The following is a 55,230-nucleotide window of genomic DNA, read 5'->3' on the forward strand; positions in this document are numbered from 1 at the left end:
ACAGCCCGGCGCTCCGTTTACAACCACTTCTCACCCCATAAACAAAAATGCCGTGCAGCGCTAACTGAACGGCATTACGCCTCGCGGGCGCCTTTTCTGGAGTCGAAGGTTGCCGAAACGGGCTTTCGGCTGCGTTTCGCGAATCTACTTCAGGCTGCCCGACAGGAACTGCTTCAGGCGCTCGCTCTTCGTGTTGCCGAACACCGCATCCGGATGACCTTCCTCCTCGATGCGTCCCTGATGCAGGAACACGACATGATTCGACACGTTGCGCGCGAACGCCATCTCGTGCGTCACGACGATCATCGTCCGGCCTTCCTCGGCGAGCGTCTGCATGACCTTGAGCACTTCGCCGACGAGCTCGGGATCGAGCGCGGAAGTCGGTTCGTCGAAGAGCATGACGTCGGGATGCATCGCGAGCGCGCGCGCAATGGCGACGCGCTGCTGCTGTCCACCCGACAAATGCGACGGATACTGCTTCTCCACCCGCGGCGCGAGCCCGACCTTTTCCAGATAAGCGCGCCCGCGTTCCTCTGCTTCCTTCTTCGAGAGCCCGAGCACGTTCACGGGCGCCTCGGTCACGTTTTCCAGCACGTTCATGTGCGACCAGAGATTGAAGTGCTGGAAGACCATCGACAATTTCGAGCGAACTTGCCGCAGTTGTTTCGGGTCCGCCGCCTTCAGCGCGCCGGTCTTGTCCTTCATCGTGCGGACTTCGGTGCCGTCGACGAAGATACGCCCCTGATTCGGCTGCTCCAGGAAGTTGATACAGCGCAGCATCGTGCTCTTGCCCGAGCCGGACGAGCCGATGATGCTGATCACGTCGCCGGCCTTCGCCTTGAGCGAAACGCCCTTCAGGACCTCGTTGCTGCCGTACTGCTTGTGAATATCGTCGACAAAAAGCTTGTGCATCTGGGAATTCATGAAGGGTCCTTGGCTGACTCGATGGTCTTATTTGCCTTGCGGCCGCAAATAAGCGAGCCAGCGATACTCGGCGCGGCGGAACAGCCACACGAGCGCGAACGAAATGCAAAGATAGAGCAGCGCGGCGATGCCGAACGCCTCGAACGACTGATAAGTCGCCGAATTGACGTCGCGCGCGATCTTGAGAATGTCCGGCACGGTCGCCGTGAACGCGACGGTGGTCGCGTGCAGCATCAGAATGACTTCATTGCTGTAGTAGGGCAGCGCGCGTCTCAACGCCGAAGGAAGAATCACCCGTCGATACAGCGTGAAACCCGACATGCCGTATGCGCGCGCGGCTTCGATCTCGCCGTAGGGCGTCGCCTTGATCGCGCCCGCGAAAATTTCCGTGGTGTACGCGCAGGTGTTGAGCGTGAAGGCGAGCAGCGTGCAGTTCATGCCGCTACGGAAGAATTCGGCGAGCAGCATGTGATCGCGCACGACCTGCAGGCTGTACAGGCCCGTGTAGCACAGCAGCAACTGAACGTAGAGCGGCGTGCCGCGAAAGACGTACGTATAGAGCCACACCGAACGCGACAGCAGCTTGTTCTTCGACACCCGCGCGACCGCGAGTGGCACTGACAGACAAAAGCCGAGGCCGATGGAGATCACCAGCAGCCACATCGTGATCGCGAGACCGGTGATGCGGTAGCCGTCGGTGAAGAGGTAGTTCTTCCAGTATTCCTGGATGATTTCGATCATGATTCCCTGCCGCTCCTGAATGGGCCGATTAGAGATCGGCCTTGCGCACGCCGATGGAATAGCGCCGCTCCAGCCAGATCAGCACGAAATTCGAGATCGTGGTGATCGCGAGATAGACCGCGCCCGCGAGAAGCGTGAAGAAAAAGAAGCGCAGCGTGCCCTTGCCGGCATCCTGCGAGGCCTTGACGACATCCGCGAGGCCGATGATCGACACGAGCGCCGTCGCCTTGACCATGACCTGCCAGTTGTTGCCGATGCCGGGCAGCGCGAAACGCATCATCTGCGGAAACATGATGCGGGAGAAGGTCTGCCAAGGCGTCATGCCGTAAGCCACGCCCGCTTCGAGCTGGCCGCGCGGCACGGAGAGAAATGCGCCGCGGAAGGTTTCGGTGAAATACGCGCCGTAGATGAAACCGAGGACCAGAATGCCGGCGAGAAACGGATCGATGTCGATCTGATCCCAGCCTACCGCGTCCGTGAACAGGTTCAGCCAGATCTGGATGCTGTAGAAAAGAAGCAGCATCAGCACGAGGTCGGGCACGCCGCGGATGAGCGTGGTGTAGACGGTGCCGAAACCCGACGCCACGCGGTTTTTCGACAGCTTCGCCGCCGCGCCGATCAGGCCGATCACAAAGGCGAACACGAGCGACAGCACCGCCAGCTTGACGGTCTGCCAGGTGCCCGCGAGGATCAGCGGGCCGTAGCCTTGCAACATGGTGATTCCTTGGTAAGGTGCCTAACGTGCATGGAGTGCGACGAGCGCGGCACACGGCGGTCGTTCGCGCGATGCGTTCCGGCGGTCGTACCCGTGGATGAGGCAGCGGCGCGCGATACGAATGTAATCATGTCTCTTTCCGGCCGGCGGCGCGCTTCCCGCGCGTTTCGGCTGTCCTTCTCCGGCTCGCTCCCGCTTTACGGCCAGCGGTCGGTATTCTAAGTGGTCAAAATTGCGGGCTGCCGTTGCTGCCAGCCCGGTTAACTCGCAATCGCTTCGCGGCGGGTTCGCGATCGTCGGATATCCCGGCACCTCGGCCGAGCGTGGGCTGTCGCCACCCGTCGCCACCCCGAAAAGCGCGGTATTTTACCCGAAGCCGGCGAGCGCGCGGAGGCGCACCCGGAAGAGTCCGATTACATGCATGGGTGGAACGATGTAGTGCCTTGCGGCGCGTTGTTCCAAAGCGGCGTCGCCCTTACATTCTCTCCATCGCAAACCAACGCCTCGGGCGGGAGCAAACATCATGTTCGAGATTCGCCGCAGCAACGAACGGGGCCACGCCAATCACGGCTGGCTCGACTCGTATCACAGCTTCTCCTTTGCCGATTACTACGATCCGGAGCACATGCACTTCGGCGCGCTGCGCGTGATCAACGAAGACCGCGTGGCGGGCGGCCAGGGCTTCGGCGCGCATGGTCATCGCGATATGGAAATCGTGAGTTACGTGCTCGACGGCGCGCTCGCGCATCGCGACAGCATGGGTAACGGCTCGACGATCCGTCCCGGCGACGTGCAGCGCATGAGTGCCGGCACCGGCGTGCGTCATAGCGAGTTCAACGGCTCACCGACGGACACCGCCCATTTCCTGCAAATCTGGATCATTCCGGATGCGCCGGGCGGCGCGCCGGGCTATGAGGAAAAGCGCTTCGCGGACGACGAAAAGCGCGGCCGGCTGCGCGTGATCGCATCGCCTGACAGCGCGGATGGCTCGGTCAAAATCGGCGCGGACGCACGAATCTTCGCGGGCCTCTTCAATGGCGACGAGCGCGCGGACTTCGACGTACCGGCGGGCCGTCGCGTGTACGTGCACGTGGCGCGCGGCGCAGTGACGGTAAATGGCGAGACGCTCGGCGCGGGGGATGCCGCGAAGCTCGAGGATGTGTCGAAAGTCACGCTCGAGAAGGGCGACAACGCCGAAGTGCTGCTGTTCGACCTCGCATAAGTCCTGAGCCGTCGATGAAAAAAGCCGCGGAGCGCCATGCTCCGCGGCTTTTTTTGCAGCAACCGCCGCTTACGGCTTCGCGGTGGCCGATGCGCCCGCCGCTGCGCCCGGTGCGCCGTCCGGGCCGCCGCGGTGCTTGCCCCAGCGTTCATGCATCTTGTGCTGGTGTTCCTGCATCTTTGCGAAGTGCTTCTTGAGCGACGTGCTGACGGTCGTTTTCTGCTGGTCGTTCAGCGCGTTGTAGAAGTTCAGCCACGCGGTCGCGGTCTGCTCGCGCAGTTGCGCGTTCTGCGCCTCGATCTTCTGGTGCGCCGCGTGCATCGCGTTCAGATCGAGGATCGGCTGGCTTTCCATCGACTTGAACTGATCGTGCATCTGCTTATGGGCGTCGCGCATCGCCTGATGATTTTGCTTCATCGTCGTGAGCGCGGTCTGCCAGAGCTTTTCCTGATCCGCGTTCAGCTTCAACTGGCCGTGCAGCTCGTCCAGTTGCTTCTGCATGCGCATTTCCATGTGGTGGCCGCCAGGCCCGCCGTGGCCACCCATCATGGCCGGGCCGCCGGGGGCCGGTGCCGGCGGCGCGTCGCCGGTGGCCGCGTAGGCCGTGCCGAACGTCAGCGCGATTGCAGCAGCGGCGGCGGTGAGGATGCGATATTGCTTGGCCATCTTGATACTCCCTTGATTGTTTTCGATGCCGAAGCCACGAGGCCTTGATCGACGGGTCGGTTGGAGTGTCGAGGTCTTGCGCTTGTCGGTGAGACACAGCGTAGGGGTTCGCGGCAGCCCGCGTGTTACGGCACGGTTCAGGCTTGTTACGCCGGTTTACGTCCCGCTTTCGTCGTAACACCCCGTAACCCTTGTGGCAGGGCTGTCATCAATCGAGGTCAGACTCACGCGCTAAACTGCATCCCATGACTACGCAAATACTTGTCGTCGACGACGACGCCGAACTGCGCGACCTTCTGCGCGACTATCTGGTCCGGCAGGGCATCGAGGTGTCGGTGCTGCATGACGCCGGTGGTCTCGAACGCCGCATCGAACGCGAGCGGCCCGATCTCATCGTGCTCGATCTGATGATGCCGGGCGTCGACGGGCTGACCGCGCTCAAACAGTTGCGCGCGTCCGGCGACGATATCCCGGTCATCATGCTGACCGCGCGCGCTGACGACGTGGACCGGATCGTCGGCCTGGAACTGGGCGCGGACGATTACCTCGGCAAGCCGTTCAATCCGCGCGAACTGCTCGCGCGCGTGCAGGCCGTGCTGCGCCGCCGTCGCACGATTCCGTCGGCCGCGCCCGAGCAGCGGGAGCCGTTTTCGTTCGGCCGGTTCCGTCTGGACTTTCAGTCGCGCACGCTGCAACAGGACGACAAACCGCTGACGCTGTCGGGCAGCGAATTCGCGCTGCTCAAGATCTTCGTGAACAACCCGATGCGCACGCTTACGCGCGAGCGCCTGCTCGAACTCCTGCACGGCCCGGAATACGACGGAACCGACCGCGGCATCGACGTGCAGGTCTGGCGCCTGCGCCGCATCCTGGAAACCGATCCTTCGGCGCCGCGCTTCATCCAGACGGTGCGGGGGCGCGGATACGTGTTCGTGCCGGACGGCGAGCAAAATGCGCCGGGCAATTGACACGCTGTTCGGCCGGCTGGTCGTGATCGTCATCGGCATGCTGGTGCTGTCGCATGTCGCTTGGTTCGCGATCATCCGGTTCGAGCGGGACAATGTGCAGACGCGGTTCGCCGTCGAGGAGGCCGTTTTCCTTGTCGAAGCGGTTCGTCAGCACATCGCCAATACGCCGGATCAGCCTTTGCCGCCGCGCGTGCGCGTCGTCCCGCTCGCGAGTCCGGAGGTGCCGAAGCAGCCCGGCGAGGATATGCCGCCGCCGCTGCAGCGTTTCGTCGAGGATCTGAAAGACCGTCTGCCCGACGGCACGGAAGTGCGCCTGAACGAGCCAGGCGGCCCGCCGAGCGTGTGGGTGCACGGCGTGAAGGATTCGGGGTGGATCGTCGTCCCGGTGCAGCCGCTGCGCCCGCCGCGCTCGCGCGACCGCATGCTCGTGTGGCTCGCGCTGATTTTCTCGACGGCCGTCCTTGCCGCGCTGTTCGGCGCGTGGCAACTGCAATATCCGTTGCGCTCGCTCGCGCAGGCGGTCGGGCGCTTCGGGCGCGGCCAGCCGACGCCACCGGTTCCCGAGCGCGGCCCGCGCGAATTGCGGCAGTTGACGCACGGCTTCAATCAGATGGTCCGCGAGGTCTCGCAGACGGAGAACGACCGCGCTGTGATGCTCGCGGGTGTCGCGCACGATCTGAAGACGCCGCTCGCGCGCCTGCGGCTGCGCGCCGAAATGATGGACGACGAGAAAATGCGCGACGGCGTCGTGCGCGACGTCGATTCCATGGCGCATATCGTCGATCAATTCCTCGTGTTCGCGCACGACCGCCCGGACGGCAGCGAGCCGATTCCCGTGGACGAACAATGCGAGCGGATCGCGCGGGCTTATCGCGCGGTGTCGCCGGGCGCGCCGCCGATTCGCCTGAAACTCGAGGCCGGGCCGGCTTTTGCGTTGCCGGCAGCCACGCTCGACCGGATGCTGTCGAACCTGCTCGACAACGCGCATGCGTACGGTGCGCCGCCGGTCGTCATCGAGACGCGGCGCGAGGCGAAGGGCTGGGTGCTGTCAGTGTCCGATCACGGCAAGGGCATCGCGCCGGACGATCTCGTCAAGGCGAGCCGGCCGTTCGTGCGGCTCGATCCGGCGCGCGGCGGCAGTGGTCATAGCGGGCTCGGACTTGCCATCGTGGAGCGGCTCGCGCGGCGCGTGGGCGGTGAGTGCGAGATCGGCAATCGCGCGGAAGGCGGATTGCAGGTCGTGATGACCTTTCCGTTCGACATCGCCACGCTGCCGGCGGAAGAGCGGCGCGCAGGGCCGCAGCACGAGGAGCGCGTGCTTTAACGGCGCGCTTCGTCGCTGAAGCGGCGCGGTATCAGTCGAACAGCGTTTCGAGCGCCGACGCCGCTTCGCTGTCCACCGTGTTGTATGTCACGGTCGAGGCCTCGAAAATGTAGTGCGTCGTGTATTTGCCGAGGCGCGTGAGGATCTCCTCCTGAATCACTTCGGGCGCGAGATCGATTTTCAGGAACCACGCCGTCGACGAAAGCCGCGTCTGAAACGAGCCGTACTCGGCGAGCAGATGGTCGAACGTTTCCGCGTCCTGATCCCGACACACGATGACCAGATTTCCCTTCATGCAATTCTCCCGATTCACGCCAGCGGCATTCGATTTCGAATGTCGATGATACCTGCGCGATGCGTGCGCGTCGCGACATGCGGGTGGCCGTGCGGTGACTCGATGCCTCGGCGAGGGCGGCGCGCTCGCCGCCTATTTGCCCGCGAGCGTGTCTTCCGGGTGCCGCGTCGACGGGCCGGGATCGGCGGGGCGCACTTCGCTGCGGTCGCGCCCGCGCGATTTCGCTTCGTAGAGCGCGAGGTCGGCGCGCGAAAGAATCCATTCGAGCGCATCGTCCGATGCGAGCTCCGTGATACCGATCGACACCGACAGCGCCGCGTCGTCCGGCAGATGCGCGCAGTGCTCGTGATGGAAGCGCTTCCTCAGACGTTCGAGTACGGCTTGCGCATCGGCGAGCGAGGTTTGCGGCAGCAGAATGCCGAATTCCTCGCCGCCGAGCCGGCCGATCGCATCGCTCGGACGAAGCTGCGCGCGGCACACTTCGACGAAATGTTCGAGCGCGCGGTCGCCCGAGGCGTGGCCGAAGCGATCGTTGATCTGCTTGAAGTGGTCGAGATCGGCGATCGCCACAGAAAGCGGAGTGCCGACCGAGCGCGCGAGCTCGACTTCATGACGCAGCGTGTCCAGGAAGTAACGCCGGGAGAGGGCGCCCGTGAGTGCGTCGTGGCGCGCTTCGGCCGACAGCAGCGTATTGGCCGATTGCAGCTGCTCGGCGAGATCGCGCGTCGCGCGGTGCAGGCGCCGCTCGCGCGAGTACGACGTGGCGATCACGATCGCGAGCGTCACGACGCCGAGCATCGTCAGAAACACGAGGAAGCGGTCGCGGCTGTGATTGCGGCTGATCTCCGGCCAGCTCGTGAGCGGATGGACGATATGCGCCGAAAGGCCGGAATTGAGTCCCGTGCGTTCGTCGTAAAGCGAGGGCACGTTGCTGCCGTTCGCGGCGTAGAAGGTCTGCGCGAGCGCGGGCGCGAGCCAGTGCTCGGACGCGCGCATCTGCTCGCCGATATGCGACAGGCGCAACTCCGGAAACGACTCACGCCGATAATGCTCGACGCGCTCGCGCCCGGTCATGCGCGCGATGGGCGCATCCGGCATCGCTTCGTATTCGAGCCGCCCGTCATGCGCCATCACGACGACGCCGTTCTCGTCGGTCACGAATGTGCCGGCACGCGAGACCCAGTGCCGCAGCCGGTCGATGCTCACTTTGGCGATCACCGCCCCGACCAGGATGCCGTCCTCGTAAGCGGGCGCCGCGATGAAGATGCCCGGTTCGCCGGACAGGCGCCCCACGCCGTACATCTCGACGAAACCGCCGAGCAGCGCACGCGCGACATAGCCGCGAGCGCTCATGTCGTAGCCGATGAAGCTGTCGTCGTCGGCGGCGTTGCTCGAGGCAATGCAGAAGCCCCTGTCGTTGACGAGCCAGATGGAGTCGAGGCCGGAGAAGCCCTGCGCGTCGTGCAGGAAGTGATTGACCTTCTCCAGAGCGGGGCGCGCGGTCCAGTCCTTGCGGCGTTCGAGTTCCGTCCCGGCCGGGTTCGAGGCATAATTCCGCGACTCCGCGAGCGCTCGCTGCGTGAGGTCCATCTGCGCCAGCGTGGCGGGAATCGCGCGCGACATCGCCAGATCGCTCGCGATGATCTGCGCCATGTTGTCGACGATCGACGCCGCCATCTGGCGCTCGGTCCGCACCGTCGCCGTCATCTCCTGTTGTACCATTCGGTCCGACAACAAGCCGGCGGCAATCCAGCACGCGAATGCCAGCGCCGCGAGGCCGAGCGTCGCGATCACACGGTGCAGGATGAGCTTGTTCATCGATCTCGGGCGCAATGGAAGTTCACGCCTTTCGCAGGCTGAACGCGCCGTGCCGCCAGAGCGGTTGAGCCTGCGCCATGCGGGCGAGGCGGGTGCGCGGATTGCAGCGCATCATGTCTGCCGCTTTCCGGCTTTTCGCCCGCAATGGGGCGGCAGGCATGGCTCAGGCGGGTTTCCGGCTCGGATCGGGCGTCTCGCATCGCATCGGCGCTCAAATTATTGTTCGTGATAAGCCAAGATTGGACGATGTTTTCTGCCGCCTATCAAGTGCCTTCTGACGGCGTGCGACGTGCGTCCAACATAACGGATGCGCGCCGCACAAAAGCGCTGTCCGCCGTGCCGGCTGGCGTATGCGTGCCGCAGCCAGATTGAAAGGAGGCCAAGGCACGCGGGCGCGAGGCGCATTCGACGCGGACTGCCCTTCATTTTGCCCGTGCCGTGCTGAAGAGCAACAGAAACATCGCAGGATTGGCGCGCCGGGCCGCATGAAGGTTGTGCCTGTCACACGGGTTGGTGTAGTGTCGCTCGGTTCAGCGCGGGGAAACGTCTGACGCGGCGACTGCCCGGCGCCGTCGTGCGCTGAACGTGTCGTCGTTTTGACGGCCGCGTGCGTTGAGCATGGGGCTGTTTCGGGCAAAGGCTTCTTGCCCGCCGGACGGCTCGTTGGCCGTCTCAAGCAACATCCCGCGCTCGCGCGGTCGGAACAAAGCCTTACGGGGAGGGCCTTGAATGGATTTTGGTTTCAATCTGAATCGCACGGCGAATGCGTCGGCGTGGCGGATCCTGCCCAACCGGTGGGATTTCGTCGCGTTCCCGATGATCATCTGCATCATCGCGCTCGCCGCCGTCGGTTTTCACGAGACCCTGGCGCCCATCTCGACGCTGCAGACCCAGGCGATCTCGCTCGACCCCGCGAATCTTCCGGAATACGCGTTGCGCACGACCTTGCGCATGCTGCTGGCGATGGTCGCCTCGCTCATCTTCACGCTGATCTACGGCACGCTCGCGGCGAAGAGCAGGCGTGCGTCGATCGTGCTCGTGCCGATTCTCGACATCCTCCAGTCGGTGCCGGTGCTGGGCTACATCTCGTTTACGGTGACGTTCTTCCTCGCGTTGTTCCCCGGGCGCGTGATCGGCGCCGAATGCGCGGCGATCTTCGCCATCTTCACGAGCCAGGCGTGGAACATGACGTTCAGCTTCTACCAGTCGCTGCGCACGGTGCCGCGCGACCTGGACGAAGTCTCGCGCGGCTTTCACCTCACGAACTGGCAGCGCTTCTGGAAGCTCGAGGTGCCGTTCTCGATGCCGGGCCTCATCTGGAACATGATGATGTCGATGTCGGGCGGCTGGTTCTTCGTCGTCGCGTCCGAAGCGATCACGGTCGGCAACCGCACGATCGTACTGCCGGGCATCGGCGCGTATCTGGCCGCGGCCATCGGCGAGCGCAACCTGAGCGCGATCGGCTGGGTGATCCTCGCGATGACCATCGTCATCCTGGCCTACGACCAGTTGATGTTCCGCCCGCTCGTCGCGTGGGCCGACAAGTTCCGCATGGAGAACACGAGCTCGGGCGACGAGCCTTCGTCGTGGCTCCTCGACCTGATTCGCCGCACCCGCCTGATTCACCGTCTGCTCGTGCCGGCGGGCTGGATTCTTGCGAAGGCGGCGCGTGTGCCCATCAGGCTGCCGTCGTTGCAAGGCGCGCTCGAGAACGTCGGCTTGCCGTTGCGCGCGAAAGTGCCGTCCACGCGCGTCGGCGATATCGCGTGGGGCACGGTCGTGCTGCTGATCACGGTGTTCGTCGTGTGGAAGGTCGCGTCGTTCGTCTCGACCGGCGTGAGTTGGGGCGAAGTCGGCCATGTGTTCGTGCTCGGCTTCATCACGCTCTTGCGCGTGGTGGTGCTGATCGCGCTCGCATCAGTGGTGTGGGTTCCCATCGGCGTGTTGATCGGCCTGCGTCCGGCGCTCGCGGAAAAAATCCAGCCGCTCGCGCAGTTCCTCGCCGCGTTCCCGGCAAACCTGCTGTTTCCGGTGTTCGTCGTGGTGATCGTGCGCTGGAATCTGAACCCGGATATCTGGCTGTCCCCGCTCATCGTGCTCGGCACGCAGTGGTATATCCTCTTCAACGTAGTCGCGGGGGCGTCCTCCTATCCGAACGATTATCGCGAGGCCGCGAGCAACTTCCAGATCCGCGGCTGGCAGTGGTGGAAGAAGTGCATGCTGCCGGGCATCTTTCCTTACTACATCACCGGCGCGATCACCGCTTCGGGCGGCGCGTGGAACGCCAGCATCGTCGCTGAAGCCGTGTCCTGGGGGAAGACGGAGGTCGTGGCGCACGGCCTCGGCGCCTATATCGCCCGGACGACCGCCGCGGGTGACTATCCGAAAATCATTCTCGGCATCGCCGTGATGTCGCTGTTCGTCACGCTGTTCAACCGACTGTTGTGGCGCCCGCTGTACGCCTACGCCGAAGCTAGACTCCGGCTGGATTGAGGACGAGTTCCGATGCAGAACCTGAAAAATACGCAGACGTCGGCGGCACCGGGCTTTCAGCGCCCGCAAGGCACGCCGCCGCGACTCGGCGCGGAGATCCTGCGCGTGGCGAACGTCAGCCGCGGCTTCAACAAGACGCAGGGCGAACTGCTCGTGCTCGACGATGCGAACCTAGCGCTGCGCGAAGGGGAGATCGTCGGATTGCTCGGGCGCTCGGGCTCGGGAAAGTCGACGCTTCTGCGCATCATCGCCGGGCTGATCGAGCCGACGGCCGGCGAAGTGACCTATCTGGGCGAGCCGTTGAACGGTCCCGCGAAGGGCGTCGCGATGGTGTTCCAGACGTTCGCGCTGTTTCCGTGGCTGACCGTGCTTCAGAACGTGGAAGCCGGTCTGGAAGCACAGGGCGTGGGCGCGCGCGAGCGCCGCGAACGCGCGCTGGCCGCGATCGACCTGATCGGTCTCGACGGCTTCGAAAACGCGTATCCGCGCGAACTGTCGGGCGGCATGCGACAGCGCGTGGGGTTTGCGCGGGCGCTCGTCGTCGATCCGACGCTACTGCTCATGGACGAGCCTTTCTCCGCGCTCGACGTGCTGACCGCCGAAAACCTGCGCACCGACCTGCTCGATCTGTGGACGCAGGGGCGCATGCCGATCAAGTCGGTGCTGATCGTCACGCACAACATCGAGGAAGCGGTGTTCATGTGCGACCGCATTCTGGTGCTGTCGTCGAATCCCGGTCGCGTGATGGCTGAAATCAAGGTGCCCTTCAAGCATCCGCGCAATCGTCTGGACCCGGCGTTCCGGCGTCTCGTCGACGATATCTACGCGAAGATGACCGCGCGCCAGATGGACGAAGCGAAGAAGAAGGGGCTCGAGCTGGGAAGCTGGCTGCCGTCGGTCTCGACCAACCTGATGGCCGGTCTCATCGAAACGCTCGCGGCGGAGCCGTATCACGGCCGCGCGGACATGCCCGAAATCGCGCGCACCCTGCATCTCGAGGTCGATGATCTCTTTCCGATCGCGGAAGTGCTGCAACATCTGGGGTTCGCCGATGTGCGCGAAGGCGACATCTTCCTCACGCCGCAAGCGCGCGTCTTCGCCGAGCTCGGCACGCAGGAGCGCAAGATGATGTTCGCCGAGCATCTGCTGCGGCACGTGCCGCTGGCCGCGCGGATCAAGAAGGTGCTGAACGAGCGGCCGGGACATCGCGCGCCGCGCGTGCGCTTCGAGCAGGAACTGGAGGACTTTCTCTCCGACAAGGCTGCGCAGGAGACGCTCGACGCGGTCATCGACTGGGGACGTTACGGGGAGATCTTTTCCTATAACGACCAGACGGAGATGCTGAGTCTGGAGGATGTCGAGGCTTGAGCGGCCTTGATCGCAGTCGATTCAAAAGCGCGGTTGCCCGATGAAGGCGCCGCGCTTTTTGCTTTGGATTGGCCGTTCGGAACGGCCGAAACTGATCCACGGCTTCCTCGCACGCGCCGCGCCGGAAGCGATGGCCAACGGCTGAAGTCATGAAAAAAGCGCGGTGTCCGCAAGGGAACCGCGCTCTTCGGTAGACCATCCAGGAGACTACTGCAAGTTCCCCCAACGCTCGACCGCAGGCTCCGCCGACGCCCATTTCCAACCGCTCGGCTGCTGGCATGCCGTAGCGATGAACCATTCGGCGGGCGCTTTCGCATCGTCGCCATCGACGACCGAGAATGCGAATTCCTTGCACGTCGCGAGCGCACTGCTGAATTCGCGCAGCACACGCACTTCGCCGTGGCCGTTCTCGACCGGCAAGGTGTGCTTGACCTTCCATGGCCGCGTCTCGCCGATCTGCGACACGCCCGCTGTCACCGCGATCATGACCTGCTGATCCTCATGCAGCGATTTGGTGATGTGCTTGACCGCCTCGTCGGTGGCGGCCTGCACCGCGATGCCCACGCCGAGCCCGATGGCCGGATTCGTCGTGAACGCGCCCGTCGCGATGCCGGCGGTCGCGCCGGCCGCGGCGCCGATCGACGCGCAGCCGCTCATCGTCACGCAAGCGGCCGCACCCGCCGCGATCAGCCCGAGACGCAGCGCCAGAGATACGTCGAGAGACAGCGTCATTGCAGCGAGCCCCAGCGCGGTGTAGCGGGCTCCGCCGACGCCCACTTCCACTTGTCGCCGTCACGGCATACCGACGCGACATAGAACGCACTGTCCGCGGCGCGATCCTTCGTCGCGTCCCGATCGACCGAGAACACGATCTCCTTGCAGTCGAGCACGCCGCTGCTGATCGTGCGGCTCACTGTCACGCGGCCTTTCTCGTCTTCTTCGATCGGCACCGAGTGCACCGCCTTCCACGGCGCGACCGCGCCGACCGCCAGCGGCCCGGCGGCTGTGGCGATCTGATCCTGTGTGTTGGTGTGAATGACGCGCTGCGTGTACTGCACGCCCGCGCGCGCCGCGGCGACTGCGCCCAGGCCGATGCCTGTTGCCACCGCGGCGTTGCTGGTGACGCTATTCGCCACCGCCGCGCCCGCGATACCGGCGCCTGCCGTCGCGCCTTCGCTATAGAGCGAGTTGCATCCACTGAGGCTCACGCAAGCGATGACGCCCGAGATGACCGCGGCGAGCGCGGCGGCGCGCGGGCCGCGCCGATGGACCCTGATCTGCATGTTGCTTTCCTTCGTCTACCCGTGTCCCGACGCTTGCCATCGGGGTTCGCTTGGCTCGAATCTCCTTGAGGTCTCGCCCTCAAGCCGCCGCCCGGCAACGCAAACACGCCACGATGCGCGGGCTTCGCGCATTTTGAAGCATGCTTCTAATTACCGCTTCGGGAAAATTGCAAGAAATTGCAAGCGACGCGAGCACGTTTCGATCGGCGCAGCGTCGCGGACAAAAAGAAGCGAGCGCGGCCATGCGCGCCCGCTTCGGGAGTCATGCAGATGTAAGCCGAAAGGCTGCTCAGCTTTCGCCGCCGGTGGCCGTGTCACTGCCTTCGGAGTCTTCGTTTTCGTATGCGCCGAGGCGGTTATACAAGGTCTTGAGGCTCACGCCGAGCGCCTTTGCCGCACGCCGCTTGTCGCCACCGCAATGCTTGAGCGTGCCGAGGATGATCTGCTTCTGCGCATCGGCGAGCGGCGTGCCTACCCAGACGTTCATCGCGTCGCCCTGCGTGACGGGCTTCTTCACGCGCGAGGCAAGGTGTGGATGCGCGATCTCCACCGTCTTCTCCGCGAGGATGAACGCGCGATAGACCGTGTTCTTCAGCTCGCGCACGTTGCCCGGCCACGAATAGGTGCGCAGCACGTCGAGTGCGCGCTTGCTGAAGACCTTGCTCGTGCCTTCCTGCGCGTTCATTTCCGAGAGGAAATATTGTGCAAGCAGTTCGCGGTCCGAATCGCGCTCGCGCAGCGGCGGCGCGCGCAACGGGAATACCGCGAGGCGATACATCAGATCCTCGCGCAAGCCATTTTCCTTCACGGCGACGATGGGATCGCGATTGGTCGCCGCGATCACGCGCACATCGGAGCTGATGAGATCGTTGCCGCCCACACGAAAGAACGTGCCCGTCTCGAGCGCGCGCAGCAGTTTCACTTGCCGCACGGGCGACATCTCGGTGACTTCGTCGAGAAAGAGCGTGCCGCCATTCGCGTGCTCGAAATAGCCGATGCGCCCCTGCACCGCACCCGTGAAGCTGCCTTTCTCGTGACCGAAAAGCTCGGCTTCGATCAGATTGTCGGGAATCGCGCCGCAGTTCACCGCGATGAACGGCGCGTCCTTGCGCGCGCTATGGTCGTGAATCGTCCGGGCGACGAGTTCCTTGCCGGTACCCGACTCGCCGATGATGAGCGCCGTCGCATCGGTCGCGGCGACGCGCTCGATTTGCGCATACAACTCCAGCATCACGGGCGACGAGCCATAGAGCAGTCCATAGGACTTCAAGCCCGGCACTTCCCCCGTGTTGCGCTTTCTTTGCGCGGGTGTATCGCCGACCGCTGCGGGCGGCGGATCCAGTTCGGTTGACGCCATGTGTCCTGATCGTTCCAGTTCTGCGTATGTGGTGGGCGGGCGGCGGCCTGCGCGGGCGGCGCCGGTCGCAGCCGGCGTGGCGCAGTGCGGCGCGCGAGCGGCGCAACCGTGGGTGACCGCGCGCATCGGCATATCACGCGCCCGTGCGCGCTGCCCGTCGTGCTCACGTCAGCCGTGAGCCGCTCTTCCTCGTGGTGCGTCGGTGCCGGGTCGCCTGCATCGCGTGTCTGCGCAACGCCGATTGCTTACAGGCGAACCTATCTCATAAACGCTATTTAACCATTCGCAACGACCTTGCGGCAATGTGCCGGCCGACCGGCGGCGCATTTTGTCTGAATGGGCAGCGCGTCCGGAGAGCTTGCGGAAAGGTTCTCCTTTACGCACTGAGAAATTACAAGCGCACAGCGCAATTGTTACCCGATTCGCTGACGCTTCGCGGCGCAGGCGCGGGTCGTACTCCAGTACGCCGTCACTGGCACGAAAGCTGCGTTCGCTTGGGTCATCGTGATTCTTATTCGAAAGTTCGCCAACGACCTTGGCATCGTGGGCGCACACACGAGGAAAGGCGAGAGAGGCAAAAGCATCATGGAAGACTTCTTTAGTTTCGACGGTGCCGCTCACGACCGCACGATCCCCAAGCGGCCGATCCGCACGCGGCGTGCGCAAGCGGGCGGCAGCGATGGTCAGGAACTCGTGCCCGGCGAGCCGATCGACATCTATCACTGGGCCGCCGTCGCGCTCGTCACCGCGCTGATGTGCGCGGTGCTAGGCTATGCGGCAGGCACGCCGGCGCTGGCGCGCGCAGCGAACGTGACCAGTTTCGTGTTCGGCGCAATGGGCGGCGCGTTGATGGCAAGCGGCGTCGTGCGCAGCCTGCGCGCCCGTCTCGAAACAGACGCGCGCCTTCCCGTGAGCCGCCTTCCGGTCGCCGAAACACGCTGATCGAGCTTCGGCCTACTCATACACATCCCAATTGCGCGAGGACTACATTCCATGAGTCAGACGACTGTCCAGCTTGCGTTGGGCAAGCAAAAGATCATTGAAGACATCAAGGTGCTGCTGAACGATTCGGAGGAGTTGCTGCGATTGTCGGCGACGCTGCCGGGCGAGGGCGTCGAGGCGCTCCGTTCGCGTCTGCGCGATCACGTCGATTCGGCGCGTAACGCGCTCGAGGATGCACAGGCGAGTGCGCAAAGCCGCTATCGCGCGGGCGTCGATTGCACTGAGAAATATGTGAAGGACAATCCGTGGCAGTCGCTCGGCATTGCCGCGGGCGTCGGCTTTCTGGTGGGACTTCTGGTTTCGCGCTGATTCGCGGCGTATTCGCCATGAAGCGCCGAATTGCGGCGCCGCGTTTCAACGCGACGACGAATTCTTGACAATGGAGAGAACACAAATGGCACGTCCTTCGATTGGAATTTTCGGCGCGCTGTTCGCCGTCGGCAGCGTTCTCGCGTGGAAGTGGGTGCAGTCGCAGGACGCGGCCGGACGGCGCACGGCGCGCGAGATAAACCGCTGGGAAGACGAGGGCGGTAAGGTGCTCACCCCGGCGACCGGCACTCACGCCCAAGCGGTGAACGGCCACGGCGTCGTCGGCGGCACCGCCGATGCGTGGAATTTTCCACGGAGCTGACAGGCTTCGGAGCCGCAGCTCACGCGAGCCGAATAATCGAGCCATTGACGGTTATTAATGGTGCGACTAATCAAACGCACGCTGCTCTGGCGTGCGTTTTTATCATGATAAACGCTTATAATCAGTGAAACTCCGGCCATAAGTTGTCTAATGGAAAAACTTACGCTGGATTGAACCAGGCGTTTGGATAATCGGAAATTATTCTATTTTTTGCGCATCTTGCGTCGCGCCGATTACTTTTAATCGGCTCTCATCGCGAATCGCACCGGCCCGCGCGGCGACCCTGCCGCACGGAGAAGACCACGCCGCCACGGCGTGTGACCCTGAAAACGCTTTGGAAGAATTCGAGACGCAATGCCACACGTATTGATTGTCGATGACGATCCCAGTACCCGCGAGGCGCTAGCCGCGATCATCGGCGAAGACGGATTGACGACGGCCACCGCCGGCGATTTGCGCGAGGCGCGCATTCAGCTTGTGCGTCAGACGCCGGATGTCGTGTTCACCGACCTCAAACTGCCCGACGGCACGGGCGTCGATCTTTTCGAAGATCTGGACCCGCGTTCGGGTGTCGAGGTGATCGTGATAACCGGTCACGCGACGGTGGAATCCGCCGTCAGCGCGCTCAAGATGGGCGCCACCGACTACCTCGTCAAACCGATCAACATGCAGCGCGTGAAGGCCATCCTCTCGCGCCTGCCGCGCGCCGGCGACCTGAAGGCGGAAATCGGCACCTTGCGTGGCGAACTGCGCCGCATGGGCCGCTTCGGTCTGATGCTCGGCAACTCGCCCGCAATGCAAACCGTGTACGACCAGATCGGCCGTGTCGCGCCGACGGCCGCGTCCGTGCTGCTGATCGGCGAATCGGGCACTGGCAAGGAAGTCGCCGCGCAGACGCTTCACGAACTCAGCTTGCGTCGCAAGCATTCGTTCATCGCCGTGAACTGCGGGGCGATCTCGCCGAACCTGATCGAATCGGAAATGTTCGGCCACGAGCGCGGCTCGTTCACGGGCGCGGATCGTCAGCACAAGGGTTATTTCGAGCGCGCGAACGGCGGCACGCTGTTCCTCGATGAAATCACCGAGATGCCGATCGAGCTTCAGGTGAAGCTGCTGCGCGTGCTGGAGACGGGCATGTTCATGCGCGTCGGCACGACCAAGGAGCTCGAGACCGACGTGCGCCTCATCGCCGCGACCAACCGCGATCCCGAGCAGGCGGTGCTCGAAGGCAAGCTGCGCCTCGATCTCTATCACCGCCTGAACGTGTTTCCGATCAACCTGCCGCCGTTGCGCGAGCGGGGCAAGGACGTCGATCTGCTCGGGCAGGCGTTCCTCGACGAACTGAACTCCCGCTACAACACGAAGAAGGCGTTCCCGCCCGCCATGCGCGAGATGCTGGCCTCATACAACTGGCCGGGCAACGTACGTGAGCTGAAGAACTACGTGCAGCGCGCCTACATCATGTCGGGGTCGGATTCGGACAGCACGGCGACCGTGCCGTTGCAGATTTCGCTGTCGAAACCATCGGCCGGCACGGCGGTGACTATTCCTTTCGGCACTTCGCTCGCGCAAGCTGACCGGCAGCTCATCCTCGCGACGCTCGACCAGTGCGGCGGCGTGAAGACGCGCGCCGCCGAAATCCTCGGGATCAGCCTCAAAACGCTCTATAACCGGCTCGTCGAGTATGGCGAGGACGCGAACAAGGCAGCGGTCGGCGAGGGTGGCGATATTAACGAGTCCGACAGCGAAAATTCCTGAACTTCGCTTATCTTTAGACAAAACAACGCCTGCGGCTTTTAAAAAGCGCAGGCGTTTTTCATTGGCAGGCGCGTTTTCTACGCCGATAATGGGACGGAAGAAGCGCAACGGACGCTAACGAAGGGCATGCCCCTTGCTGTCGGTCGAGTGACATCCGCGCGTGGCGCGCAGGCGCCGACGGATGGCGAAAGTACGATCACAAGACCGCAAGGAGCCCGCCATGTCATACAGCCCGTCCAATCGCGCTTCCAATGGTGCCCGTATCGAGGCACAGACGCCGCAGCCGCCGGATCCGCCTGTGACGCCGCCCGATCAGCCGCCGCCCACGCCGATTCCGCCCGACACGAATCCGGACCCGACGCGCGAGCCGCCCGAGCCGCCGTCGCAGCCGATCGGCGATCCGCCGCCGGGGCCCGGCGATACGCCGCACGTGTACTAGCAGCAGAGAAAGACGCTGGAATGCAGACGTTGGACAATGCCCAGAATTCGTGCAAGGTTTGAATAAGTTTCCATCCGCAGCGTAGGGATTACAACGGATGGCGCAATAATGACCGGCGACACAGGCTGTCGCCGGTCGCTTTTTCTGAAGCTGCGCTTCTCGGAGCGCATCGGTCCGGCGCCGCCGACGTCACTATCGCGACGGCCTTCTTCTCTGGAGGCATCATGAGGCATCCCGCACTCCGACGCTCAGCGCGTCACTCGTCCAAGCGCGAAGCGCGCGCCGAAGCCGCCAAGGCTGTCGGCACGCAGGGCGCATCCGCGCCGCCCGCCGATCACGATCCCGCCGGTCAGAACCGCCCCGCGCCTGGCGCGCCGCCCGATGGCGAGCATAACCAGGGCGGCGTGCGCCGCGAGGGCATCGACTATCAGCGCGATCTGGGTTCCGAGCAGGACGCGTGATTGCAGCCGGCGGGAGCACCCGGCGCAAGAATAAAAATCTACACGCGGCCGCGTTCGCCGCGTATTTTCGTTCGTCCGTAACATCCTCATACAAATTTTCATTCACAAAGGCCGACAAAAAGGCACAGCTTTTGCATACCCTTGATCGCCAATTCGAGCATGCAACGACAACTGATGAGGTGATGCTGTAATGAGCAGATTGATCGTGGTATCGAATCGCGTCGCACCGATCCAGGAGGGCAAGCCCAGCGCAGGCGGCCTCGCGATCGGCGTTCTCGACGCGCTCAAGGAGACTGGGGGCGTGTGGTTCGGGTGGAGCGGCGAGATCGTCGGCGAGTCGGGCGCTCCTGTCGTGGAGAAGGGCGGCAAGGTGACTTACGCGACCGTCGGACTCACACGCCGCGATTACGACCAGTACTACCGCGGTTTCTCGAACGCCACGTTGTGGCCGACGTTCCACTACCGCAATGACCTGTCGCGCTTCGATCGCGAGGAATACGCGGGTTATATGCGCGTCAACGCCAGCCTCGCCGCGAAGCTGAAGACGATGCTCAAGCCCGATGACATCATCTGGGTGCACGACTATCACATGCTTCCGTTCGCGCAGGAGTTGAGAAAGCTCGGCGTCGCGAATCCTATCGGCTTCTTCCTGCACATTCCGTTTCCGGTGCCGGAGATGATGCGCACCGTGCCGCCGCACGAGGAACTGATTGCGGCGATGTGCCAGTACGACGTCGTGGGCTTTCAGACGGACAGCGACAAGCAGTCGTTCATCGATTATGTGGAGCGCACGAGCCGCGGCCACTTCAACGAGGACGACGGCATGCTGCAGGCATTCGGCCGCATGCTGAAAGTGGGTGCGTATCCGATCGGCATTTATCCGGATGCGATCGCGAAGGCCGCCGAGCAGTTCGCGAACCGCAAGCAGGTGAAAAGCCTGCGCGACAGCATGCACGGGCGCAAGCTCATCATGAGCGTCGACCGCCTCGACTATTCGAAGGGTCTCGTCGAGCGCTTTCAGGCGTTCGAGCGGCTTCTGCTGAACGCGCCGGGCTGGCATGGCCGCGTGTCGCTCGTGCAGATCGCGCCGCCGACGCGCTCGGACGTGCAGACCTACCAGCGCATCCGCCAGAATCTCGAAGGCGAGGCGGGCCGCATCAACGGACGATTCGCCCAGCTCGACTGGACGCCGATCCAGTATCTCAACCGCAAATACGAGCGCAATCTGCTGATGGCGCTATTCCGTCTCTCGCAGGTCGGCTATGTGACGCCGCTGCGCGACGGCATGAATCTCGTCGCGAAGGAGTATGTCGCGTCACAGGATCCGGCCGATCCGGGCGCGCTCGTCCTGTCGCAGTTCGCGGGCGCGGCAGATCAATTGCCGGGCGCGCTCGTCGTCAATCCGTTCGATTTGTCGCAGATGTCCGAAGCGCTGGAGCGTGCGTTGTCGATGCCGCTCGCCGAGCGTCAGGCGCGTCACGCCGACATGATGGCGCCGCTGCGCGAGAACAACCTTTCGGTATGGCGCGATTCGTTCATGTCGGATTTGCGCAGTGTCGCCACCGCGACGTCCGTTACCGAAAAGACCGTCAAGACGGTGAAGCAGGGCGCAGCCGAAGCCAGGCGTTCGGCGGCGAAGGCCTGAATCCGTACTGAACGTCGTCACGCACTCAGAGCCCCGCGCCTCGAAAGAAGCGCGGGGTTTTTCATGCGTCGCTCCGGAACGGTCGCGGAACGGGATTTGCGGATTCATCACGGACACGATCGAAGGAGGTCATGATGAGTGGAAGCACATTGAACCCGCCCGAAGACGACGGCGCGGAATACGGCAAGGGGCACGGCACCGGAGCACTCGGCCCGAGCGACTCGTCGGACAGCGGGTCGGACGTGCAGGGCGAAAAGCGCTATCCCGGCGACATCGAAGATGAGCTGGACGCGCACGCGCTCGGCCAGTCCAAGGCGGAGCTAGCCAGCGATACGGACCGCTTCGGCACTGGCGAAAGCGCGTCGGCGGACGGCGACAACAATCTGGAGGCCGACTCCGATATCCTCCCCGACGAAGTCGAGGATGAAACCCGCAGTCTCGCCGACGAAGACGCCGACCCGGCCGCCGACCAGCCCTGACACGTACTGCAGAGCGCAACACGAAAGCGGCGCGCTTCCCACGGAGCGCGCCGTTTTTTACACACGGTTCGCAGCGCGGCGCTAACATCGTCGATTGACACTTCAAGCCGCGCTCGCGCTCCCCGCCGATGGACCAGGACGTCTCCGCCCCTCAGTCCGCGCCCGTCGCCTCGGGCCGCACGTCGCGTTTCGGCTGGCTTTCCTGGGTCGTCGATCCGATCACGCAATGGTCGCAGGATCACTGCCTGATGTTCTCGGCGGCGATCGCGTTCTTCGCGGCGTTTTCGCTTGCGCCGACGCTCGTCATCGTGATCGCGGTGGCGAGCGTCTTCTTCGGCGCCGATGCCGTGCAAGGGCGGCTCTTCGCCGAGATCAGCGGTGTCGTGGGCGTGGACGCCGCCCGCACGCTGGAGGCGATCGTCGCGAACGCGTGGCACGCCGACATCGCGCGCAGCACGGCGATTCTCTCTGTCGCGGGCGTGCTAATCGGCGCGTCGGCGACGTTCTCCTCGCTGCACAGCGCGCTCAACGTCATCTGGCCGACGCCTGCGGTGAGCACGCGCGAGAGCATCGTCACGCTGCTGCGCGTGCGGCTGATGTCGTTCGGGCTGGTGGTCGGTTCGGGGCTGCTCGTCGCGGTGCTGCTCGTACTCGATGCGCTCGTCGAGATACTCGGGCATTGGGTGCTCGGCGACGGCAGCCCGTTCATCGTCCTGTCGGGCCTCACGCGGCGCGCGATATCGCTCGGTGTGCTGATGATCGCCTTCACGGTACTGCTCAAGTTCCTGCCGACGACGCGCATGCGCTGGTGCGATGCCGCGCTCGGCGCCGCCGCCGCCGCGCTGCTCTTCGAAGGCGGCAAGCGCCTTTTCGCGTTCTATCTCGCGCACGCGGGCACGGCGAACATGTTCGGCGCGGCCGGATCGCTCGCGATCATCCTCATGTGGCTCTACTACTCGGCCGCGGTCTTTCTGCTCGGCGCCGAGCTCGCGGCGACGGCGGCGAGAAAGCGCACGCATCGCGCGTCGGGCTGGCGCTGACCGGACAAAAAAAGGCCGTCCGAAAGCGGACGGCCCGCGATTACGCTCGTGTCGCTCAGGCGCCTCGCTTGACCGGGTCGTCGCCGAACGCTTGAGAGCGTGAGAACCGATGACGCGCGCGCCGCATCACGCCTGACGGCGCAGTTCGGCGGGCGGCACCTTCATCAGATGGCGATACTTCGCCACCGTGCGGCGGGCGACGATCACGCCCTGATCCGCGAGCATCTTCGCGAGACTCACATCGGACAGCGGATCGCGCGTGTTCTCCTTCGAGATCATTTCCTTGAGCAGCGCGCGCACCGCCGCAGCCGAGCAGGTGCCGCCGCTTTCCGTGCTCAGTTCGCGCGGGAAGAAGTGCTTGAACTCGAAGATGCCGCGCGGCGTGGCCATATACTTGTTGCCGGTCGCGCGCGAGATGGTCGATTCGTGCAAACCGAGTTCATCGGCGACATCGCGCAGCACGAGCGGCTTGAGCGCGATCTCGCCGTAGTCGAAGAACGCCTTCTGATGCGAGACGATGCATTCGGCGACGCGCTGGATCGTCGTGAAACGCTGCTGCGCGTTGCGGATCAGCCAGCGCGCTTCCTGCAATTGCTGCGCGAGCGGCGAGCGGCTCGCGCCGGCCGATTGCGCGAAAAGCTCTGCATACATGCGATGGATGCGCGCGCGCGGCAGCACGGCCGGGTTGATCGTCACGACCCATTGCTTCTTCACCTGACGCACGATAACGTCGGGCACCACGTAGTTGTCCTCGCTCTGGCCGTAGTTCTCGCCCGGCTTCGGATCGAGGCGGCGCACGAGCGCGCACGCGATGCGCAGTTCATCCGCGCTGCAGCCGATCTTTTTTTGCAGTTCGGCCTGCTCGCGCCGCGCGAGACGCTCCAGATGATGCGTGACGATCTCGAGCGCAACCGCACGGCCCGGCGTGTCCTCTTCGAGCGCTTCGAGCTGCAGCGCGAGGCATTCGGAGAGGTTGCGCGCGCCGACGCCCGGCTTGTCGAGCGACTGCACGAGCTTGAGCGCGATATTGAGTTCATCCTCGTGCAGCGCGGGCTCGATTTCCACGACATTGGCGAGCTCGCTCAATTCCTGGCGCAGATAGCCGTCGTCGTCGAGCGCTTCGATGATGAGTTGCGCAATCGCGCGATCGCGCTCGTTCAGCTGATAGAGGCGCAACGCGTCGTGGAGCGTTTCATGCAGCGACGGCTCGATGCGCACCCAGTCGGCGGGATCGGAGCCTTCGCCGTCGCCGCCATTGCGCGAGCCGCGGCCGAAGGGATCGGATGAGAATTCGCTCATCGAATCTTCGCGCGAGCCGGCATCGGCGCTTTGCTCGCTTTCCATGCTTGCTTCGGGCGCGAGCGGCGCCTCGGTGGTGTCGCTGGTGGCGGTCGACGAGAGCGCCGATTCGCCCATCGAACTGCCGTTGTCGGCGCCGAGCGCGTTGTCTTCGGTCTGTGACTCGTCGTATTCGAGGAACGGATTGGTATCGAGCGCGTTGCGCAGTTCTTGCTGGAACTCCAGTGACGAAAGTTGCAGGAGACGGACTGACTGCTGCAGACGCGGCGTGAGCGCGAGCGTTTGCTTCGCGCGGAGTTCGAGTGTAGGCGGCATTGCTTTGCTAATCCTCGATTGTTCTATACGTAATGGGCAGGTTTGCGAACCATTAAAGCAATGGCCGTGCCAACGTTGCGCAAGCTCGCGTTGCGACTACGTTTTTGGCCGTCCGCTACACGTTTGCGAAGCAATCAGGAGCCTTCTTTCACGCAGTTTTTACACGCGCTCAGACAAAAGCACCGCGGGTTTGCGGCCGCGAGAGATGCGTTGCGCGAGACGGTTCTTCGACCGTCGAAGATTTGTTCGCGCACGCACGAACGCCTTGCTGCATGGTCCGTTCAGCGCACCTCAGGAGAAGTTTGTGAGCGCGGTGATGTGATCCGGCACGCAAGTTGCGGCAGAAGGCTCACGATCCGCGTGCTACGGGCGCGGACGTAATCGAAGAGCCGCCTCGCGCAAAGGCGAACGGGGCGCCAGACCAAAATCGAAAAAATGGGAGTATTGCCATGAAGACGACTCAAATCCTTAAGGCAGCCGGCGGTATCGCATGTGTGGTGTTCGCACTCAACGTCGGCGCACAAACGAATGCGGCGTCGTCGACGAGCGGTTCCGGCACGTCGATGGGCCAGAAGGTCGATGACAGCGCCATCACCACCAAGGTCAAGGCCGAATTGCTCGGCGCGAAGAACGTCAAGTCCACGCATATCCACGTCAAGACGCATGGGGGCGTGGTGTCGCTGACGGGCACGGTGCCTTCGGCAGAGGACAAGACCGCCGCCGAAGAAGTCGTCTCGAACGTTTCGGGTGTTGCTTCCGTGAAGAACCATCTTAAAATTGCCGCCAAGTAATGGCATAGTTCGTATGCCCGGCTTCGCCACGGCGGGCCGCGGTTGAGTGCCATTAGTACGGAACCCGCGCGGGGTTCGACGATTCGCCACAATCAGGCGAAGAATCGGACGAAGCGCGGGTTCTCGCATGGGGGCATGGGGTCGCGTCGCATCGCCCGATGCTTCAGTCGCAGTTCACGCATGACGCTTCACGCAGTGCGCATCACCTCGCAGCACTTCGAAACTTAAAAACGAGTACGACCGTTCAGGACCGTACTTGCACAGGCGGCTCTCGAATGCGCAGTAGCCCGGCATTCAGAGGCCCCGGCAAAAAGGAGCTCTTCATGAAGACGAAAAAGATGGCATTGATCGGCGCGCTCGCGCTGGCATTCTCGACGGCGGCATTCGCGCAGGCAGCTTCCGATGCGGCCACGACCGGCGCGGACGCCGGCACCCACGCGAAGAAGCAGAAGGGCACCTATCTGCATCAGCAGGACAAGGCGCACAAGCTGAAGGGCGCGTCGGCAGCGGCGGCGGCTTCGGCGCTCGGCACCAACGACAAGGGTCAGCCGCAGTAAGGCGTCGGCCCGACGCTCGACGAAAAAACGGCCGCATCGCGGCCGTTTGTCTTTATGCGGCCCGTTCGTCATCGGGCCGCTGCTACGTCGATGCTTCAGGACTTCGCGGCTGCGTATTGATCGCGCAGATCGCGTATGCGGTCGTGATTTTCGACCACGCCCTGATACTGACGCTCGACGATCTGGCGGATATCGGCAGGCAAATCCTTATCCAGCGCCTCGCGGTAGTTCTTCTTCGCGGCATCTTCGCCACGCTCGCATTCGGCGAGAATCGCGTGGTCGCTGTGGCCGGTCACGGCCGACTTTACATCGACCCAGCCGCGATGCAGCGCGCCGGCCATCGAGCCGCCTGTTTCGGGCTTACCGCCCAGACGCGCGACGACATCCTGTAACTCGCGCGCGCCTTCGGCGCACTTCTGCGCGCGATTCTGAAAGAGCAGCTTGAGGCTCGGATCGCGCGTATCCTCGGCGGCCTTGAGAAAACCCTTTTCCCCGTCCTTCGAGGTTTCGACGAGATCGTTGAGTACCGATACGACGTTCGTGCTCATATAACACCTCCTTTTAGTTTCGATATTTGCCACTGCGCAGCCTCCCTGCGGGACGCGGCTCGCCGAGTCATTGCGCACGCAGCGTGCCCGCGCTTCGTGTTCAGGGGCACGTGATTTGCTGCCGACTCGGCAAACAGCGCGCATGGGTTCCAGACGCGCAGAACACGGCAATGGGAGAGAACACAGTGAAATTCCTTAATCGACTCGCACATCGCGAGTTCCTTACCCTCGTCGCTGTCGCGGCATCCGCGCTGACCTTGCACATCCGTGAGCGCGTTATCGACATGCACGCGCAACCGGCGCAGGCATCTCACCTGGAATATGGACCGCTCTGCGAAGCGCCCGCCGCGCGCACCGGCAAGGCGCGCGTTTTGCCTGCCGCTTGCGGCGTGCGTGCGAACAGGCGGCCGGATCGGACGCACGCGTCGTGGGTGTGACGCGTTCGGCGCAAACGCATCAGCACAAACGCCCGCGGGAAGCGGGCGTTTTTTCATTCGCGGGGTGAAAACGATCACGCACGCGTCTGCGCGAACTCCTTTACCGGATGCGGCGGCTGCAACGGGTCGAAGTCGCTCCAGCGGCCCTGTTTCCAGCGTCCCGACGCACGCTCGATATCCATGCCGCCCGCCTCGCGCAGCGTCGTCGTGGCCCGCTCCTGCGTTTCCGGCGATACATGAACGGCAACGAGGACGCCTGCGTGACGCGTGGGTTCCTCGGCGGGCGCGGCGTCTTGCGGCTTCTTTTTCGTATGCGACATTGCGCCGACGAGCGAGCCCACATACGCGCCGACGCCGGCCGCGATCACCGAGACGAGCAGCGGCGCATGAAAGACCGCGAAAATCGCAGCGCCCACGACCGCACCCGCGACCGCTCCGATCGTCACGCCCTTGCCGGCGCCTTTGGGCGCGGCGCTCGCGCCCGCGTCGGTGCCGACATCGCCCCCGACCGGAAAGCGCGCGTGCTGGCCGCTCGGATTGACGAAGAAGAGCGTCACGTCTTCTTCGACGAAACCTTGCGCGAAGAGCTTCTGGGCTGCTGATTCGGCCGCGGGAAAGGTCTGGAATCGGCCGGCAATGATCAGTGACATGTTCCCTCCTTGTTGGCTTGCGTGATGTGAGATGCGTCGCGCGCGGGCGAGCCTCCAGCGCCGCTCAGTCGGGCTCCATGCCGGCGACGCGGAACAATCCGCTCCTCAGCACGGCGGGCTGGCCGCCGTTGTCGTCGAGCACTTCGGCGCACACCGCGCGAATGCGCGCCGTGCCGCGCGCGTAGGCCTCGAGCAGATCGTCCTCGCGTGGCGACTTCGCGCCGAAATGATCTTCGAGCGCTTCGGCGGTGATCGAACACACGACTGGCTCGCCGTCGATGAGGGCGGCAAAGTGAATGGCGAGGTCGTCGCCGTCATAAACGGGGGCTTCGTCTGCAAACGTGATGTGCATGGTCGAGTCCTCATAAGCGGGGCGGCAAGGTGAACGGGGAGCAACCGCGGGCCCGGCGACGTTCGCGATGCTCATGACGCCGCCTTCGCTTTCGCGAGCTGCTGCGCCATCTCGTAGTGATGGCTGATGACCGGCAACGCCTTGGTCGCCGCCGCCTTCAGGGCAGTATCGTTGCCGCTTTCGCTCTCCTTCCTGAACAGCGCAACGGCCTTCTGATGGCCGTCCAAGGCTACCTTTTCAATATAGGCCTTGTCGAACTCGGCGCCCTGGAGATTTTGCAGGTTGCCGATCACCGAAGAATCGGCGGCCGGCGGCGCCGTGATGCCGTGGCGCTTGGCGAGCACATCGAGATTGCGGGCGAGCTTCGTGTGATCGACGATCATTCGCTGTGCGAATTCCCACACCTGCCGGTCGCTCGCGCGCGTGAGCGCGAGCTTGCTCGCCGCGAGCTCGGTCGCGCCTGCCTGACCGGCGTCCTGAAGGAACTGCTGATCGATGAGTGAGAGCTTTTCGTTGCGCGCGGCGCTCGCCGCGCCTTCGGTCTGTGCCTGCGCGGCAGGCGCCGCCGCAGCCACGGCGGCGAGCGACAACGCGATTGCGCGCGTGAGTGAAATGAGCGATCTCGACATCGGCTTGGCTCCGGTGCGATGCATCACGCGGTGCGCGTCTTTTCGAGCGCTTCGATCAGCGCCTTGTTGAACGCGGGCAGATCGTCGGGCTTGCGGCTCGTGATGAGATTGCCGTCGATCTGCACTTCCTGATCGACCCACGTGCCGCCCGCGTTGCGAATGTCGTCTTGCAGACTCGGCCAGCTCGTCATCGTGCGGCCCGCGACGATGCCCGCCGAAATCGGCAGCCAGCCGCCGTGGCAGATCACCGCGATCGGCTTCTTCGCCTGATCGGCGTCCTTCACGAAACTCTGCGCCTTCGCGTCGAGCCGGATCGCGTCGCCATTCACGACGCCGCCCGGCAACACGACCGCGTCGTAGTCGGCGGCGTTGACGGCGTCGAGCGTGACATCGACGTTCACCTTGTCGCCCTTGTCGACGTGCTTGAAACCTTGGATCTGCCCCGGCTTTTGGGACACGACATCCACCTGCGCACCGGCTTCCTTGAGCGCGCGTTGCGGCTCGACGAGCTCTGCCTGCTCGAAGCCGTCGACGGCGAGAATCGCAACCTTGCAACCGTTGAGGGAAATGGCCATGAACACACTCCTTTGTTGCTGTTTCGAACGTTCCGCGGGGAGCGGAATCCATGCCCGAGTTTTCAGCAAAGGCTGTGCCCAGCGAGCGCCCGCGCGGCCACGAGAGAAGAGGGCGGTCAGGCCGGCTCGATGCTGCGCTTGCCGGTGAGGCGCAGCAGGCTCACCACGGCGGCAGCCGCCGCGAACGCCGCCGCGAGCGCAATCGCAATCACGGGGCCCTGCTTCGGCGCGACGCCGAAGATCAGTGCGACGAGCGCCGCGCCCAGCGTCTGCCCGGTGAGGCGCGCGGTGCCGAGCATGCCGCTCGCGCCGCCGCTGCGATGACGCGGCGCGGACGAGAGCATCTGACGATTGTTGGGCGACTGGAAGAGGCCGAAGCCGAGCCCGCATACGGCCATGCGCCACGCAATGTCGAGCGCGCCCGGATGCGCGCCGACGCTTGCGAGCAGCACGAGCCCGACGGTCAGAATCGCGAGCCCGATGCCGCCGAGCAGTCCCGCCGGATACCGATCCGCGAGCACGCCAGCGAGCGGCGCGACGAACACGATCACGAGCGGCCACGGCGTCATCAGAAACCCTGTCTCGACCTGGCTCATGCCGAAATTGTTCTGCAGCAGGAACGGCAGCGACACGAACGCGAGCATCTGCGCGCAGAACGAACACACCGACGCGCCGACCGAGAGCGCGAACACCGGAATGCGCATCAGATCGACGGGCAGCAGCGGCGCGCTTTGCGTCAGTTGCCGCTTCACGAAGAAGTAGCCGATGACGGCCGTCGCGATGATCTCGCCGATGAGATACGGACGATGCTCGCCATGCCCGAAGCCATCGACCGCAACGATCGCAATGCCGAAGAAGAGCGCGTTCATGATCGCGCTGATGTAGTCATACGGCTGCCGATGCCCCGGCGTGCGCGGCAGCGACTTCCAGCCGAACGCGAACGCCGCGATGCCGATCGGCACGTTGATCGCGAACAGCCACGGCCAGGTCGCGACGGAAAGCACGCCCGAGGCCACCGTCGGTCCGATCACCGACGAAATGGCGACGACCGTCGCGTTGATGGATACGCCGCGCCCGAGCTGATCGTGCGGATAGATGATGCGCACGAGCGCCGTGTTCACGCTCATGATCCCCGCCGCGCCGAAGCCCTGCACCACGCGCGCGATGGTGAGCGTGAGAAGCGAATCGGACAGCGCGCACGCGAACGACGACACCGTGAAGAGCGCAAGCCCCGCCATGTACACGCGCCGGTAGCCGATGCGATCGCCGAGCGAGGCGAGCGGCAGAAGCGAGATGGTGATCGCGAGCTGATACGCGTTGACGACCCAGACGGAGTCGGCGGGAGAAGCATTCAGATTGCGGGCAATGGTCGGCAGCGCGACGTTCGCGATGGCGCCGTCGAGCACCGCGAGCGTAATGCCGAGCGCGACGACGGCAATCGCCCAGTATCGCTGGGGCAGCGGCAGACCTTGGTCGGAGTCCATCGATGGGCGGGAAGTGGGAGCGGCGCGTTGTACGACGCGCCGTTTTCAAATGGCTGTGTGAGCGCGGCGCGGTCACGCCGCGCCGCATTCCCGGCTTTACTTCAACTCGTAGAGGCCGGTGTAGGTCGCCGAATCGATTTCGTTGAGATGGATCATGAAGCGCGCCACCGCGTTGGTCACGTTCCCGTCGAGCGGCAGGCTCTCCGCGGAAAGCGCATGGATGCGGAAGATATACCGATGCGGCTTGTCGCCACGCGGCGGCGCCGCGCCGCCGAAACCGACCGTGCCGTAATCGTTGCGAAGTTGCAGCGCGCCTTGCGGCAGCAGACTGCCGTCGGGCTTGCCGGCATTGCGCGGCAGCGAGCGCACATCGGCTGGAATGTTGACGACGATCCAGTGCCAGAAACCGCTGCCCGTGGGCGCGTCGGGGTCGTAGACGGTGAGCGCGAGACTGCGCGTGTCGGCGGGCGGATCTTCCCATTGCAGCGCCGGGGAAATGTTCTCGCCCGAGCCGCCGAAGGCTTGCTGGTCGAATTCCTGCGCGTGCGTCATGAAGCCGTTCGCCGGAAATTCGTCGGACCAGATGCGGAAATCAGCCATGAGAGTCGTGCTCCTTCTTCTTGCGATGTGGATGGATGCCGCACAGCGCATCGGACTGCGTGGCGTCGCGCAATCCTCCCGGCGGTGCAGCAAACGTGCCTAAGGGTTGCGCAACGTAGAACGTGGATGCGGCAAGGGCGTGGCCAATCGAGTGTAGCATCCGCCCCCGATATCGGGCATGAGCGCAAACGCCGCTGCGCGTGTACGCGCGCGGGCGATGCGGCTTCCGGAAATATGACGCAGGCTACAATAATGAGATGAATGGAGTATCGACCAGCGACCCATTTTTTAGCCGGCGCGAGCCGAAAGGATGACCGTGCCAAACGACCCGCGCCGCACTGCCGGTCAATTCATGCCGGCGAGCGTGCCGGAGGACGATGCCGACATGTTCGACCTCGCGCCCGTCTCGCTCTGGCTCGAGGACTTCAGCGCCGTGCGCGAGCAGTTCGAGCGCTGGCGCGCGGCGGGCGTCACGGATCTGCGCGCGTTTCTCGCCGAGAATCCGGAATGCGTGGCCGAGTGTTCGTCACGCATTCGCGTCGTGAAGGTCAATCAGCGCACGCTGTCGCTGTTTCAGGCAAGAGACGTCGATCATCTCGTGCAGAACCTCGATCGTGTGTTCCGCGATGACATGCTCACCACACACATCGACGAACTGGAGCAGTTGTGGTGCGGCAAGCCGCGCTTCGTGAGTCAGACGGTCAACTACACGCTCGACGGCAAGCGCCTCGACGTGCTGCTCAAGGCGGTCGTCCTGCCGGGCCACGAAGACACATGGACCCGCGTGCTCGTCACGATCGAGGACATCACCGAGCTCGAAGCGATGCGCCGCACCGCCGCCGCGAGCGAACTGTATGCGCGCGGACTGTTCGAGCATTCACCGGTGTCGCTGTGGGTGGAAGACTTCAGTTCCGTGAAGTCGCTACTGGACGATGTGCGCGAGCGCGGCATCGTCGACTTTCGCACGTTCACCAACGTTCATCCGGAGTTCGTCGAACGCTGCATGCAGGAGATTCACGTGCTCGACGTGAATCAGCATACGCTGCGGATGTTCGCCGCGCCGACCAAGGCCGCGCTGCTCGCGCGCCTGTCCGAAGTCTTCCGCGACGACATGCAGCAGCACTTCCAGGAACAGTTGATCGATCTGTGGGATGGGAAGCTCTTCCATCAGCGCGAGGTGCTCAACTATTCGCTCGAAGGCAACGAGGTGCATGTGCATCTGCAGTTCTTGGTATTCCCGGGGCACGAGGCGCGCTGGGATCTCGTGCTCGTCGCGCTCACGGACATCACCGCGCGCAAGAAGGCCGAGGCGTATCTGGAATTCCTCGGCAAGCACGACGTGCTCACGAAGCTCAAGAATCGCTCGTTCTATATCGACGAAATCAATCGCCTCGAACGCAAGGGCCCGTTCCCGGTGACGGCGATCGCGGTCGATGTGAACGGGCTCAAGGCCGTCAACGATCAACTCGGCCACGCCGCCGGCGACGCGCTGTTGCGCCGCGCGGGCGAAGTGCTCGGCAAGGCGGTGGAGAAGCCGTTCCAGGCGGCGCGCATCGGCGGCGACGAGTTCATGGTGCTTCTGCCCGGCGCCGACGAGCGCGACGGCGAGGCGGTGATCGAGAGCATTCGCCAGTTGCTCGAAGTGAACAACCAGTTCTATTCGGGCAATCCGCTTTGTTTCGCGATGGGCGCGGCCACCGCGCACGACGGCGAGCGGCTCGAACCGATGCTGCAACGCGCGGACGCCGCCATGTACGCGGAAAAGCGCGCGCACTACGACGGCAAGAGCGCGTGATTACTGCTGCGTGACGTCGTCGATGCCGCGATTGAGCGCCGGGCACGCCTCGCCGATTTCCTTTTGATACTCCGCCGGATTGCTCGTCTTCAGCTTCTCGAAGCGATCGACGGTCGGTTGTGCCTGCGCGAGGCCGAGCTTCCATTCGCCATCGAAATCGGGTGCATCGGGATAGCTCGTGCGCACGACATCCCGAAAGCGCGCGACCTTCGCGGCATCGATATGACAGACATCCGCCGCGCCGCGCGCGATGTTCGCGCTCGTCATCACGCCTTCGGCGGCCATCAGTTGTCGCGACGACGGATGGCCGGGCGGCAACGCGGTCTGCGCCGTCGCGCAGAGACACCATGTGGCCAGAATGGAGGGAGCCAGAAAGAGCGAATGCTTCTTGCGCATGTGGATTTTCGATTTGTCCGCGGGGTAAAAAAATTATAGGTGAAGCCCTCCGTAATGAACGCCTGTTATGGCGAGGATGCGTCAATAGCGCGTGCTAGAATCGATTCTCAACGCCGTTCTCAGACAGAAAAATGAAGAAAGGAAGCAAGGCCGCTACTGCTGCGCCCTCGTCGACCACGGAGCAAGGGCGGCGCAAGTACGATCCTGAGGAGACCAAGCGGAACATTCTCGACATCGCCACGCAGGAGTTTTCGGCGATGGGCCTCGCGGGCGCGCGCGTCGACGCCATCGCGGAGCGCACCAACACCACGAAGCGCATGCTGTACTACTACTTCGGCAGCAAGGAAGGCTTGTACGAAGCGGTATTGGAACAGGTCTACGGCGATATCCGCGCGCTCGAACAGGAGTTGCAACTCGCGGAAATGGAGCCGGAGGAAGCGCTGCGCGAATTCATCGGTTTCACGTTCGACTATCACGACAAGCATCGCGATTTCGTGCGCCTCGTGACCATCGAAAACATTCATGGCGCGAAGTACATCGAACAATCGAAGACCTTCAAGACGCGCAATTCGACGGTCGTGAAGACCATCGAGGATCTCATCGCGCGCGGCGTCGCGGCGGGCACCTTTCGCGACGACGTCGATCCGATCGACCTGCATCTGATGATCAGCTCGTTCTGCTTTCACCGTGTGGCGAACCGTCATACGTGGGGCGCGGCGTTCGGGCGCGATCCGTCGGGCGCGCGTTCGCGTGCGCGTCATCGCGAGATGATCGTCGATGCGGTGTCGCGCTACATGCGGCGCGGCGGCTGATCCTTTCTTCGCGCGCATCGAAAAACGGCGACACTCTCACGAGGTCGCCGTTTTTTCGTGGCTATCGGGTAATCAACGTTCCAGCAAGCTCTGGAAATGCGCGAACATGCGCTCGGCATCCGGCTCGCGGCCGGTGAAGATGCGCAGCGCATCGACCGCCTGGCATACCGCCATGCCGCCGCCGCTCACCGTGCGGCAGCCGAGCGCCTTTGCGGCTTTCAGCAACTCGGTTTCGAGCGGGAAGTAGACGATCTCCGCGACCCACAATGCCTTGTGCAGGTATTGCGCCGGAAGCGGCAGGCCGGGCAGCTTCGCCATGCCGGTCGGTGTCGCGTGGATGAGGCCGCTTGCGCCGGCGAGCGTTTCGCGCAGGTCGCCGCCGCTTTTTACGATGCGATCCGGAAAGCGCGCCGCGAGTTCAGCGGCAAGCGAGGCGGCGCGTGCCGCGTCGGAATCGAACAGCCTGAGCTCGCGCGCGCCCATCGTCAGGGCGGCATGGGCGACGGCCGCGCCCGCGCCACCCGCGCCGAGCTGCACCACGCGTTCCATCGGCACGCCGGGCAGCCCGCGCTGGAACGCGCGCGCAAATCCCGACCCGTCCGTGTTGTAGCCGATGCGCTTGCCGTCCTTCAGCACGACCGTATTCACGGCGCCGAGCGCGCGGGCGTCGGGGTCGAGCTCGTCGAGTAACGGGATCACGCTTTGCTTGCACGGGTACGTGATGTTCAGGCCGTCGTAGCCCATGCGTTCGGCGGCGTCGAGCAGATCGGGCAGGGCGGAGGGCTCCAGCGCCAGCGCCTGAAGGTCGATGCGGCGATACACATAGTTGAGGCCGAGGTTGCCGCCTTCCTTTTCGTGCATGGCGGGCGTGAGCGAGCCGGCGATGCCGGATCCGATCAGGCCGATGAGATACGAAGTCTTGTTGGTCACGCGAGCGCTCCGGCATGGATGAGCACTGCATGCTGCAGTGCGAAATAGACTATGGCGCAGTGTGAACGCACGCAGGAGCCTTGTCGGTTCGTGTTTTCACTACTTTGTACGGTCTAGTTAGTTTGTTATTATCTCGCAGAATGACATGGATTGCGCGCGTCTCTCATGCGGACGTCCTACACTGGAAAGCGCCGCTCAGATCCATCCCGCATTCACCGAATTGCAACGAGGAGGCAGCGATGCTGCGTTCAATCCGCACTTCCATCGCCACGGTTTCCATCAGCGGCACGCTCCCCGAGAAGTTGCGGGCCATCAAGGCGGCCGGTTTCGACGGCGTCGAGATCTTCGAGAACGATCTGCTGTATTTCGACGGCACGCCCGGCGACGTGCGCCGCATGTGCGCGGATCTCGGCCTCGAAATCTACCTTTTCCAGCCCTTCCGCGATTTCGACGGCGTGAGCCCCGAGCGGCTCGCGAGAAACGTCGAGCGTGCGAAGCGCAAGTTCGAACTGATGCACGAGCTCGGCACGGACCGCATTCTCGTGTGCAGCAACGTGTCGCCCGACACGATCCGCGACGACGCATTGCTCACCGATCAGCTCGGGGTGCTCGCGAACATCGCGAAGGAGGCGGGCGTGATCGTCGCGTACGAGGCGCTCGCGTGGGGCCGCTACGTGAACTCGTACAAGCACGCGTGGAAGCTCGTCGACGCGGTGAATCATCCGAACCTCGGGCTTGCGCTCGACACGTTCCACACGCTGTCGATCCGCGATTCGGTGGAGGAGATCGCGTCGATTCCGGGCGAGCGCATCGCGTTCGTGCAGATCGCCGATGCACCCGTGCTCGCGATGGACGTGCTCGAATGGAGCCGTCACTATCGCTGCTTTCCGGGACAGGGCGCGTTCGATGTCGCGGGCTTCACCGCGCGCGTGCTCGAAGCGGGCTACAAGGGTCCGCTGTCGCTCGAGATTTTCAATGATGGCTTTCGCGCCGCGCCGACCGCGATCACGGCGGCGGACGGCTATCGCTCGCTGCGTTTCCTCGAGGAGCAGACGCGTGAGCTGATGGGCGACAACGCGCCGCCGGAGCTGTTCAACCCGCCCGCGCCGCCCGAGCACATCGGCTTCCAGTTTCTCGAATTCGCCGTCGACGACCGCACGCGCGAGCATCTCGCGCAATGGCTCGGCCGGCTCGGTTTCAGGCTCGCGGGCAAGCATCGCTCGAAGGATGTCGCGTTGTATCGGCACGGCGCGGGATCGATCGTGCTCAACGCCGAAGCCGATTCGTTCGCGAGCGCCTTTTTTCAGAAGCACGGCTTGTCGCTGTGCGCGTCGGCGTTTCATGTCGATGACGCGAAGCAGGCGTTCGAGCGCGCCGCCGCGTATGGCTCGACGCCGTTCTCCGGCCAAGTCGGCCCGAACGAGCGCGTGGTGCCCGGCGTACAGTCGCCCGACGGCAGTCTCGACTATTTCGTCGACGAAGCGCCCGGCGCCCCGACGTTGTGGGAGTCCGACTTCATTCTGACGGACATCGACGGGCCGTACGAAGTGGGGCCGCTCGCGCGCATCGATCACGTGTGCCTGTCGCTTCCCGCCGATGCGCTCGATACGTGGGTGCTGTTCTTCAGAAGCGCGTTCGGCTTCGAGACCGAACCCGCCGTGCTCGTTCCCGATCCGTACGGCCTCGTGCGCAGCCGCGCGGTGAGAAGCCGCGACGGCTCGGTGCGCATTGCGCTGAATGCGTCGGTCGATCGCTATACCGCGGTGTCGGAGTCGCTATCGACCTATCGTGGCTCGGGCCTGAACCATGTCGCGTTCAGCACGCCCGATATCTTCGATGCGATTCCGCGCCTCGAAACCGACGGCGTCAAATTCCTGCGTATCCCGGGCAACTATTACGACGATCTCGTGGCACGGTTCGGCCTGCCCGACGAGCAGATCGACCAGATGCGCGAGCACAACATCCTTTACGACCGCGACGAGCGCGGCGGCGAGTTCTTCCACGCGTATACGGAGCAGCTCGATCAGCGCTTCTTCCTCGAAGTGATCGAGCGGCGCGGCGGCTACGACGGCTACGGCGCGGCCAACGCGGCGGTGCGGCTCGCGGCGCACGCGCAACAGCAGCAGCGCGCGCGTCAGGCGGCGTGAACCGGGGCGGCGCGTGACCTAAAATCGATACATGGCGCCAGTGGAAAGCGGGAGGACGTCATGTGGGATTTGTCGAGCATTTTCGTCGGGCTTGCGTGCCTGGCGACGATCGTCATCGTGCTGCTCGCGCAGGACTGGCGCGATGAACATCGCAGGCGCGTGGCGGCGCGAGACCACGCGCACCGGCATCCATTGCGCGAGTGGTGGCTGAGGCATCGCCATTGAAACGCGCTCAGGCGCTTTGAGCGTTTCCGCCGCCGGCCGCGACGGCGCGCGCCTGCTCGCGTTCGCGTCTGAGTTCTTCTTCGCGCTGGCGCCCGGCCGCCTCGAACGCGTCGATATGCAGATACAGCCGATGCACGGTCTGAATCTGCGTGTGAGAGAGATGTGACTGACGCGTGATGGATGCGAGCCGCTCGCGCCAGTACGAGGGCGGCAGCAACGGCCCGCCGAGATCGCACGACAACGAACGACGCAGCACCAGTTCGAGGTGCGTCAGGTCCTGGTCTGCGAGCAACGCCGAAAACGCGCCCTGCGGCTTGATATCGGGATATGGGTCCATTATTCCGATGGCGGCATGGCGGCGCGAAACTTGATAGGTGCAAACCCTGGGTTTCGCCGATTTTTCGCGGCGCGCGCCATTGCGTTCGAATTTCTTCGCACCGACGCCGATCCCGCCTGTAGCGTTTGCTATACTCTGCGCTCGCTTGCCGACGCTGTCGGCCATGCGCGGTCCGCTCCCCGTAGTTCAATGGATAGAACGAGTGCCTCCTAAGCGCTAGATGCAGGTTCGATTCCTGCCGGGGGGACCACGATCCCACACGCCGCCCTCGCGGTCTTCTTCTCGCTCGTTCGCTCGCCTGATTTCGTCGCCGCCTCGCTGCCGCGCTCTTCCTGATCCGGTGCGCATTGGACCGCGAGCGCTTTCCCGCCGATAATGCGACCACTCCGGTCACGCCATCACGGCTCGCGCGCTCATGACGGAAATCCAATCCGCGGTGCTCGTCTTCATTCTCTTATTGGCCAGCACGGGCCTCGGCGCGATCGTGCGGCCGCTTCTGCCCGAAGAACACAAGGCGCAGGAGACGGTGCAACTCGTCCAGTTGCTCGTCGGCATGCTGGTCACGTTCGCGGCGCTCGTGCTCGGCCTTCTGACCGCATCGGCGAAAACGGTCTTCGACAGCACGAACAGCGACATGCGCAGCTACGCGACCTCGATCATCGAACTCGATCGCGCCATGCGCGATTACGGCGCCGATCTCGATCACGCGCGCGAGCTCCTGCGCTCGTACACGGCGGCGGCGGTCGCGAGCACGTGGCCGAACGAGCCGCGACCGCCCGGCGATTATCCGAACGTCGAGTCGTCGACCAAGACCGACAGCCTCGCGAGCAAAACATTCGGCGCGATATTGGGGAATGCCCAGCGCGAGGTGCGCATGCTCCATCCGCACGATGAGTATCATCGCGAGCTTGCCGCCGAAGCCGCCGCGCGCTTCGAGCAACTCATCGCGCTGCGCTGGAAGCTGGTGGAGGAAGCGCAAGGATCGATTTCCTATCCGTTCGACCGGATACTCGTCGGCTGGCTGCTCATCATCTTCCTGTGCTTCGGGCTGATCGCGCCGCGCAACGCGCTCTCGCTCGTGACGATCATGCTCGGCGCGCTGTCGATCGCATCGGCGGTGCTCGTGATCCTCGATCTCGATACGCCATTCACCGGCCCGATCATGATCGGCAGCCAGCCGATGCGCGACGCGATCGGGTACCAGAGCCGCTGATGCGCTACGACGATCCGCGCTTCGTCGCGCTCTACGACGCCCTCAATCCATGCGCGCCCGACACGGCGTTCTATCTCGCCCTGGCGCAGCCGGCTGGACATATCGTCGATCTCGGCTGCGGCACGGGCTTGCTCGCCTGCGAACTGGCGAAGCGCGGGCATCGCGTGACGGGCATCGATCCGTCGGCGCACATGCTGCGTGTCGCGCGAGCGCGTCCGCAAGGCGACGAGGTGACGTGGATCGAAGGCGATGCGACGGCGCTGCCGTTCGTCGGCGCGGCGGATCTGCTCGTGATGACGGGCCACGTCGCACAAGTGTTTCTCGACGATGCCGCGTTGCTCGCCACGCTCAGGGCCGCGCGCCGCGCAATCCGGCCAGGCGGCGCGATCGCGTTCGAAAGCCGCAATCCGGCGGCGCGCGCGTGGGAAGACTGGACGCGCGAGCGCTCATCGCGGTGCGTCGAAGCGCCGGACGGAACGACCGTGGAAGTGTGGCAGGAGCGGCATGCGCAACCCGATCCGTCGACGACAGGCCGCGCCGCGTTCACGACATACTGCCGCTACGCGTCGACGCCCGAAGACACGCTGAGCGCCGCGAGCGAACTGCGCTTTCGCACGCTCGACGAACTCGCGCGCCTTTTGCGCGATGCGGGTTTTGCGCGCATCGACTGGTATGGCGACTGGAATCGCGCGCCGGTGGACGAAACGAGCCGCGAATTGATTGCGGTGGCGCGGTGAAAAACGTAACGAAACTGCCGCCTGAAAAGCGGCAATCCGGATCAGAACTCGACGACGACGAAGTCGGCCTTGCCCACGTCGCACAACGGGCAGCGCCAGTCGGCGGGAATGTCGTCGAAACGGGTGCCGGCGGGAATGCCTTCGTCCGGCAGACCTTCTTCCTCGTTATAGATCCAGCCGCAAATCAGGCAGACCCAGCTCTTGAATTCGATGACTTCGCTCACGACAGACTCTTGATTCGAAAGAAATAAACGGACGCGTGCGCTCGAAGACGATGCGCGGCGCGGCGACCCGGCATCTTACAGGAATCGGCGCGATCGTCCCCGGCCCGGGCCGTGAAACGCGACGCCCCGCCGCATCGCACCGTCCACAGGATGGTCCCGATTACGGCGATCCGAAAGCCCGGTGTATGCTTTTTGAGTCTGCGGCGCCGCTTTCGCGCCAGCGACCGGTTTCACAACATGGAGAAAACGATGAACAAAAAGGTCTTGGGTGCGATGCTGACGGGCGCGATCGTGCTCGCGCAATACGCCGGCGCGGCGCATGCGCAGGCGCGCGTCTATTTCATCGAGCCGAAGGATGGCGCGACCGTCACGAGCCCCGTGCACGTGAGGTTTGGCGTCGATGGCATGTCGATCGCGCCGGCGGGCACGATGACCGACGGCACCGGCCATCACCATCTGCTGATCGATAGCAAGCCGCTGCCGAAGGGCACCGTGATTCCGGCGAACGATACGTCGCTGCATTTCGGCAAGGGCCAGACCGAAGCCGATGTGAAGCTGCCGCCCGGCGATCACACGCTGACGATGCAGTTCGGCGACGGCGCGCACCGTTCCTATGGGCCGGAAATGAGCCAGTCGATCAAGGTGCATGTGAAGTAACGCGTTTTTCGGTTCGAGACGAGGGAAGGCCGCCGCGGATCGGGAATCCGGGCGGCCTTCCTGTTTTTGGGCCGCGAACCCTCATCCGTTCGGCCTAAGCCGCGTGCGTCGCGCGTTGTCGGGCGCGGCGCCCGGTACAATGGCCGCTTCCATCGGTTGTCGGCTTCGTCACCGATTCTTCGCCATTCATCCGGTTTTCCCATGTCGCTTTATTCCATTTCGGACGCGCAGCTCGCGTTCGGCCACGTCGCATTGCTCGACCACGCCGACTTCTCGCTCGAAGCGGGCGAGCGTGTCGGGCTGATCGGCCGCAACGGTGCGGGCAAGTCGTCGCTCCTCAAGATCGTCGCGGGGCTCGCCGCGCCCGACGACGGCCTCGTCACGCGTCAGAGCGAGCTCACGACCGTCTACGTGCCGCAGGAGCCCGAGTTCGATCTCGACGCCTCCGTGTTCGATGTCGTCGCCTCCGGCCTGACCGATGCGCGCGCACTGCTCGACGAGTACGACGCCGTCGCGCACGCGCTCGCCGACACGCCCGAAGGCGCCGAGCACGACGCGTTGCTCGCGCGCATGAACGCGCTGCAATCGGCGCTCGATATGCGCGATGCGTGGAACTGGCGCACGCGTGTCGCAACCACGCTCGCGCAAATCGGCCTCGACGGCGACGCGCGCGCGGGCGACCTGTCCGGCGGCATGAAAAAGCGTGTGGCGCTGGCGCGTGCGCTCGTCGTGCAGCCTGATGTGCTGCTGCTCGACGAGCCGACCAACCATCTCGACTTCGACGGCATTCGCTGGCTGGAAGAGTTGCTCGTCACGTTGCGCACCGGGTTGCTTTTCATCACGCACGATCGCGCGTTTCTCGATCGCGTGGCGACGCGCATCGTCGAGCTGGATCGCGGGCGTCTGCTGTCTTATCCGGGCAATTTCAGCGCGTATCAGACGAGGAAGGCGCAGCAACTCGAGGTCGAAAAAGTCGAGCAGGAAAAATTCGACAAGTTGCTCGCGCAAGAAGAAGTGTGGATTCGCAAGGGCGTCGAGGCGCGGCGCACGCGCAGCGTCGGGCGCATCGCGCGGCTCGTGGAAATGCGCAATGAGCGCGCCGAGCGCCGCAATGTGCAGGGCAACGTGAAGCTCGATGTCGGCCAGGGCGAGAAGTCCGGCAAGATCGTCGCGGAACTGACTGACGTGACGAAACGCTACGGCGAGCGCACGATCGTCGACCGCTTCACGGCCACCGTGATGCGCGGCGACAAGATCGGTCTCGTCGGCCCGAACGGCGCCGGCAAGACGACACTGCTGAAGCTCATGCTCGGCGAGTTGCAGCCCGACGAAGGCCGCGTGCGCATCGGCACCAACATTCAGGTCGCGTACTTCGATCAGATGCGCGCGCAACTCGACCTCGACAAATCGCTCGCCGACACCATCAGCCCCGGCAGCGAATGGGTGGAAGTGAACGGCGTGAAGAAGCACGTGATGAGTTATCTCGGCGACTTCCTGTTCGCGCCGGAGCGCGCGCGTTCGCCGGTGCGCTCGCTTTCGGGCGGCGAGCGCAATCGCCTGTTGCTCGCGCGACTGTTCGCGCGGCCCGCGAACGTGCTCGTGCTCGACGAACCGACCAACGACCTCGACATTCCCACGCTCGAACTGCTCGAAGAACTGCTCGCGGATTACGACGGCACCGTGTTGCTCGTGAGCCACGACCGCGCGTTTCTCGACAACGTCGTGACCTCGGTGTTCGCCGCGGAGGGCGGCGGCCTGTGGCGCGAGTATGTCGGCGGCTTCTCCGACTGGCAGATTCAGCGCGAACGTTCGGCGCGTATCGCGGAAGAAGCGGCGCGTCAGACGGCCAAGGAAGCGCCGAAGGACGACACGCCGAAGGAAAGCGCGGCAGGCCGCAACGCGCAGCGCACGGTCAAGCTGTCGTTCAAGGAACAGCGCGAGCTCGAAGCACTGCCGGCGCGCGTCGCCGAGCTGGAGGATGAGCAGAAGGCGATCGGTGCGCAGCTCGAAGACGGCTCGATCTTCGCCAGGGATGCGAAGGAAGGCGCGCGGCTGTCGGAGCGCCACGCGGCGATCGAAGAGGAATTGCTCGTCGCGCTCGAGCGCTGGGAAGAGCTGGAAGCAAAGCGCAAGTAGGCGCTTCGGCGGCCGCGCATGACACGCGTTTTATCGGTCCGAGGTGGGCGCGGCGGGCGAAAACCGCTATTCTCCTAGCGCGGCTCGGATCGGCGGGCGGTTTTCCGCCTCCCGCACCGGCATCCGGCCAGGCATTTTCATCTAGCATTCGCCGGCACATCGGGCGTCACGTTGTGGCATTTCCCGCGAGAACGCTCGAGAGCCGGATCAACGTTCAACTATGTCCACGAAAAAATCCAGCGCAATGGCGACAGGTACTGAACGCGGCAAGCGCCTCGTCATGAACGCCAAGGCAGCCGGCTACAGCGAAGCATCGATCAAGGTGCTCAAGGGGCTGGAGCCGGTCAAGCAGCGGCCCGGCATGTACACGCGCACCGAGAATCCGCTGCACATCATTCAGGAAGTGATCGACAACGCCTCCGACGAAGCGCTCGGCGGTTACGGCAAGCAGATCATCGTCACGCTGCACAACGATAATTCCGTCTCCGTCGAGGACGATGGCCGCGGCATTCCCTTCGGCCTGCATCCGGAAGAAGGCGTGCCGGTCGTCGAGATCGTGTTCACGCGGCTGCATGCGGGCGGCAAATTCGACAAGGCCGCGGGCGGCGCCTACACCTTCTCGGGCGGTCTGCACGGCGTCGGCGTTTCGGTGACGAACGCGCTCGCGACGCGCCTCGAAGTGACGGTCTGGCGCGACAACAAGGTCGCGCAACTCGCGTTTTCCAACGGCGACGTCATCGAAGAACTCACGACGCGCCCAGCGGAGCGCGGCGCCAAGAAAAGCGGCACACGCGTGCGTGCCTGGCCGAACCCGAAGTACTTCGATTCCGCCAATCTGCCGCTCGGCGAATTGCAGCGTCTCTTGCGCTCGAAGGCCGTGCTGCTGCCGGGCGTCGAAGTGGTGCTGGTCGTCGAGAAGACGGGCGAGCGTCAGACGTGGAAATATGAAGATGGTCTGCGCGGCTATCTGCTCGAAGGCATGGGCGGCAGCGAACTGCTGATTCCGTTGTTCGAAGGCGAGCGCTATGCGGAAAGCTCGCGCAACACCGAGGAAACCTTCGCGGAAGGCGAGGGCGCGTCGTGGGTCGTCGCGTGGAGCGAGGAAGGGCCGCTCTTGCGCGAATCGTATGTGAACCTGATTCCGACGCCGGCGGGCGGCACGCATGAATCCGGCCTGCGCGATGGCCTTTTTCAGGCGGTGAAGAATTTCGTCGAGATTCATAACCTGCAGCCCAAAGGCGTGAAGCTGCTCGCGGAAGACGTGTTCGCGCGCGTGTCGTTCGTGCTGTCGGCGAAGGTGCTCGATCCGCAATTCCAAGGGCAGATCAAGGAGCGTCTCAATAGCCGCGATGCGGTGAAGCTCGTGTCGTCGTTCTCGCGGCCTGCGCTCGAGCTATGGCTGAACCAGCACGTCGAGTACGGGAAGAAGCTCGCGGAGCTCGTGATCCGTCAGGCGCAGGCCCGCACGCGCGCCGGCCAGAAGATCGAGAAGAAGAAGAGCTCGGGCGTCGCCGTGTTGCCGGGCAAGCTCACGGATTGCGAATCGACGGATATCGCGCGCAACGAGCTTTTTCTCGTCGAGGGCGATTCGGCGGGCGGGTCCGCGAAAATGGGCCGCGACAAGGAGTTTCAGGCGATTCTCCCGCTGCGCGGCAAGGTGCTGAACACGTGGGAAACGGAACGCGACCGTCTTTTCGCGAACAACGAAGTGCATGACATCGCCGTCGCGATCGGTGTCGATCCGCATGGCCCCGACGACCAGATCGATCTGTCGAATCTGCGCTACGGCAAGATCTGCATCCTCTCGGACGCGGACGTCGACGGCGCGCACATTCAGGTGCTGCTGCTCACGCTCTTCTTCAAGCACTTCCCGCAACTCATCGAACGCGGCCATGTGTGTGTCGCGCGTCCGCCGCTCTTTCGCGTCGATGCGCCCGCGCGCGGCAAGAAGCCTGCGCAGAAACTCTATGCGCTCGACGAGGGCGAGCTCGAAGCCATCCTCGACAAACTGCGCAAGGACGGCGTGCGGGACACGGCGTGGACCATCAGCCGCTTCAAGGGCCTCGGCGAAATGAGCGCAGAGCAGCTCTGGGACACGACGATGAACCCGGACACGCGCCGCCTGCTGCCGGTCGGCCTCGGCGATCTCGGCTTCGACCTCACCGTCTCGCGCATGACGATGCTGATGGGCAAGGGCGAAGCGGCCTCGCGCCGAAGCTGGCTCGAAGAGAAGGGCAACGAAGTCGAAGCGGACATTTGAGCTCGACTTGAGCAACGCATAACGGATATCGATATTCGATGGGAATCACAGACGATCTCTTCGCCGAACAGACCGCACCGGACGGCGAACAACTGACGCTCGGCGATTACGCCGAGCGCGCCTATCTCGACTACGCGGTGAGCGTGGTGAAGGGCCGCGCGCTGCCCGATGTCTGCGACGGACAAAAGCCCGTGCAGCGCCGCATTCTTTACGCGATGAGCGAGATGGGCCTCGCGTCCAACGCGAAGCCGGTGAAGTCGGCGCGCGTGGTGGGCGACGTGCTGGGCAAGTATCACCCGCACGGCGACCAATCCGCGTACGACGCGCTCGTGCGCCTCGCGCAGGACTTCTCGATGCGCTATCCGCTCATCGACGGGCAGGGCAACTTCGGCTCGCGCGACGGCGACGGCGCGGCGGCCATGCGCTACACGGAAGCGCGCCTGACGCCGATCGCGCGCCTGCTCCTCGATGAAATCGATCAGGGCACGGTCGATTTCATGCCGAACTACGACGGCTCGTTCGAAGAGCCGAAGCTCTTGCCTGCGCGCTTGCCGTTCCTGTTGCTGAACGGCGCATCGGGCATCGCGGTGGGGCTCGCGACGGAAATCCCGTCGCACAATCTGCGCGAAGTGGCGCAGACCGCCGTCGCGATGATCCGTGACCCGAAGATCGGCCACGCGGGTCTGATGGAGAAATTGCCCGGACCCGATTTCCCCGGCGGCGGGCAGATCATCTCGTCGCCCGCGGAAATCTCGACGGCGTACGAGACCGGTCGCGGCAGCCTGAAGGTGCGCGCGCGCTGGAAGATCGAAGACATGGCGCGCGGCCAGTGGCAGGTCGTCATCACGGAATTGCCGCCGGGCGTGTCGAGCCAGAAGGTGCTCGAGGAAATCGAGGAACTCACCAACCCGAAGATCAAGCTCGGCAAGAAGACGCTCACGCCCGAGCAGGTCCAGACCAAGCAGTCGATGCTAGCCCTGCTCGACGCCGTGCGCGACGAGTCCGGCAAGGACGCGCCGGTTCGTCTAGTGTTCGAGCCCAAGTCGAGCCGCATCGATCAGACGGAGTTCGTCAACTCGCTGCTCGCGCATACGAGCCTCGAATCGAACGCGACGATCAACCTCGTGATGATCGGCGCGGACGGCAGACCGCGGCAGAAGGGCATCGTCGAGATCCTGCACGAGTGGATCGGATTTCGCTTCGTGACGGTGACGCGGCGCACGCAGCATCGCCTCGGCAAGGTCAACGACCGCATCCATATTCTCGAAGGGCGGATGATCGTCTTCCTGAATATCGATGAAGTCATTCGCATCATCCGGGAATCGGAGGAGCCGAAGCAGGCGCTTATCGCGCGCTTCAATCTCTCGGACCGCCAGGCCGAAGACATCCTCGAAATTCGTCTGCGTCAGTTGGCGCGGCTGGAAGCGATCAAGATCGAACAGGAGCTGTCCGACTTGCGCGACGAAAAGACCAAGCTCGAAGAGCTGCTCAACAGCGATGCCGCGATGAAGCGCGTGCTCATCAAGGAAATCGAAGCCGACGCGAAGCAATTCGGCGACGATCGCCGCACGCTCATCCAGCAGGAAAAGCGTGCGACGTTCGAGGCGCGCGTCGTCGACGAGCCGGTGACGGTCGTCGTCTCGCAGAAGGGCTGGGTGCGCGCGCTGAAGGGCCACGGACTCGATCCGGCGGGATTCACGTTCAAGCAGGGCGACGGACTCTATGCGGCATTCCAGGCGCGCACGCCGGATTCGCTGGTCGCGTGGGGCAGCAAGGGGCGCGTGTATTCGGTGCCGGTCTCGGCGTTGCCGGGCGGGCGCGGTGACGGCGTGCCCGTGACGTCGCTGATCGAGCTCGAGTCGGGCACGCATCTGCTGCACTATTTCGCGGCGAATGCGGAGCAGCAGTTGTTGCTGGCGTCGAGCAATGGCTTCGGCTTCGTTGCAAAGCTCGGCGACATGGTGAGCCGTCAGAAAGCTGGCAAGGCGTTCATGACGATCGACGACGGTGCGGCTCCGCTCGCGCCGATGCCTGTCATCCCCGGGGCGACGCTTGTCGGGTGTCTGTCGAGTGCGGGCAAGCTGCTCGTCTTCGGCATGGACGAGATGAAGACGCTGTCGGGCGGCGGTCGCGGCGTCATCCTGATGGGCCTCGACGCGAAGGAAACGCTGCGCCAGGCGCTCGCGTTCGATGCGCGCGGCGTGATGATGATCGGCACCGGGCGCGGCGGCAAGCCGAAGGACGAGAAGCTCAGCGGGTCGCAATTGCAACTGCATCTCGGCAAGCGCGCGAGGAAGGGGCGCGCGCCGGATTCGTCGTTGAAGGTGACGGAGTTGAGGCCGGTGTTCGAGGGATAAAAGTCCCGGTCGGGCGTCCCTCCAGTTTGTTTGCTGCGTACCTTGAAAGCCCGCTTCGTGCGGGCTTTCTCGCATCCGCCGATCGGTCCGCCGCGGCGCTCGACGAACGCGGGACGAGTGGAGGTTGTTTTCGCCGCATGACCATCTTTGATTTCGCGAATTCAGGTTTGCAAACGTTCCGATGACGGTAGCGAGCATCATCGGAATGATCGCGCGTCGCATCATTAATATCCGAACGCGGGAACTCGCTGCGCGGCTCGCATTCTTAGTGTTCTGGGTTTGACCGGCCAGTCTCGCCATGTAGCAGCAATATTCAATCTTCAGCGAGAGTCGGCTGGTGTGCGCCTCGGCTTTTACACCGCAACCCGTCCATCACGTTTTGAACTGCATCCGGAATCCCCAATGAACAAAGCCATCGAAGCGGCGCTCTTTCTGCATTTACTCGGCGTAGCCGTTTGGATAGGCGGCATGGTCTTCGCCCACTTCTGCCTGCGCCCCGCGCTCGGTGATCTCACGCCGCAAATGCGTCTGCCGCTTTGGGAGTCGGTCTTCGCACGTTTTTTCAACTGGGTCGGCGCCTCGGTGCTCGTGATCCTGCTCACCGGCGGCTTCCTGCTCATGGAATTCGGCGGCGGTCACGCGGTGTGGCCATTGCATGCGATGGCCGGCCTCGGCATCGTGATGATGCTGATCTTCGGTCATATCCGCTTCGGGGTGTTCCCGCGCATCCGGCGGGCGGTGCAGGCGCAGAACTGGCCCGATGGCGCCCGCGCCGTCGCCACGGTGCGGCGGCTCGTCGTGATCAATCTGGTGCTGGGTGTGGTGACGATTGGAACGGCCGTTCTCTCGCGCGGGTTCTGAGTCAGCCGCCGCGCGCATCCGTCAGCGCGGTGCTCGACTCCTGGCCCGCATCCATGCGCGAGCGCGGCGACTGTCCACGCGGCCATCCGCACACGCCGAAGCGATCGAGCAGCGCCTGCACGCCATCCGCCGGCACCGGGCGTGAGAACAGGAAGCCTTGCGCTTCCACCGGCCCGAGCGCCGCAAGCCACGTGATCTGCTCTTCCCGTTCGGTTCCTTCGACGACCACCGTGAGCCCCAGCGAGCGCGCCAGGTTGATGATCGCCGACACCATGACGCACACGCTGCGGTCTTCGGGAATCGCCTGGACGAACGAGCGATCCACCTTGAGCGTATCGACCGAAAAGCGATTCAGATACGACAACGACGAATAGCCGGTGCCGAAGTCATCGAGCGCGATGCGCACGCCCAGCCGCTTCAACGCGACAATCTTCTCCTGCACGAGCTCCGGGTACTCGACCATCACCGTTTCGGTGATTTCGAGTTCGAGCTTGTCGGGCGGAATACCGCTCGACTCGATCGCGCGCGCGACCGTCTCCAGCAAGTCGCCGCGCCAGAACTGCACGGCCGAGATGTTCACGGCGAGCGACAGTCCGTTATAACCATCGCGCTGCCACTGCGCGAGCTGCATGCACGCGGTGTAGATCACGAAATCGCCGACTGCGACGATCAGCCCGGTCGATTCAGCCACCGGAATGAACTCGTTCGCAGGAATGAGTCCGTGCTGCGGATGATTCCAGCGCACGAGCGCCTCGAAGCCGGTAATGCACCGGCGCGTGAGATCGATCTTCGGCTGATAGACGAGGAAGAGTTGCTGCTCGGTCAGGGCGACGCGCAGTTGCTGCTCCCACTTCATCAGATGATCCGCGCGATGCGACAGTTGCGGCGAATAGAATTGATAGCAGTTCCGGCCCGCGTCCTTCGCGCTGTACATCGCGAGATCCGCCTTCTTCAGCAGATCGATCTCGCTTTCGTTCGGCACCGAAAAGAGCGCAATGCCGATGCTCGCATGCAGCACGAACGCGCTGCCGCGCACGTCGAACGGCGTGGCGAACATCGTCGAGATATCGTTCGCGAGCGTGACGGCGCGCTGTTCGACGTCATCGCCCTTCACGACGACCACGAACTCGTCGCCGCCGATGCGCGAGAGCGCGCCGCTTTGACCGACCGTCTCCGCAAGCCGCGACGCGGTCATCTGCAGAACGATATCGCCTGCATTGTGGCCGAGCGTGTCGTTGACAGTCTTGAAGTTGTCGAGGTCGATGAAGAGCAGCGCGAGCCGGCCGATGTTCTCCGGTTGCGCCACTTCCCGCCTGAGCGCGCGCAGCGTCGAGTAGCGGTTGCGCAGGCCCGTCAGCAGATCGAATTCGACGAGATGCGTCATCTCGCGCTCGCGTCCGAGCAGCTTGCCGATGAGGCCCGTCGCCACCGCGAAGAAGCCGAGCATCGCGAGCGAAATGAAGCTCGCCATCAGCAGATAGACATTGCGCGTGTGGTTGTAGTCGATCATCTCCTCGCGCTCGGAGAGACCGACGAGCACGCCGAGCGGATAGCCGTCGATATGCCGGTACGACACGATGCGCTTCACCTGATCGATCGGATCGACGTAGATGCCGGATGCGTGGTCCGTCGTCGGATAGACGCCGCTCGCGCTGAAGGCGGCGTGCGTGCGGTCGGCCGGGCCGTTGTGCGCGTTGCTTTTCGTGGCGGAGCTGGCCGCCGCGCTCTCGGCGAGACTGCCGCCCGTGCTGCGCGCGAGCACCGAGCCGTTATCCGATACGACGGCGATCACGCCTTCGCGACCGATCGACGCGACATTGTAGAAATCGCTCGTGAAATAGGCCGGATCCTCAGATACGACCACGACGCCCGCGAACGAGCCGTCCGGATGATTGAGCCGCCGCGTGATCTGCAACGTCCACAGGCCCGACACGCGGCCGCGCACCGGGCGGCTGATGTACAGCAGGTCGTCGTTCGAATGGGCGTGGACCTTGTAGTGCTCGCGATCGGACAGGTCGATCGGCTTCGGATGAGGATCGGACGTATTGGCGATGAGCGTGCCGTATTCGTCGATCAGCGAGACCTGCACGAGCGTGTCGCTCTGCACGACGCCTTTCTCGACCGTGGCGATCAGATCGAAGTTGTCGGGCGACTTCTCGTACTCGTATTTGACGAAGCGGGTGATCTGGTCGACCTGATGGATCGCCTTGATGGTGTGCTGCTCGAGCGCCGACGAGAGGATGGCGGCGGAGGCCATCGATTCGTGTGTCGTCGCTTCGCGCTCGACGGAGAGCCGGGCGAATATCACCGCCCACAGCAGCACCAGCACGAAGGTGCCGAGCACGGGAATCGCGAGGAGCGCGCGCCGACGCCGCGCCGACGGCGCGCCGAAGAGGGTGTCGGAAAAAGCGTGAGAGCGCGTGCGCTTCATGGGGCGTCCGTCGGCGCTTTATTTCGTAGCGCGTGGCGTGCTGCGAACTGCGCGAGATGGATGAAGCGATGCATGTTTTGAGGCGTTCGGCCGAAACGAGTGACTATACCGTGCGCGGCGCGCGGCGGATGATCGGCGGCTTGTTTCTCCGAGACCCGATCCACGTCCGTATTCACGCAAGGAGGTAGCGCAACGGCCGTTCGGCGAGCGGTTCTTCGCAGCGGCGCCCGAAGCCCGACATGAGCGAGACGGCGAGCCTTCGGTGTCGTCAAGAGCATACGTTTGCGCTGCGGCGCAAGCGGTTCACACTCGCGACGCCCGTCTTTCGCCGATGTGGAAACCGCGATTGCGTTCTGATCCCCGATTGTTCAGATATTAGCGAAGCCTCGAAGATTAAGAAAGGGGCGCCGCTTGGGGGTATACGCGCGCCTCCCGGCAGCGCGTAGGTCATTGTTTCAGATGCAGAATGTGCCGTCGATCACAGTTACCGAGCAGCCGCCGATCCAGATCGGTGCGCCGTCCTCCTGGTCGCTGTATGCGATGCTCACGCGGCCATCCCGCCCGAGCGCGGTGCCCTGTCGCACGGTGTATGACACGCCGGGCCGCTTTCCTTGTTGGGTCAGAAGCGTCGCGAGCGCCGCGTTCGCGCTGCCCGTCACCGGATCTTCGATGTTTTCCGCGCCCAGCAGAATCACGCGCAGTTCGAAGGTCGCGGGTCCATCGGCGTCGTGCGGCCCGTACACGGCGATGCCGTGCGTGCCCACTTCCGCGACGAGCGGCTGCAACGATTCACGCGCGCGGCCGTCCAGCGACAGCGCGAGACATTGCGCCGCGTCCTTCACGCGCACGACGAGCCACGGCGCGCCATTGTCGACCGCGGCGGGTGGCGCGCTGAAATCGATTACCGCGGGCGAGAGCGCATCGGCGAGGCGCTCGTTCTGAGCGGCGCTGAGCGGCGCGATGGTCGCGGGGGGTGCAGCGAACGCCCACTCGCCGTTGTCGCGCTCGGCGAGCATGACGAGCCCGACGCCGCATTCCTGCACGAGCCTGCCGGGTGTCTTCGGCGTGTAGCCGCTGTCGATGAGCGCGTGCGCGCTGCCGAGCGTCGGATGCCCGGCGAAGGGCAGTTCGACCGCCGTCGTGAAAATGCGCACGCGATAGTCGGCGCGCGGATCGGTCGGCGGCATCAAAAACGCCGTCTCGGACAGATTGGTCCAGCGCGCGATTTCCTGCATGCGTTGCGCAGAAAGGCCTTCGGCGTCGAAGATCACGGCGAGCGGATTGCCCTTGAAGGGAACCGGCGAGAAGACGTCGACCTGCTTGAACTGGACGGTGCGTGAGGACATGAATGTTGTCGGTTCGGTCGGTTCATAGAAAAACCCGACGGCCTGAGCGCGTCGGGTTTCGCTAACGGGCGACGGGAGACGCCTTTATGCGACTTCCGCGATCAACTCGATCTCGACGCACGCGCCGAGCGGAATCTGCGCCACGCCGAACGCCGAGCGCGCATGCTTGCCCGCATCGCCGAAGACTTCTGCAATGAGTTCCGACGCGCCGTTCGTGACGATGTGCTGCTCGGTGAAGTCGAACGTCGAATTCACGAGGCTCATCACCTTGACGATGCGCTTCACCTTGTTCAGATCGCCGACGTGCGCGTGCAGGGTCGCGATCAGGTCGATGGCGACGCTGCGCGCCGCGGCCTTGCCTTCTTCTGTCGTGATGTTGTCGCCGAGCTTGCCGACATGCACCTTGCCGTCCTTCTTCGCGATGTGCCCGGAGAGATACACGGTGTTGCCGCTCTGCGCGCTCATCACATAGGCGGCGGCGGGTGCGCCCGCCGCGGGCAGTTCGATGCCGAGTTCCTTCAGCTTGTCGTACACGTTGGATGCCATCGGTTGCTCCTTGTAACTGGAAACTGGATGAAAAGGGCGCGGTCGCGCCCGGAGAGTCAGACGCTCGCGCGAATCAGCGCGCCGAGCCTTGCCACGCCTTCGTCGATCGTCGCGGGGGGAACCGTCACGAACGAGAGACGCAGCGTATTGTGCTGGGCCTCGTTCGCGAAGAACGGGCCGCCCGGCACGAAGGCCACATTCTGCGCGATCGCCTGCTCGAGCAGCTTCATCGAGTCGATATGCTGCGGCAACTTCACCCACACGAACATGCCGCCTTCCGGCCGGTTCCATTCGACGCCGGCGGGCATGTGGCATTCCAGCGCGCGGAGCATCGCCTCGCACTGGTCGCGATAGAGCGCGCGGATGGTCGGCACGTGCTGATCGAGGAAGCCGTCCTTGACCACTTCGTAGACGATGCGCTGCGTGAGGCTCGGCGTGTGCAGATCGGTCGCCTGCTTCGCCTGCACCAGTTTGAAGTGCAATTCCTCGGGCGCGATGATGTAGCCCACGCGCAGGCCCGGCGCCAGCACTTTCGAGAACGAGCCGAGATGCACGACATGCTCGGGCGCCATCGAGAGGAGCGTCGGCAGCGGGGCGCCGGCGTAGTCGAGCGCGCCGTAGGGATCATCCTCGATCACCGGGAACGACGCACGCTGCGCGAACGCGGCGAGCGCGCGGCGGCGCTCGAGCGGCAGGCGGCGGCCCGTCGGGTTCTGGAAGTTCGGCTGCGCGTAGAGCAGGCGCGCGTTGGCGGTGAGCGCGGCGTCGAGTGCTTCGGGGATCAGGCCGGATTCGTCGGTCGGCACCTGCACGTAATGCGGCTCGAAGAGCGAAAACGACTGCAGCGCGCCGAGATACGTCGGCGTTTCGACGAGCACGCGGCTGCCCGGATCGACGAGCGTCTTGCCGAGCAGATCGAGCGCTTGCTGCGAGCCGGTCGTGATGAGCACCTGCGTCGGGCGGACATGCGCGCCGTTCACCGAATAGCGCGCCGCGACCCATTCGCGCAACGGCATGTAGCCTTCGGTCGCGCTGTACTGGAGCGCGGCGGCGGGCTGATCGCGCAGGATGCGTTCCGAGGCGTGGCGCATTTCCTCGACGGGAAACGTCGCGGGCGAGGGCAGGCCGCCCGCGAATGAAATGACTTCCGGCCGCTCCGTGACCTTCAGGATTTCGCGAATCGCCGAACTGGTGAGCTTGCGTGCGCGTTCGGAGAGTTGCCACGGCGTGGCGCGGAGATCGGCTTGGTTCATGAAGGGCCTCGACTGTCTCGGGAATAATGTCTCTCGCGGCGTGGGCCGCGAATCGTTGAATCTGGGCTTAAGAACGGCAATCCGCAATTATCGCGCGAGTGCGTCATCTTGCGTGCGTCGTGCCCGCCGCGACGACCGCCGCTTGCGGCGCGGGACGCACGGCTGTCCTGCGGCCGAGCACGACGGTCACGATGACGGCGGCCGCATACAGCCAGGTCGACGTGCTCACGTGCTCGCCGAAGAAGAGCGCGGAAAACGCCATCGTGAAGAAGATCTGCAGCAGTTGCACTTGCCCGACGCGCGCGATGCCGCCCATCGCGAGTCCTGCGTACCACGCGAAGAAGCCGATGAATTGCGAGAACAGCGTGACATAGCCGAACGCGAGCCACGTCTTGAGCGCGAGCGGTTCGGGATGCGCCGCATGGCTTCCGAACAACTGCGCCCACGCGAGCCAGCCGACCGGCAGCAACAGGAACGGTGCGCAGAGCACGAGCGCCCAGCAGATCACCTGCCAGCCGCCCATCTGACGCGCGAGCCGCGCACCTTCCGCGTAACCGAGCGCGCCGATGCCGACCGCGACGAGCATCAGCAGATCGCCGACCTGCAGGCCGCCCCCGCCCGCCTGCAACGCGAACGCGACGACGATCGCGCTGCCCGCCACCGCGCTCACCCAGAACGCCTTCGACGGCCGCTCGTGCGAGAGCCACGCGGCATAGATGGCGACGCACAGCGGTTGCAGGCCGTTCACGACCGCGCCGTGCGACGCGGGCACGGTCTTCATGGCCCATGCCGAAAAAACCGGAAACGCGATGATCACGCCGAGCGCGACCACGGCGAGGCTCTTGACCTGCGGCCAGGACGGCAGCTTTTCCCGCCGCCACACGAGCAGCGCGGCGGCCGGAATCGCCGCGACGAGCGCGCGCCCAAGCCCGTTCAGCAGCGGATGCACCTCCGCGACGACGATGCGTGTCATCGGCAGCGTCAGGCTGAAAATGACGACGCCGATCAGGCCGAGCAGCATGCCTTCGGTTTCGCGGGTTTTCATCGTGCGGTGTCTCCTCGTTTGTCCGATGCGCGTTCAGTCGAGTTGCGGTGGTGCTTCCGGTTCGTCCGGCGTATCTGTCTTCCTTGCGCGCCGGCGCTTCGACGCCTGCCGCGCGGCTTCCTCGCGCGCCTGCGCCTGTTCCGCCGATTCACCCAGCGTGAGCGTCGATCCGTCCGGCAGATCGAACTGCGCAACGAGCGCCGGCGCGCCCGTCGTCGGCTCGACGTGCATCAAATGCGCCGCGCCGAGCCACGCGAGCTGCTCCGACACCGCTTGCGCCTGTGGATGGAAGCCCGTCAGCGTTCGCAGCGCGATGCCCGTTTCAGCAAGTGCGTCGCTCGGATGGCGCGGCGTGTCCCACTGGATCAGCGACGGCAGCACGCCGTCCCCCGCGCCGTGCCACGCCGGAAACGCGCCGTCGTCGGGCACCGTCAGGCCCCACGTATTGCCGGCGCGCGACATGGCCGCGACGGGCGGGATGCGCCCGGGATACTGCTCACGCCAGCGCACCAGCGACTTCGGACGATCGACGCGCGCGACCCAGTGCACGAGTTGCGGGCCGTGGTCCGCGAGACGACGCTGCATCGCGGGGTCGTCAAGCGCGAAAAGGCGTGGCCTTGGCGATTCGACGCTCGCCGCCGCCGATGGATCGATCG

At 64.3% G+C, this 55,230-nt stretch carries 55 protein-coding genes and 1 tRNA gene (1 of these 56 only partly in view); 29 read left to right on the forward strand and 27 right to left on the reverse strand.

Features of this window, described 5'->3' with window-relative positions:
- Positions 1–144 precede the first annotated feature (144 nt).
- From NCT32_RS03875 to NCT32_RS03885, 3 genes are read right to left on the reverse strand one after another with little or no spacing between them, the layout of a single operon-like run.
- Positions 145–924 (reverse strand): ABC transporter ATP-binding protein, encoded by a 780-nt coding sequence (locus tag NCT32_RS03875; RefSeq protein ID WP_061120636.1) that lies wholly within the window; start codon positions 922–924, stop codon positions 145–147.
- Positions 925–951: 27 nt separating this feature from the next.
- Complete coding sequence (locus NCT32_RS03880) at positions 952–1,665, reverse strand: ABC transporter permease (protein ID WP_035506196.1); 714 nt, start codon at positions 1,663–1,665, stop codon at positions 952–954.
- A gap of 28 nt (positions 1,666–1,693) precedes the next feature.
- Positions 1,694–2,380, reverse strand: coding sequence for an ABC transporter permease (locus tag NCT32_RS03885; protein ID WP_061120635.1), 687 nt, complete (start codon positions 2,378–2,380; stop codon positions 1,694–1,696).
- A gap of 523 nt (positions 2,381–2,903) precedes the next feature.
- Between NCT32_RS03885 and NCT32_RS03890 the strand changes: the two genes are divergently transcribed.
- Positions 2,904–3,602, forward strand: coding sequence for a pirin family protein (locus NCT32_RS03890; RefSeq protein WP_061120634.1), 699 nt, complete (start codon positions 2,904–2,906; stop codon positions 3,600–3,602).
- Between the two features lie 69 nt (positions 3,603–3,671).
- Here NCT32_RS03890 and NCT32_RS03895 read toward each other — a convergent pair whose 3' ends face one another.
- On the reverse strand, positions 3,672–4,268 hold the full coding sequence (locus NCT32_RS03895) for a periplasmic heavy metal sensor (RefSeq protein ID WP_061120633.1): 597 nt from the start codon (positions 4,266–4,268) through the stop codon (positions 3,672–3,674).
- Positions 4,269–4,513: 245 nt separating this feature from the next.
- Between NCT32_RS03895 and NCT32_RS03900 the strand changes: the two genes are divergently transcribed.
- Both NCT32_RS03900 and NCT32_RS03905 read left to right on the forward strand, forming a co-directional pair.
- A complete protein-coding gene (locus NCT32_RS03900; RefSeq protein ID WP_061120632.1) occupies positions 4,514–5,236 on the forward strand; it encodes a response regulator in 723 nt (240 codons plus the stop codon).
- Entirely contained in the window at positions 5,220–6,560 is a 1,341-nt protein-coding gene (locus tag NCT32_RS03905; protein WP_061120631.1) for an ATP-binding protein, read from the forward strand. Before NCT32_RS03900 ends, NCT32_RS03905 begins: the two co-directional genes overlap by 17 nt.
- Before the next feature lie 31 nt (positions 6,561–6,591).
- On the opposite strand, the gene NCT32_RS03910 is transcribed toward NCT32_RS03905, so the two are convergent.
- Positions 6,592–6,855 carry a hypothetical protein gene (locus tag NCT32_RS03910; protein WP_061120630.1) on the reverse strand — a complete coding sequence of 88 codons (264 nt, stop codon included), beginning with the start codon at positions 6,853–6,855 and terminating at the stop codon, positions 6,592–6,594.
- A 132-nt stretch (positions 6,856–6,987) separates the two neighbouring features.
- Entirely contained in the window at positions 6,988–8,673 is a 1,686-nt protein-coding gene (locus NCT32_RS03915) for a diguanylate cyclase (RefSeq protein ID WP_061120629.1), read from the reverse strand.
- Between the two features lie 729 nt (positions 8,674–9,402).
- Here NCT32_RS03915 and NCT32_RS03920 point away from each other — a divergent pair.
- Together NCT32_RS03920 and NCT32_RS03925 are read left to right on the forward strand one after the other, a co-directional pair.
- A complete protein-coding gene (locus NCT32_RS03920) occupies positions 9,403–11,166 on the forward strand; it encodes an ABC transporter permease subunit (RefSeq protein ID WP_061120628.1) in 1,764 nt (587 codons plus the stop codon).
- 12 nt (positions 11,167–11,178) lie between these two features.
- Positions 11,179–12,534 (forward strand): AAA-associated domain-containing protein, encoded by a 1,356-nt coding sequence (locus NCT32_RS03925; protein ID WP_061120627.1) that lies wholly within the window; start codon positions 11,179–11,181, stop codon positions 12,532–12,534.
- A gap of 207 nt (positions 12,535–12,741) precedes the next feature.
- Here NCT32_RS03925 and NCT32_RS03930 read toward each other — a convergent pair whose 3' ends face one another.
- From NCT32_RS03930 to NCT32_RS03940, 3 genes are all read right to left on the reverse strand, one after another.
- A complete protein-coding gene (locus tag NCT32_RS03930) occupies positions 12,742–13,266 on the reverse strand; it encodes a hypothetical protein (protein WP_061120646.1) in 525 nt (174 codons plus the stop codon).
- Entirely contained in the window at positions 13,263–13,817 is a 555-nt protein-coding gene (locus NCT32_RS03935; protein WP_061120626.1) for a hypothetical protein, read from the reverse strand. The genes NCT32_RS03930 and NCT32_RS03935 overlap by 4 nt, the downstream gene beginning before the upstream one ends.
- Before the next feature lie 289 nt (positions 13,818–14,106).
- A complete protein-coding gene (locus NCT32_RS03940) occupies positions 14,107–15,174 on the reverse strand; it encodes a sigma-54-dependent Fis family transcriptional regulator (RefSeq protein WP_061120625.1) in 1,068 nt (355 codons plus the stop codon).
- Between the two features lie 585 nt (positions 15,175–15,759).
- Between NCT32_RS03940 and NCT32_RS03945 the strand changes: the two genes are divergently transcribed.
- The 9 genes from NCT32_RS03945 (at position 15,760) to NCT32_RS03985 (ending at position 22,629) form a co-directional block, all read left to right on the forward strand.
- Positions 15,760–16,116, forward strand: a complete 357-nt coding sequence (locus NCT32_RS03945; RefSeq protein ID WP_061120645.1) for a hypothetical protein — start codon at positions 15,760–15,762, stop codon at positions 16,114–16,116.
- Between the two features lie 51 nt (positions 16,117–16,167).
- Positions 16,168–16,485, forward strand: coding sequence for a YqjD family protein (locus NCT32_RS03950; protein ID WP_061120624.1), 318 nt, complete (start codon positions 16,168–16,170; stop codon positions 16,483–16,485).
- 85 nt (positions 16,486–16,570) lie between these two features.
- Positions 16,571–16,807, forward strand: a complete 237-nt coding sequence (locus tag NCT32_RS03955; RefSeq protein WP_061120623.1) for a hypothetical protein — start codon at positions 16,571–16,573, stop codon at positions 16,805–16,807.
- A 354-nt stretch (positions 16,808–17,161) separates the two neighbouring features.
- Entirely contained in the window at positions 17,162–18,565 is a 1,404-nt protein-coding gene (locus NCT32_RS03960) for a sigma-54 dependent transcriptional regulator (protein ID WP_061120622.1), read from the forward strand.
- A 220-nt stretch (positions 18,566–18,785) separates the two neighbouring features.
- Complete coding sequence (locus tag NCT32_RS03965; protein WP_061120621.1) at positions 18,786–19,004, forward strand: hypothetical protein; 219 nt, start codon at positions 18,786–18,788, stop codon at positions 19,002–19,004.
- A 224-nt stretch (positions 19,005–19,228) separates the two neighbouring features.
- Complete coding sequence (locus NCT32_RS03970; protein ID WP_061120620.1) at positions 19,229–19,465, forward strand: hypothetical protein; 237 nt, start codon at positions 19,229–19,231, stop codon at positions 19,463–19,465.
- 190 nt (positions 19,466–19,655) lie between these two features.
- Positions 19,656–21,110, forward strand: coding sequence for an alpha,alpha-trehalose-phosphate synthase (UDP-forming) (otsA, locus tag NCT32_RS03975; RefSeq protein WP_250489918.1), 1,455 nt, complete (start codon positions 19,656–19,658; stop codon positions 21,108–21,110).
- Between the two features lie 131 nt (positions 21,111–21,241).
- Positions 21,242–21,589, forward strand: coding sequence for a hypothetical protein (locus NCT32_RS03980; RefSeq protein ID WP_061120617.1), 348 nt, complete (start codon positions 21,242–21,244; stop codon positions 21,587–21,589).
- Positions 21,590–21,717: 128 nt separating this feature from the next.
- The gene (locus tag NCT32_RS03985) at positions 21,718–22,629 is read left to right on the forward strand and encodes a YihY/virulence factor BrkB family protein (protein ID WP_061120616.1); all 912 of its coding nucleotides are present in this window, start codon (positions 21,718–21,720) and stop codon (positions 22,627–22,629) included.
- Positions 22,630–22,755: 126 nt separating this feature from the next.
- Here the strand turns inward: NCT32_RS03985 and NCT32_RS03990 are convergent, their stop codons facing one another.
- Positions 22,756–24,243, reverse strand: a complete 1,488-nt coding sequence (locus NCT32_RS03990; protein ID WP_061120615.1) for an RNA polymerase factor sigma-54 — start codon at positions 24,241–24,243, stop codon at positions 22,756–22,758.
- Between the two features lie 449 nt (positions 24,244–24,692).
- Between NCT32_RS03990 and NCT32_RS03995 the strand changes: the two genes are divergently transcribed.
- Positions 24,693–25,034, forward strand: a complete 342-nt coding sequence (locus tag NCT32_RS03995) for a BON domain-containing protein (RefSeq protein ID WP_061120614.1) — start codon at positions 24,693–24,695, stop codon at positions 25,032–25,034.
- A gap of 323 nt (positions 25,035–25,357) precedes the next feature.
- Positions 25,358–25,591, forward strand: coding sequence for a hypothetical protein (locus tag NCT32_RS04000; protein WP_061120613.1), 234 nt, complete (start codon positions 25,358–25,360; stop codon positions 25,589–25,591).
- 95 nt (positions 25,592–25,686) lie between these two features.
- On the opposite strand, the gene NCT32_RS04005 is transcribed toward NCT32_RS04000, so the two are convergent.
- Positions 25,687–26,139 (reverse strand): PA2169 family four-helix-bundle protein, encoded by a 453-nt coding sequence (locus NCT32_RS04005; RefSeq protein WP_061120612.1) that lies wholly within the window; start codon positions 26,137–26,139, stop codon positions 25,687–25,689.
- Between the two features lie 185 nt (positions 26,140–26,324).
- Here NCT32_RS04005 and NCT32_RS04010 point away from each other — a divergent pair, with 185 nt between their 5' ends.
- Positions 26,325–26,576: a hypothetical protein gene (locus NCT32_RS04010; RefSeq protein WP_143756397.1), complete on the forward strand. Its 252-nt coding sequence runs from the start codon at positions 26,325–26,327 to the stop codon at positions 26,574–26,576.
- Between the two features lie 74 nt (positions 26,577–26,650).
- On the opposite strand, the gene NCT32_RS04015 is transcribed toward NCT32_RS04010, so the two are convergent.
- The 6 genes from NCT32_RS04015 to NCT32_RS04040 form a co-directional block, all read right to left on the reverse strand.
- Positions 26,651–27,226, reverse strand: a complete 576-nt coding sequence (locus NCT32_RS04015; RefSeq protein WP_061120611.1) for a glycine zipper domain-containing protein — start codon at positions 27,224–27,226, stop codon at positions 26,651–26,653.
- Between the two features lie 64 nt (positions 27,227–27,290).
- Positions 27,291–27,578, reverse strand: coding sequence for a DUF1488 domain-containing protein (locus tag NCT32_RS04020; RefSeq protein WP_250476455.1), 288 nt, complete (start codon positions 27,576–27,578; stop codon positions 27,291–27,293).
- A 71-nt stretch (positions 27,579–27,649) separates the two neighbouring features.
- A complete protein-coding gene (locus NCT32_RS04025; RefSeq protein ID WP_061120644.1) occupies positions 27,650–28,207 on the reverse strand; it encodes a DUF4142 domain-containing protein in 558 nt (185 codons plus the stop codon).
- Between the two features lie 23 nt (positions 28,208–28,230).
- Entirely contained in the window at positions 28,231–28,782 is a 552-nt protein-coding gene (locus NCT32_RS04030; RefSeq protein WP_061120609.1) for a type 1 glutamine amidotransferase domain-containing protein, read from the reverse strand.
- 116 nt (positions 28,783–28,898) lie between these two features.
- Complete coding sequence (locus NCT32_RS04035; RefSeq protein ID WP_061120608.1) at positions 28,899–30,266, reverse strand: MFS transporter; 1,368 nt, start codon at positions 30,264–30,266, stop codon at positions 28,899–28,901.
- 96 nt (positions 30,267–30,362) lie between these two features.
- Positions 30,363–30,866: a YbhB/YbcL family Raf kinase inhibitor-like protein gene (locus NCT32_RS04040; protein WP_061120607.1), complete on the reverse strand. Its 504-nt coding sequence runs from the start codon at positions 30,864–30,866 to the stop codon at positions 30,363–30,365.
- Between the two features lie 352 nt (positions 30,867–31,218).
- Between NCT32_RS04040 and NCT32_RS04045 the strand changes: the two genes are divergently transcribed.
- Positions 31,219–32,661, forward strand: coding sequence for a sensor domain-containing diguanylate cyclase (locus NCT32_RS04045; protein WP_250489928.1), 1,443 nt, complete (start codon positions 31,219–31,221; stop codon positions 32,659–32,661).
- On the opposite strand, the gene NCT32_RS04050 is transcribed toward NCT32_RS04045, so the two are convergent.
- Positions 32,662–33,057 (reverse strand): hypothetical protein, encoded by a 396-nt coding sequence (locus NCT32_RS04050; RefSeq protein WP_061120606.1) that lies wholly within the window; start codon positions 33,055–33,057, stop codon positions 32,662–32,664.
- Positions 33,058–33,188: 131 nt separating this feature from the next.
- On the opposite strand from NCT32_RS04050, the gene NCT32_RS04055 reads away from it, so the two are divergent.
- Positions 33,189–33,869: a TetR family transcriptional regulator gene (locus NCT32_RS04055; RefSeq protein ID WP_061120605.1), complete on the forward strand. Its 681-nt coding sequence runs from the start codon at positions 33,189–33,191 to the stop codon at positions 33,867–33,869.
- A gap of 72 nt (positions 33,870–33,941) precedes the next feature.
- Here the strand turns inward: NCT32_RS04055 and NCT32_RS04060 are convergent, their stop codons facing one another.
- Positions 33,942–34,799: a shikimate dehydrogenase gene (locus NCT32_RS04060; protein ID WP_061120604.1), complete on the reverse strand. Its 858-nt coding sequence runs from the start codon at positions 34,797–34,799 to the stop codon at positions 33,942–33,944.
- Between the two features lie 251 nt (positions 34,800–35,050).
- Here NCT32_RS04060 and NCT32_RS04065 point away from each other — a divergent pair, with 251 nt between their 5' ends.
- A complete protein-coding gene (locus NCT32_RS04065; protein WP_061120642.1) occupies positions 35,051–36,946 on the forward strand; it encodes a sugar phosphate isomerase/epimerase and 4-hydroxyphenylpyruvate domain-containing protein in 1,896 nt (631 codons plus the stop codon).
- Between the two features lie 60 nt (positions 36,947–37,006).
- Entirely contained in the window at positions 37,007–37,171 is a 165-nt protein-coding gene (locus tag NCT32_RS04070; protein ID WP_250476460.1) for a hypothetical protein, read from the forward strand.
- A 7-nt stretch (positions 37,172–37,178) separates the two neighbouring features.
- Here the strand turns inward: NCT32_RS04070 and NCT32_RS04075 are convergent, their stop codons facing one another.
- A complete protein-coding gene (locus NCT32_RS04075; protein WP_250489920.1) occupies positions 37,179–37,673 on the reverse strand; it encodes a hypothetical protein in 495 nt (164 codons plus the stop codon).
- Between the two features lie 10 nt (positions 37,674–37,683).
- Here NCT32_RS04075 and NCT32_RS04080 point away from each other — a divergent pair.
- From NCT32_RS04080 to NCT32_RS04090, 3 genes are all read left to right on the forward strand, one after another.
- Positions 37,684–37,758, forward strand: a tRNA-Arg gene (locus NCT32_RS04080).
- A 165-nt stretch (positions 37,759–37,923) separates the two neighbouring features.
- Positions 37,924–38,721 carry a hypothetical protein gene (locus tag NCT32_RS04085; protein WP_250489921.1) on the forward strand — a complete coding sequence of 266 codons (798 nt, stop codon included), beginning with the start codon at positions 37,924–37,926 and terminating at the stop codon, positions 38,719–38,721.
- Positions 38,721–39,458 (forward strand): bifunctional 2-polyprenyl-6-hydroxyphenol methylase/3-demethylubiquinol 3-O-methyltransferase UbiG, encoded by a 738-nt coding sequence (locus NCT32_RS04090; RefSeq protein ID WP_061120588.1) that lies wholly within the window; start codon positions 38,721–38,723, stop codon positions 39,456–39,458. The genes NCT32_RS04085 and NCT32_RS04090 overlap by 1 nt, the downstream gene beginning before the upstream one ends.
- Before the next feature lie 41 nt (positions 39,459–39,499).
- Here the strand turns inward: NCT32_RS04090 and NCT32_RS04095 are convergent, their stop codons facing one another.
- A complete protein-coding gene (locus NCT32_RS04095) occupies positions 39,500–39,682 on the reverse strand; it encodes a rubredoxin (protein ID WP_061120587.1) in 183 nt (60 codons plus the stop codon).
- Between the two features lie 249 nt (positions 39,683–39,931).
- Between NCT32_RS04095 and NCT32_RS04100 the strand changes: the two genes are divergently transcribed.
- The 5 genes from NCT32_RS04100 (at position 39,932) to NCT32_RS04120 (ending at position 47,953) form a co-directional block, all read left to right on the forward strand.
- Positions 39,932–40,339 carry a DUF4399 domain-containing protein gene (locus NCT32_RS04100; protein WP_061120640.1) on the forward strand — a complete coding sequence of 136 codons (408 nt, stop codon included), beginning with the start codon at positions 39,932–39,934 and terminating at the stop codon, positions 40,337–40,339.
- 201 nt (positions 40,340–40,540) lie between these two features.
- On the forward strand, positions 40,541–42,475 hold the full coding sequence (locus tag NCT32_RS04105; protein ID WP_061120586.1) for an ATP-binding cassette domain-containing protein: 1,935 nt from the start codon (positions 40,541–40,543) through the stop codon (positions 42,473–42,475).
- Between the two features lie 280 nt (positions 42,476–42,755).
- On the forward strand, positions 42,756–44,735 hold the full coding sequence (locus tag NCT32_RS04110; RefSeq protein ID WP_061120639.1) for a DNA topoisomerase IV subunit B: 1,980 nt from the start codon (positions 42,756–42,758) through the stop codon (positions 44,733–44,735).
- 38 nt (positions 44,736–44,773) lie between these two features.
- A complete protein-coding gene (gene parC, locus NCT32_RS04115) occupies positions 44,774–47,092 on the forward strand; it encodes a DNA topoisomerase IV subunit A (protein WP_061120585.1) in 2,319 nt (772 codons plus the stop codon).
- Between the two features lie 402 nt (positions 47,093–47,494).
- Positions 47,495–47,953 carry a CopD family protein gene (locus NCT32_RS04120; protein ID WP_061120584.1) on the forward strand — a complete coding sequence of 153 codons (459 nt, stop codon included), beginning with the start codon at positions 47,495–47,497 and terminating at the stop codon, positions 47,951–47,953.
- 1 nt (position 47,954) lies between these two features.
- Here NCT32_RS04120 and NCT32_RS04125 read toward each other — a convergent pair whose 3' ends face one another.
- The 6 genes from NCT32_RS04125 to NCT32_RS04150 all read right to left on the reverse strand — a co-directional run.
- Positions 47,955–50,384, reverse strand: coding sequence for an EAL domain-containing protein (locus NCT32_RS04125; RefSeq protein WP_061120583.1), 2,430 nt, complete (start codon positions 50,382–50,384; stop codon positions 47,955–47,957).
- A gap of 455 nt (positions 50,385–50,839) precedes the next feature.
- Positions 50,840–51,730, reverse strand: a complete 891-nt coding sequence (locus NCT32_RS04130) for a PhzF family phenazine biosynthesis protein (RefSeq protein ID WP_061120582.1) — start codon at positions 51,728–51,730, stop codon at positions 50,840–50,842.
- A gap of 84 nt (positions 51,731–51,814) precedes the next feature.
- The gene (locus NCT32_RS04135) at positions 51,815–52,276 is read right to left on the reverse strand and encodes a RidA family protein (RefSeq protein ID WP_061120581.1); all 462 of its coding nucleotides are present in this window, start codon (positions 52,274–52,276) and stop codon (positions 51,815–51,817) included.
- Positions 52,277–52,332: 56 nt separating this feature from the next.
- Positions 52,333–53,529, reverse strand: coding sequence for a PLP-dependent aminotransferase family protein (locus NCT32_RS04140; RefSeq protein ID WP_061120580.1), 1,197 nt, complete (start codon positions 53,527–53,529; stop codon positions 52,333–52,335).
- A gap of 103 nt (positions 53,530–53,632) precedes the next feature.
- Positions 53,633–54,574, reverse strand: coding sequence for a DMT family transporter (locus NCT32_RS04145; protein WP_061120579.1), 942 nt, complete (start codon positions 54,572–54,574; stop codon positions 53,633–53,635).
- Between the two features lie 33 nt (positions 54,575–54,607).
- A protein-coding gene (locus NCT32_RS04150; protein WP_061120578.1) for a VOC family protein crosses the window boundary here: on the reverse strand, positions 54,608–55,230 show its 3' portion. The gene runs 181 nt beyond the window's last position; only the last 623 of its 804 coding nucleotides appear in the window; the start codon falls outside the window, past its right edge — the gene reads right to left on this strand; it ends in the stop codon at positions 54,608–54,610.

It is taken from the genome of Caballeronia sp. INML2 (assembly GCF_023631365.1).
Classification (GTDB): domain Bacteria; phylum Pseudomonadota; class Gammaproteobacteria; order Burkholderiales; family Burkholderiaceae; genus Caballeronia; species Caballeronia turbans.

What these genes read in the sequence shown, in the direction of transcription:
- NCT32_RS03875 (WP_061120636.1), bottom strand. Translation starts at nt 924, where the DNA reads ATGAATTCCCAGATGCACAAGCTTTTTGTCGACGATATTCACAAGCAG.
- NCT32_RS04140 (WP_061120580.1), bottom strand. Translation starts at nt 53,529, where the DNA reads ATGAACCAAGCCGATCTCCGCGCCACGCCGTGGCAACTCTCCGAACGC.
- NCT32_RS04105 (WP_061120586.1), top strand. Translation starts at nt 40,541, where the DNA reads ATGTCGCTTTATTCCATTTCGGACGCGCAGCTCGCGTTCGGCCACGTC.
- NCT32_RS04045 (WP_250489928.1), top strand. Translation starts at nt 31,219, where the DNA reads ATGCCGGCGAGCGTGCCGGAGGACGATGCCGACATGTTCGACCTCGCG.
- NCT32_RS04075 (WP_250489920.1), bottom strand. Translation starts at nt 37,673, where the DNA reads ATGGCCGACAGCGTCGGCAAGCGAGCGCAGAGTATAGCAAACGCTACA.
- NCT32_RS04030 (WP_061120609.1), bottom strand. Translation starts at nt 28,782, where the DNA reads ATGGCCATTTCCCTCAACGGTTGCAAGGTTGCGATTCTCGCCGTCGAC.
- NCT32_RS04120 (WP_061120584.1), top strand. Translation starts at nt 47,495, where the DNA reads ATGAACAAAGCCATCGAAGCGGCGCTCTTTCTGCATTTACTCGGCGTA.
- NCT32_RS03905 (WP_061120631.1), top strand. Translation starts at nt 5,220, where the DNA reads ATGCGCCGGGCAATTGACACGCTGTTCGGCCGGCTGGTCGTGATCGTC.
- NCT32_RS03965 (WP_061120621.1), top strand. Translation starts at nt 18,786, where the DNA reads ATGTCATACAGCCCGTCCAATCGCGCTTCCAATGGTGCCCGTATCGAG.
- NCT32_RS04055 (WP_061120605.1), top strand. Translation starts at nt 33,189, where the DNA reads ATGAAGAAAGGAAGCAAGGCCGCTACTGCTGCGCCCTCGTCGACCACG.
- NCT32_RS03940 (WP_061120625.1), bottom strand. Translation starts at nt 15,174, where the DNA reads ATGGCGTCAACCGAACTGGATCCGCCGCCCGCAGCGGTCGGCGATACA.
- NCT32_RS03960 (WP_061120622.1), top strand. Translation starts at nt 17,162, where the DNA reads ATGCCACACGTATTGATTGTCGATGACGATCCCAGTACCCGCGAGGCG.
- NCT32_RS04025 (WP_061120644.1), bottom strand. Translation starts at nt 28,207, where the DNA reads ATGTCGAGATCGCTCATTTCACTCACGCGCGCAATCGCGTTGTCGCTC.
- NCT32_RS04110 (WP_061120639.1), top strand. Translation starts at nt 42,756, where the DNA reads ATGAACGCCAAGGCAGCCGGCTACAGCGAAGCATCGATCAAGGTGCTC.
- NCT32_RS03915 (WP_061120629.1), bottom strand. Translation starts at nt 8,673, where the DNA reads ATGAACAAGCTCATCCTGCACCGTGTGATCGCGACGCTCGGCCTCGCG.
- NCT32_RS04100 (WP_061120640.1), top strand. Translation starts at nt 39,932, where the DNA reads ATGAACAAAAAGGTCTTGGGTGCGATGCTGACGGGCGCGATCGTGCTC.
- NCT32_RS04090 (WP_061120588.1), top strand. Translation starts at nt 38,721, where the DNA reads ATGCGCTACGACGATCCGCGCTTCGTCGCGCTCTACGACGCCCTCAAT.
- NCT32_RS04135 (WP_061120581.1), bottom strand. Translation starts at nt 52,276, where the DNA reads ATGGCATCCAACGTGTACGACAAGCTGAAGGAACTCGGCATCGAACTG.
- NCT32_RS04050 (WP_061120606.1), bottom strand. Translation starts at nt 33,057, where the DNA reads ATGCGCAAGAAGCATTCGCTCTTTCTGGCTCCCTCCATTCTGGCCACA.
- NCT32_RS04145 (WP_061120579.1), bottom strand. Translation starts at nt 54,574, where the DNA reads ATGAAAACCCGCGAAACCGAAGGCATGCTGCTCGGCCTGATCGGCGTC.
- NCT32_RS03880 (WP_035506196.1), bottom strand. Translation starts at nt 1,665, where the DNA reads ATGATCGAAATCATCCAGGAATACTGGAAGAACTACCTCTTCACCGAC.
- NCT32_RS04020 (WP_250476455.1), bottom strand. Translation starts at nt 27,578, where the DNA reads ATGCACATCACGTTTGCAGACGAAGCCCCCGTTTATGACGGCGACGAC.
- NCT32_RS03935 (WP_061120626.1), bottom strand. Translation starts at nt 13,817, where the DNA reads ATGCAGATCAGGGTCCATCGGCGCGGCCCGCGCGCCGCCGCGCTCGCC.
- NCT32_RS03955 (WP_061120623.1), top strand. Translation starts at nt 16,571, where the DNA reads ATGGCACGTCCTTCGATTGGAATTTTCGGCGCGCTGTTCGCCGTCGGC.
- NCT32_RS04000 (WP_061120613.1), top strand. Translation starts at nt 25,358, where the DNA reads ATGAAGACGAAAAAGATGGCATTGATCGGCGCGCTCGCGCTGGCATTC.
- NCT32_RS03950 (WP_061120624.1), top strand. Translation starts at nt 16,168, where the DNA reads ATGAGTCAGACGACTGTCCAGCTTGCGTTGGGCAAGCAAAAGATCATT.
- NCT32_RS03885 (WP_061120635.1), bottom strand. Translation starts at nt 2,380, where the DNA reads ATGTTGCAAGGCTACGGCCCGCTGATCCTCGCGGGCACCTGGCAGACC.
- NCT32_RS04005 (WP_061120612.1), bottom strand. Translation starts at nt 26,139, where the DNA reads ATGAGCACGAACGTCGTATCGGTACTCAACGATCTCGTCGAAACCTCG.
- NCT32_RS03985 (WP_061120616.1), top strand. Translation starts at nt 21,718, where the DNA reads ATGGACCAGGACGTCTCCGCCCCTCAGTCCGCGCCCGTCGCCTCGGGC.
- NCT32_RS03900 (WP_061120632.1), top strand. Translation starts at nt 4,514, where the DNA reads ATGACTACGCAAATACTTGTCGTCGACGACGACGCCGAACTGCGCGAC.
- NCT32_RS03890 (WP_061120634.1), top strand. Translation starts at nt 2,904, where the DNA reads ATGTTCGAGATTCGCCGCAGCAACGAACGGGGCCACGCCAATCACGGC.
- NCT32_RS03995 (WP_061120614.1), top strand. Translation starts at nt 24,693, where the DNA reads ATGAAGACGACTCAAATCCTTAAGGCAGCCGGCGGTATCGCATGTGTG.
- NCT32_RS03970 (WP_061120620.1), top strand. Translation starts at nt 19,229, where the DNA reads ATGAGGCATCCCGCACTCCGACGCTCAGCGCGTCACTCGTCCAAGCGC.
- parC (WP_061120585.1), top strand. Translation starts at nt 44,774, where the DNA reads ATGGGAATCACAGACGATCTCTTCGCCGAACAGACCGCACCGGACGGC.
- NCT32_RS03980 (WP_061120617.1), top strand. Translation starts at nt 21,242, where the DNA reads ATGATGAGTGGAAGCACATTGAACCCGCCCGAAGACGACGGCGCGGAA.
- NCT32_RS04130 (WP_061120582.1), bottom strand. Translation starts at nt 51,730, where the DNA reads ATGTCCTCACGCACCGTCCAGTTCAAGCAGGTCGACGTCTTCTCGCCG.
- NCT32_RS04035 (WP_061120608.1), bottom strand. Translation starts at nt 30,266, where the DNA reads ATGGACTCCGACCAAGGTCTGCCGCTGCCCCAGCGATACTGGGCGATT.
- NCT32_RS03990 (WP_061120615.1), bottom strand. Translation starts at nt 24,243, where the DNA reads ATGCCGCCTACACTCGAACTCCGCGCGAAGCAAACGCTCGCGCTCACG.
- otsA (WP_250489918.1), top strand. Translation starts at nt 19,656, where the DNA reads ATGAGCAGATTGATCGTGGTATCGAATCGCGTCGCACCGATCCAGGAG.
- NCT32_RS03895 (WP_061120633.1), bottom strand. Translation starts at nt 4,268, where the DNA reads ATGGCCAAGCAATATCGCATCCTCACCGCCGCCGCTGCTGCAATCGCG.
- NCT32_RS04015 (WP_061120611.1), bottom strand. Translation starts at nt 27,226, where the DNA reads ATGTCACTGATCATTGCCGGCCGATTCCAGACCTTTCCCGCGGCCGAA.
- NCT32_RS04040 (WP_061120607.1), bottom strand. Translation starts at nt 30,866, where the DNA reads ATGGCTGATTTCCGCATCTGGTCCGACGAATTTCCGGCGAACGGCTTC.
- NCT32_RS04125 (WP_061120583.1), bottom strand. Translation starts at nt 50,384, where the DNA reads ATGAAGCGCACGCGCTCTCACGCTTTTTCCGACACCCTCTTCGGCGCG.
- NCT32_RS03925 (WP_061120627.1), top strand. Translation starts at nt 11,179, where the DNA reads ATGCAGAACCTGAAAAATACGCAGACGTCGGCGGCACCGGGCTTTCAG.
- NCT32_RS03910 (WP_061120630.1), bottom strand. Translation starts at nt 6,855, where the DNA reads ATGAAGGGAAATCTGGTCATCGTGTGTCGGGATCAGGACGCGGAAACG.
- NCT32_RS03930 (WP_061120646.1), bottom strand. Translation starts at nt 13,266, where the DNA reads ATGACGCTGTCTCTCGACGTATCTCTGGCGCTGCGTCTCGGGCTGATC.
- NCT32_RS03945 (WP_061120645.1), top strand. Translation starts at nt 15,760, where the DNA reads ATGGAAGACTTCTTTAGTTTCGACGGTGCCGCTCACGACCGCACGATC.
- NCT32_RS04070 (WP_250476460.1), top strand. Translation starts at nt 37,007, where the DNA reads ATGTGGGATTTGTCGAGCATTTTCGTCGGGCTTGCGTGCCTGGCGACG.
- NCT32_RS04085 (WP_250489921.1), top strand. Translation starts at nt 37,924, where the DNA reads ATGACGGAAATCCAATCCGCGGTGCTCGTCTTCATTCTCTTATTGGCC.
- NCT32_RS03920 (WP_061120628.1), top strand. Translation starts at nt 9,403, where the DNA reads ATGGATTTTGGTTTCAATCTGAATCGCACGGCGAATGCGTCGGCGTGG.